This is a genomic window from Bradyrhizobium sp. GW821-FHT13H05 (genome assembly GCF_058804065.1).
In genome coordinates this window covers 55,521-113,191 of sequence record NZ_JBXAPO010000021.1, presented here as the reverse complement: position 1 = coordinate 113,191, position 57,671 = coordinate 55,521, and the positions used below count along the sequence as shown (strand labels likewise).

Below are 57,671 nucleotides of genomic sequence, written 5' to 3'. Positions count from 1 at the left end.
CAGGGAGAAGACGCCATGAGCGACCTGCTCGGCAATCCCCCGCCTGACACCAGCGACAGCCTCGCGGTGCTGGAGAAGAGCCGTTCGACGGCCGAGACGTTCGGCATTCCGCTCGCCGTGCTGCTCGAGATCACCCACCGCTGTCCGCTGCAATGCCCCTATTGCTCCAACCCGGTCGAGCTCGACCGGTCGGCTAAGGAGCTGACCACCGAGGAATGGAAGAAGGTCTTGAGTGAGCTCGCCGAGATCGGCGTGCTCCAGGTGCATTTCTCCGGCGGTGAGCCGACGGCGCGGAAAGACCTCGTCGAGCTGGTCAAGCATGCCAGCGACGTCGGCCTCTATACCAACCTCATCACCTCGGCCGTGCTGCTGACGCGTGAGCGGCTCAGCGAGCTTGCCGATGCCGGGCTCTGCCATGTCCAGATCAGCTTCCAGGGCGTCGAAGAGGGCCTCGCTGACCGCGTCGCCGGCTACAGAGGCGGCCACCGCAAGAAGCTCGAAGTGGCCAAATGGACCCGCGAGCTCGATTTGCCGCTCACCGTGAACGCAGTCATGCACCGGCAGAATCTGCATCAGCTCCCCGACATCATCCAGATGTCGATCGATCTCGACGCCGACCGGCTCGAGGTCGCCAACGTCCAATATTACGGCTGGGCGCTGAAGAACCGCGCCGCCTTGATGCCGACGGTCGCGCAGCTCGATGAGTGCACCCGTCTCGTCGAGGCCGCGCGCGAGCGGCTCAAGGGCCGGCTGTCGATCGACTATGTCGTGCCTGATTATTACGCGCTGCGGCCGAAGAAGTGCATGGGCGGCTGGGGCCGCCAGTTCTTCAACATCTCCCCGGCCGGCAAGGTGCTGCCCTGCCACGCCGCCGAGAGCATCACCGGGCTCGACTTCTTGTCCGTGCGCTCCAACCATTCGATCGCCTGGATCTGGCAGAACTCGGACGCCTTCAACCGCTATCGCGGCACCGGCTGGATGAAGGAGCCGTGCAAGAGCTGCGAATTCCGCGAGATCGATTTCGGCGGCTGCCGCTGCCAGGCCTTTGCACTGACGGGCGATGCCGCCAACACCGACCCCGCCTGCGCGCTGTCGCCGTTGCACGAGACCATTTTCAAGCAGGCCGAGCGCGAGGCCGAGGGCGAGACCAACCGCTTCCTCTACCGCAATTTCGCCGGCGGCACTTTGGAATCCGGGAATGACGCCTGACGCCGACGCGGCCGCATTGACCAAGCGCGCCGATCCCTTTGCGCCGCTGACCTCCGACATGCTCGACGTCGGCGACGGCCACGAGCTCTATGTCGAAAGCGTCGGCCGCGCCGACGGCATCCCTGCGATCTATCTGCATGGCGGGCCCGGCAGCGGCTGCCAGCCCGACCATCGCCGGCTGTTCGATCCCGATCGCTTCTGCGCCGTGCTGTTCGACCAGCGCGGCTGCGGCCGCAGCCGTCCGAAGGGATCGCGCGACAACAACACGACGGCGCACCTCATCGCGGACATGGAAAAAATCCGCGAAAAATTCGGCTTCGACCGCTGGATAGTGGTCGGCGGCTCCTGGGGCGCGACGCTGGCGCTGGCTTATGCAGAGACCCATCCCGAGCGTGTCTCCGGCATCGCATTGCGCGCGACGTTTTTGGGCACGCGGGCCGAAGTCGTGACCGGCTTTTCCTCGCGCCTGTCCCAGTTCTATCCCGCGCTCTACGAGGATTTTCTGAGCGTGCTGCCGCCCGACGAGCGCGCGCATCCAGTGGATGCCTATTGGCGCCGCATCCTCGATGCAGATCCGTCCGTGCACGGCCCCGCCTCGCGCGCCTGGCATGACACCGAGCGTGCCTTGTCCGAGCACAAGGCCGCAAAGACCCGGCTGGACCTGGCTTCACTGAACGTCTGGCGCACGCTGCCCGCAACGCCGTTCATGGAAGCGCATTATTTCATCAATGACAGCTTCATGGGCGAAGATCAGTTGTTGCGGAACGCCGACAAGCTCGCCGGCATTCCCGGCATCATCGTCCAGGGCCGTTACGACCTGTTGTGCCCTCCTGAGATATCCGCGCGGCTTGCGAAAGTTTGGCCGGGTTCCGAGGTCAGGATCGTGGAAGAAGCCGGACATTCGCTCTATGATGCCGGCGTGCGGGACGCGGTCATGAAGTCGATCGCGGATCTCGCGTCGAAGGCCGCGCGTTAAGGCGCAAAAAGGACAACAAGAAAATGCCGCTCGCCGGAAAGGGTATGCTGCTGACGTCGATGAACATCGACGCGGCCGTCGAGCCCGATTTCAACCGCTGGTACGATCGCGAGCATCTGGAAGAGCGCGTCGCGATCGAGGGTTTCCTGGAGGCGCGGCGCTATGTCGCGCATGCCGCCAACCCCAAATATCTCTCGCTGTATTCGACCGCGACGCTCGACGTGCTCGACAGTCCCCCCTACCGGGCGCGGCTCGCCAACCAGACCGAATGGTCGCGGCGGACCATGGCGCATTTCAAGAACATGCTGCGCGTGGTCGCGCGGATCACCATCAGCAAGGGCACCGGTCGCGGCGCCGCGCTCGGCCTCGTGCGACTGCGTCCGACGCCTGATAATGCAAACGCATGGCGTGATGCGCTGCAAGAAAAGCTGGTGCCGGAAATGCGCGAGGGCATCATCTCGATGCATCTGCTCGAGAGCGAGCCGGAATTGTCGGGCGCAACGGCGGATATTCCGGCGGCGCGCAACGAAGGCGCACGCGACTGGTTCGTGCTGATCGACGGCACGCATGTCGGCGCGGTCTCCGCTGTCATTGCCGAGCGCTTCACCGGCCCCGCCGCGTCGCCCTTCCCGCTTCCCGTCTCCGTCGGCACCTACAGCCTGATGTGGGATCTCGCCAAGAGCGACATCGCGCGCGGCTGATGCGTTGCTCTCGTGTCCCGGACGCGCTGCAACGCGCAAGCGTTGCTGCGCTGCGTCCGGGGCACGAGACCTTCGACGTGCGGAGAGCGCCATATTGCACCGCACGCACATCGCGCGCGGCGTTAATGCTGTGCGCGCGCAGCTCCCATGAAAGCGGTCAATCGCGAAAATTTGCCGTTGTACTTCGGAACGGTTCTAATAAGCTAACCCAATGACGTCATTCAGAAACCAGATCGACGCGCGTTAAGCGTCCGACAAGCTCAAAAGAGGCCGCCGGGTCTTTGAGCCTGCGCGGACAGGGTAGGAATGAAACCGACCGATATCGCGGCCCCCGACTACTTTCACAAAGTGGTCGATTGCCAATGGGCCTGTCCTGCGCATACTCCGGTTCCCGAATACATCCGACTGATCGCACAAGGGCGCTACAGCGACGCCTACATGATCAATTGGAAATCCAATGTGTTTCCCGGAATTCTGGGGCGCACTTGCGATCGTCCCTGCGAGCCCGCATGCCGCCGCGGACGCGTCGAGGAAACGCCGGTGGCGATCTGCCGCCTCAAGCGCGTCGCCGCCGACTTCAAGGACGACATCACGCACCGGCTGCCGCGCCCTTCCGCGAAAAACGGCAAGCGCGTCGCGTTCGTCGGCGGCGGTCCGGCGTCGCTGACGGTGGCGCGCGATCTCGCGCCGCTCGGCTATCACTGCACCGTATTCGACGGCGATCCCGAAGCCGGCGGCATGATGCGGACGCAGATCCCGAAATTCCGTCTGCCCAATTCGGTCATCGACGAGGAGACCGGCTACATCCTCAATCTCGGCGTCGACTTCAAGGGCGGTCATCGCATCGACAGCATGAAGGCGCTGCTCGCGGAGAAATATGACGCGATCTTCGTCGGCTCCGGCGCGCCGCGGGGCCGCGAGCTCGACATTCCCGGCCGCAAGGAGGCCGCTGCCAACATCCATATCGGCATCGACTGGCTCTCGTCCGTGTCGTTCGGCCACACCGACAAGATCGGCAAGCGCGTGATCGTGCTCGGCGGCGGCAACACGGCGATGGATTGCTGCCGCACCGCGCGCCGCCTCGGCGGCGAGAAAGTTACCGTGGTCGTCCGCTCCGGCTTCGAGGAGATGAAGGCCTCGCCCTGGGAGAAGGAGGACGCGATCCACGAGGATATTCCGATCCTCAACTACATGGTGCCGGTTGAATTCAAGCATGTTGCCGGCAAGCTCATCGGCGTCACCTTCCAGCATGTCAAAGCCGAATTCGACGCCAAAGGTCGCCGCAACCTGGTTCCTTCGGGCGACCCCGATCAGACCATTCCCTGCGACGACGTGCTGGTCGCGGTCGGCCAGGAGAACGCCTTCCCCTGGATCGAGCAGGATTGCGGCATCGAGTTCGACAAATGGCACATGCCCAAGGTCGACCCAAAAACCTTCGTCTCGACCAATCCAAAGGTGTTCTTCGGCGGCGATGCCGCGTTCGGCCCGAAGAATATCATCTGGGCGGTGGCGCAGGGCCACGACGCCGCGCTGTCGATCCACAAGATGCTGTCGGGCGAAGACATCACCGAACGCCCTCTCCCGGAGGTGCATGTCTCCTCGCAGAAGATGGGCATCCACGAATGGAGCTATGACAACGACATCTCCAACGACAAGCGCTTCAAGGTACCGCATCGCGACAAGGTGATCGCGCTGAAGGATATCCGCACCGAGGTCGAGCTCGGCTACGACGTCAAGCTGGCGCTCGGCGAAGCCCATCGCTGCCTGAACTGCGACGTGCAGACTGTGTTCTCGACCTCGCTCTGCATCGAGTGCGATGCCTGCGTCGACATCTGCCCGATGGATTGCATCACCTTCACCGACAATGGCGAGGAAGCCGATCTGCGCCAGCGCCTGAAGGCGCCGTCGCTGCATCCCGACCAGGACCTCTACGTGTCCAGCGATCTCAAGACCGGGCGCGTGATGGTGAAGGACGAGGATGTCTGCCTGCATTGCGGGCTGTGCGCCGAGCGTTGTCCCACCGGAGCCTGGGACATGCAGAAATATTTGATCGAAATGACTCAAGCGGGTTCGACATGTCCGACAAAAAGCCGATCAGCAGCGTAAACGACTTCGTCGTCCGCTTCGCCAACGTCAACGGCTCGGGCTCGGCCAGCGCCAACGAGATGTTCGCGCGCGCGATCCTGCGCCATGGCGTGCCGGTGAGCCCCCGCAACATCTTCCCCTCCAACATCCAGGGCCTGCCGACCTGGTACGAGGTACGGGTGACGGAAGAGGGCCATCTCGGCGCCCGCGGCGGCGTCGACATGATGGTGGCGATGAACCCGCAGACCTGGGACAAGGACGTCGCCGGCATCGAGCCCGGCGGCTATCTGTTCTACGATTCCACCAAGCCGATGCCATCGACCAAATTCCGCGACGATATCACCGTGATCGGCGTGCCGCTGACCGCGATCACCAACTCGACCTACACCGATCCGCGCCAGCGCCAGCTGTTCAAGAACATCATCTATCTCGGCGCGCTCAGTGCGCTGCTCGACATGGACCCGAAGCTGATCGAGCAGCTGATCGGCGAGCAGTACAAGGGCAAGGAGAAGCTGCTCTCCTCCAACGTCCACGCGCTGCATCTCGGCCGCGACTGGGCCTTGCAGAACTTGAAATGCCCGCTGGGCTTGCGCATCAAGAAGTCCGACAAGGTCGGCGACCGCATCTTCATCGAGGGCAACAGCGCCGCCGCGCTCGGCGCCGTCTATGGCGGCGCCACCGTGTGCGCCTGGTATCCGATCACGCCGTCCTCGTCGGTGGCGGAGGCCTTCACGGCCCACTGCAAGAAGTATCGGCACGAGCCTGAAACGGGCAAGGCGAAATACGCCATCGTGCAGGGCGAGGACGAGCTGGCCTCGATCGGTATCGTCATCGGCGCCTCCTGGAACGGCGCCCGCGCCTTCACCGCGACCTCAGGCCCCGGCATCTCGCTGATGACCGAGTTCATCGGCCTCTCTTATTTCGCCGAGATCCCGGCCGTGATCATGAACATCCAGCGTGCCGGCCCCTCCACGGGCATGCCGACCCGCACCCAGCAATGCGACATCATCGCCTGCGCCTATGCCTCGCATGGCGACACCAAGCATGTGCTGCTGTTCCCGGAAGATCCCGCCGAGGCCTTCGAGTTCGCGGCCGCCGCCTTCGATCTCGCCGAACGGCTCCAGACCACCATCTTCCTGATGCTCGACCTCGACATCGGCATGAACCATCGGCTCTGCCGCCCGCTGAAATGGGACGATGCCCGGCAATACGACCGCGGCAAGATCATGACGGCGGAAATGCTGGAGGAGGGTCGTGACTTCGGCCGTTATCTCGACGTCGACGGCGACGGCATCCCCTACCGCACCTATCCCGGCACGCATCCGACCAAGGGCTCCTATTTCACCCGCGGCACCTCGCGTGATCGCTATGCGCGCTATTCCGAGGAAGGCTCGGTCTATGCCGACAACATGCAGCGCCTGGTGCGCAAGTTCGAGACGGCGCAGGATCTGGTGCCGCGCCCGCTGCAGGCCAATGCAGAACGGCCGACCAAATATGGCGTGATCTATTTCGGCTCGACCTCGCCGGCGATGGACGAGGCGATCGGCCTTCTGGAGGCGCGCGGGCATCAGCTCGATCGCCTGCGCATCCGCGCCTTCCCGTTCCATTCGAGCGTGGCGAGCTTCCTCGCCGAGCACGACTTCGTCTACGTGGTCGAGCAGAACCGCGACAGCCAGCTACGTCAGCTCATCGTCAACGAGAACGGCATCGATCCGGTCCGTCTCGTGCCGATCACGCACTACGACGGCACCCCGATCACCGCCCGCTATATCGCAAAAGCCATTGGCGACCACCAGGATCACCTCAAGGTGACCCCGCTCCGCAAGGCCGTGTCATGACCCGCGCGTTGCTCTCTCCATCGTCATGCCCGGGCTTGACCCGGGCATCCACGCCTTTCTTCCTTGCCGCCAAGACGTGGATGGCCGGGACAAGCCCGGCCATGACGGCCTTGGAATCGCAGGTGCTCGCATGACCTACATTGCAAAACCGAAATTCCATCATCCGGGTCTCAAGAAGAACGACCTCGGCTACACCCATCGCGATTACGAGGGCAAGATCTCGACGCTGTGCGCCGGCTGCGGGCACGATTCGATCACGGCCTCGATCATCGAGGCCTGCTATGAGCTCTCGATCGAGCCGCACCGGGTGGCGAAGATTTCCGGCATCGGCTGCTCGTCCAAGACGCCGGACTATTTCCTCGGAAATTCGCACGGTTTCAACTCCGTGCACGGCCGCATGCCCAGCGTCTTGACCGGCGCCAATCTCGCCAACCGCGACCTGATCTATCTCGGCGTCTCCGGCGACGGAGATTCCGCTTCGATCGGCTTCGGCCAGTTCGCGCATTCGATCCGGCGCGGCGTCAACATGACCTACATCGTCGAGAACAACGGCGTCTACGGCCTGACCAAGGGCCAGTTCTCGGCCACCGCCGACCGCGGCTCGAAGAGCAAGAAGGGCGTCACCAACACCGACAACGCCATCGACCTCGTCGCGATCGCACTCCAGCTCGGCGCCACCTTCGTCGCGCGCTCGTTCTCCGGCGACAAGACCCAGCTGGTGCCGCTGATCGCCGCCGCGATCGGCCACAAGGGTGCGTCCTTCATCGATGTGATCAGCCCCTGCATCGCCTTCAACAACCACGCCGGCTCGACCAAGAGTTTTGACTATGTCCGCGAGCACAATGACGCGGTGAACCGGCTCGACGTGCTGGTCGGCCGCGACCCGATCGCGGTCGACTACGCGCCGGGCACGGTGCAGGTGGTCGAGCAGCATGACGGCAGCAAGATCGCACTGCGCAAGATCGACGCGGACTACGATCCGCATGACCGGCTCGGCGCGCAGACCTTCCTCGCCAAGCACGCTGCCAAGGGCCAGATCGTCACCGGTCTTCTCTACGTCGATCCCGATGCGGACGATTTGCACACGCATCTCAACACGGTCGAGACGCCGCTCAACACGCTGGAAGCGGACGCACTGTGCCCGGGCTCGGCAGCGCTGGACAAGTTCAACGCCAGCCTGCGCTGACGCGTTTCTTACCTCTCCCACCCGGGAGAGGTGGTCCGAGGTCCGGGCCGATGACGGTTCAACTAAAACAGATCGCGTTCTAATGGACGGGTTCGGGCGAGGCTGCGGCGCGGCCCGAATGGGCCAATCGGCCCGCCGACCAGTATTCCTTGCAACTGTGGAACAACTTGTCGCCGTCCATGGTCAGGCCACCCGCATTGACGAGCACGCCGTCGGCGCCGATCGGCTGGTTCAGCAGCGTCAGCACGCGCTTCAGAAAGCCGCCGTCGAACCGCTCGGCGAGCAGAGGATCGAGCTGGAGCACCACGACTTTCTGGCTGCGATAGCGCCAGATCGACATGTCCCGCACCGATCTCCAGGAGATGGTGTCATCGGCGATCCTGGTGTCGCGAATGCCGACACGGGTAATGAAGACGACCGGCTCCCTGGCGGAGATCAATGTCCAGAGCATCTTGCAGGTGGCGAGGCCGAAGAACACCACGCCGAAATAGCAGAGCGCGATCTGGAACGTGGTGATGTCCTTGACGTAGTGCCAATTGAATGCGAGCGCGGCACAGAGCAGCGTCAGCACCAGGCCGGCCGCGAGCAGCGTGAACAGCCGTGGCAGGGAGTAGCCGATCGCAAGGTTGGGCAAGTTGTGACTTTCGGACATTTTGAGCGCCACCAGCCATCTGCAACAACCAGGGGTTTACCAATGCCCCTCCTTCTGAACCATTAAGGCTGGAACCTTGCGCGAGGCTGCCCGCAAGGCACGCCGCCGGGAGCGCTTGAACGCACCGCTCGCCGCCCGCGACTAACCGCCAGTCGGCTCGCCTGCCCGTTTTGGGTGGACGACGGTTCACACGGTGCGGTGCGATCATGAAGCTTGCCCTTGTCCTTCCGCTGGTCCTTGCGACCTTCATCGGCACTGCCCGCGCCGACGAGGCCGACGACATCCGCGAAGCCACCAAGGCCGAGGCCGACACCTTCAACGCGCGCATGTATGCGGGCGCGCCCGGCGACAAGGCCTATGCCTGCTTCGTCCGCCGCTACGATGCGGGCCATCTGGCGCGGCATCCGAAGCAGAAGGTCGCCGCGATGAAGCTGCTGGTCTCCGCGGAGGCCGACAAGGAGGACAAGCAGCTGCACAACTCGTTCCGGCTCGGCTTCAGATATCGCCACCGCTCGGGTGAGTTCGACTCCAGCGGCTCCTGCAACCACGCGGTCTTCACCAAGGACGGCACCGAGATTCGCCTCGGCTGCGGCGTCGACTGCGAAGGCGGCGGCATCGGCGTCGCGCTGGCGAAGGACGACAAGTCCGCCATCGTGCGGCTGGCGCGGGTCAGGGTCTGGCAGAACAACAAGCCGGACGACGAGGCCGAGCAATCGCTGGTCGCAGGCGCCGATGACGGGATCTTTCGGCTCGACCGCGCAGATAACAGCGAGTGCGCCTCGCTGGTAACCGACCGCAAGGAACTCGCCGCGCTCCGCCACAAGTGATATGTCTCCGGCAAAGTCAGGTGAGGGAGATCGCCATGAACCGCCGGAACATCTTGTGGAGCGCCGTCTCGGCTTTGGGCGCGGCGTTTGGCGCCTCCAGCGCGAAGGCAGCGACCGAGGCTCCTGCCTCGAACAAGCTGAAGGTGGTCTACCATCTCAGCGACGCCGAGAAGGTCAATTTCGTGCTCGGCAATATCCAGAACCACATCGACGGCGTCGGTGGCCCCGATCACGTCACGATCGCGCTGGTGATCCACGGCCCCGCGCTGAAGGCATTCCACTGGGCGCAGGCCAACCCCGACATCAGCAAGCGCGTCGGCGATTTCTCCAAGGACGGCGTCGAGCTCGCCGCCTGCGGCAACACCATGAAGGCGCAGAACGTCACGCTGACGGATCTCTTGCCGGGCTTCGTCAGCGCGGAAAAGGGCGGCGTGGTGCGGTTGGCCGAGCTGCAGTCGCAGGGATATCTGTATTTGCGGCCGTAAGGGTTGCGTGAGGCGGCGCTATATCCGCCGTCATTGCGAGGAGCGAAGCGACGAAGCAATCCAGACTGTTTCTGCAGCGGCAGTCTGGATTGCTTCGCTGCGCTCGCAATGACGGAGGAGAGAGCGAGCGCCATATCTCCCATCCCCCTTGACTTAGCCATAACCCCACGGTTATGAATTAATCCATAACTTACTGGTTATGGATTTCCCATGCCCGCCGCCCACGATCTCCTGTTCAAGACGCTCGCCGATCCGACCCGGCGGGCGATCTTCGAGCGTTTGTGCCGGGAGGGCGAGCAGACGGTCGGGGCACTGACGGCGCGGTCGGGCGTTTCCCAGCCGGCGGTCTCGAAACATCTGGGCGCACTGAAGCAGGCGGGCCTCGTGCGCGACCGGCACGAGGGACGCCAGACCCATTACAGCGCGCAGCCTGGTGCGCTCAATCCGCTGATCGACTGGACCAGCCAGATGGCCTCCTTCTGGCAGAACCGGCTCGACGCTCTCGACGATCTCCTGAAGAGGATGGACCAATGACCGAACACGTGACCGAAAAACGTTCAGTGGTCATCGAGCGCGAATTTGCCTTTCCGGCCGAGCGGATCTGGCGCGCGCTGACGCAACCGCATCTGATCGAGGAATGGCTGATGAAGAACGACTTCAAGCCATCAGTCGGTCATCGCTTCAAGCTGCGCGGCGAGTGGGGCGGCGTGCTGGACTGCGAGGTGCTCACCATCGAGCCGCAGAAGACGCTCGCCTACACCTGGAATTTCTCGCATGAGGACGCGGCGTTCGATCTGAAGAGCGTGGTGACCTTCACGCTGACGCCGACGAGCGCGGGCACGCATCTGCGTGTCGAGCAGGCGGGCTTCAGCCCGACGCAGAAGCAGGCTTACGGCGGCGCGCATGCAGGCTGGAAGCAGTTCTTCACCAAGCTGGACGAGGTGCTGGCGCGGGCTGACTAGTCCGGCGCGACCTTCATTCGATCATCTCAAGAGGAGGTTTCATTGACCGGGAATATGTGGGTTCGTCAGATCCATCGCTGGCTGTCGATCGCTTTCACGCTCGCCGTCATCGCCAACATCGTCGCCATGACCATGCAGCTCCAGGCCATCTGGATCGGCTTCCTGGCGCTCGTCCCGTTGATCCCGCTGCTGGCGACAGGGCTCTATTTGTTCGCGCTGCCCTATCTCGGCCGACGCGACGGCGCGCGGCAGGAGGCGTGATCATGAAGAAGGCCGTGACCACGAAAAAGAGCGCGACGAAGACGGATGGCGCTTCACCTTCCAAAATGATCGACGGCAGGATCAAGGAGCTCGGCGACTGGCGCGGCGAGACGCTGGGGCGGATCCGTGCCTTGATCAAGGACGCCGACCCCGACGTCGTCGAAGAGTGGAAATGGCGCGGCGTTCCCGTGTGGGAGCACGACGGCATCATCTGCACCGGCGAGACCTACAAGGCCGTCGTGAAGATGACCTTTGCCAGGGGCGCGGCGCTGGACGATCCCGCCGGCCTGTTCAACGCGAGCCTCGACGGAAATTTGCGGCGCGCGATCGATATTCGCGAAGGCGAAAAGATCAACGAGAAGGCGTTGAAGGCGCTCATTCGCGCGGCGGTGGGGTTGAATGCGTCCAAGAAGAAGAAGCCGGCCAAGAAGCAACCGGCTTAGAGCAACTCAGGTCGATGCAAATTCCTGGCGGCGGCCAGAGCAAGCGCCTCGTCCTTCGAGACGACCGCTTCGCGGTCTCCTCAGGATGAGGCCAAGCCGCATCTCTATCTGTCGAAAGCCGCACACTCCGTCCTCATCCTGAGGGCCCGCCAAAGGCGGGCGTCTCGAAGGATGGGCCGCGGGCGAGTGTTCGCCACGTCGATGCTCCAGGAGCTGAGGGTGGCCTCAGGCCGCTGCCGGGATCGGGCGCGGGCTCACGACATATTCGCGCAAGACCTTGTCGTTGGCGTCGACCTCGATCAGCGAGACGTCGTAGGTCCAGAGATCGGCCAGATGCTGCAGCACGCGCTTGGCGTCGGTTTCGTTGAGCTGCGCGCCCTTGATGACGTGGTGATGCAGGATCAGCCGGCGGTCGCCGGAGAGATCGACGTCGACCACTTCGATATTGGCGTCGATGTAGCCGACATCGTGCTGCCGTGCCAGCTCGCGCCGGACGCGGCGGAAGCCACGCTCGTCGTGGATGGCATCGACCCGGATGCCGGCGCGCTCTTCGGGATCGTCGTGCAGGTGGAACATGCGGAGTTGCCGCATCAATTTGGGACTCAGGAACTGGGCGATGAAGCTCTCGTCGCGGTAATTGGCCCAGACGTCGCGCAATACGCCCATCACGTCGTTCTTGCCGGCGATGTCAGGGAACCATTCGCGGTCCTCGTCCTCCGGCCTGGTGACGATGCGCTCGATGTCCTGCATCATGGCGAAGCCGAGCGCATAGGGGTTGAAGCCGGAGTAGCGCGGATCGTCGAATTCGGGCTGGAACACCACATTGGTGTGCGATTGCAGGAATTCGAGGAAATTGCCGTCGGTGAGCCGACCTTCCTGGTGCAGCTTGGTCATGATGCGGTAGTGGACGTAGGTCGCGGTACCCTCGTTCATCACCTTGGTCTGGCTCTGCGGATAGAAATATTGCGCGATGTGGCGGACGATGCGCAGCAGCTCGCGCTGCCAGGGCGCCAGCCTTGGTGCGCTCTTCTCCAGGAAATAGAGCAGGTTTTCCTGCGGCAGGCCGAGCAGCTTGCGGCGGCGCTCGAGCGAGATCGCGGACCGGGTCTTCGACGCCCCCTTGGGCACGGTGCGCCAGAGATCGTTGAAGACTTCCTCTTCGTGCTGGCGGCGACGGCCGGCACGCTTCTCTTCCTCGCGCAAATCCAGCTTCTTCTTGCCGGGATAGCGGTCGATACCGTGCGACATCAGCGCATGCGCCGCGTCCAGCGTGCGCTCGACCTCGGTGCGGCCGTAGCGCTCCTCGCATTGCATGACGTAGTTCTTGGCGAAGTCGAGATAATCCAGAATGCCGTCCGCGTCGGTCCACTGCCTGAACAGATAATTGTTCTTGAAGAAGTGGTTGTGGCCGAAGGCGGCGTGCGCGATCACCAGCGTCTGCATCGTCGCCGTGTTCTCCTCCATGAGGTAGGAGATGCAGGGCGAGGAGTTGATCACGATCTCATAGGCGAGCCCCATCAGGCCCTTGCGGTAGGACGCCTCATGATACGCGAACTGCTTGCCGAACGACCAGTGCTTGTAGAACAAGGGCATGCCGACCGACGAGTAGGCATCCAGCATCTGTTCGGCCGTGATGACCTCGATCTGGTTCGGATAGACGTCGAGCCCGAGATCCTTGAACGCCACCTCCTCGCAGGCATCGGTGATGCGCTGCAAGGTGTGAAAATCCCAATCCGCGCCTTCGAACAATCTTTCCGTCATGGAGCGGCTTTCTCCTGGGCAGTTTCGCGGCGCTGGAACAGATCGTGGAACACCGGAAAGATCTCGCTGCGTTCACTGACCTTGCGCATCGAGAGCGGTGCGCCGCTGTTGCGCAGGCGCTCATAGAGGGTCCAGAGCGAGCTATCGGAGAGATCGAAGGCGCTGCCTCCGGACTCGCCGACCTCGAGATAGGCAAAGAACTGGCAGACCGGCAGAATCTTGTCGGTCAGCAGCATGCCCGTGAGCTCGCCGTCGGAATAGGAATTGTCGCCGTCGGAGGCCTGGGCTGCGTAGATATTCCAGTCCGACGGGTTGAAGCGTTCGCGCACGATCTCGTGCATCGCCTGGAGCGCGCTGGAGACCAGCGTGCCGCCCGAGGCCGGACCGTAGAAGAAGGTCTGCTCGTCCACCTCCTCGGCGCGGTCGGTGTGCCGGATGAAGACGATCTCGACATGCTTGTAGCGCCGCTTCAGGAACACATAGAGCAGCATGTAGAACCGCTTGGCGAGGTCCTTCATGTGCTCGGACATCGAGCCCGAGACGTCCATCAGGCAGAACATCACGGCCTGCGCCACGGGCTTGGGCACCGTCTCGAAGCGGCGGTAGCGGATGTCGAGCGGGTCGATGAAGGGAATGCGCTTGGTCTTCGCCTTCAGCCTTTCGAGCTCGGCGAGAAGCACAAGACGCTCGTCCTCGTCGGTGCAGGCGGCGATCGCGGCTTCCAGCTCCTCGAGCTCGTCCTTGCTCGGACGCTTGAGCGCGATACGGCGCGCCAGCGCGCGCCGCACGGTCCGGCTCACCGAGATGTTGGCGGGCGAGCCCGACGTGGTGTAGCCGGCGCGCTGGATGCCCTCGCTCTCGGTCTGCGCGACCTTGCGCTTGGCAAGATCGGGCAGCTCGAGGTCGTCGAGGAAGAGATCGACGAACTCGTCACGGCTGAGCACAAAGCGGAAGGCGTCTTCGCCGTCGCCCTCGCCCGGACCGGAATCCTTGGCGCTGCCCTGGCCGGAGCGCTGGAGATAGTCGCCCTCGATGAACTTCTTGTTCCCGGGCAGCACCATGTCGCGCGTTCCGCCTTCACGGCGGAAACGCGGCTCGTGCATGCCGTCGAGCGGTATCGTGACTTCACCACCCTCCAGGACGTCCTTGATGTCGCGTTCCTGCGAGGTCTTCTTGACGGCGCCCTGCACCAGGGATTTGGCCCGACGCAAGAACCGCTGGCGGTTCTCGAGACTCTTGCCGCCTGGATTCAGGCGCCTGTCAATAATGTGAATCGGCACTTTTCCATCCGCCTCAACCGGCCTGCTTCACGCGCATGTACCATTCGACGAGACGGCGAACCTGACGCTCGGTGTAGCCGCGCTCCACCATGCGTGCGACGAACTCGCCGTGCTTTTTCTCCGTCTCGCCATCCTTCTTCGACCCGAAGGAAATGACCGGAAGCAGGTCCTCGACCTGGGAGAATATCCGCTTTTCGATCACGTCGCGAATCTTCTCGTAGGAAATCCAGGTCGGATTCTTGCCGCCGTTCTGGGCCCGCGACCGTAACGAGAATTTGACCACCTCGTTGCGGAAGTCCTTGGGGTTGGCGATGCCCGCCGGCTTCTCGATTTTGGTCAGTTCCTGGTTCAAAAGTTCGCGATCCAGCAGCTGACCGGTGTCGGAGTCCTTGAAGTCCTGATCCTCGATCCAGGCATCGGCGTAGTCGACGTAGCGGTCGAACAGGTTCTGGCCGTAATCCGAGTAGGATTCGAGATAGGCCTTCTGGATCTCGTTGCCGATGAACTCGGCATAGCGCGGCGCAAGGTCCGCCTTGATGAATTCGAGGTAGCGCTTCTCGACTTCCTCAGGCAGCTGCTCGCGCTTGATCGACTGCTCCAGCGCGTACATCAGATGCACGGCGTCGGCGGCGACCTCCTGCGGATCGTGGTTGAAGGTCGCAGCCAGGATCTTGAAGGCGAAGCGGGTGGAGACGCCGTCCATGCCCTCGTCGACGCCGGCGGCATCGCGATATTCCTGGACGCTGCGCGCCTTCGGATCGGATTCCTTCAGGCTCTCGCCGTCGTAAACCCGCATCTTGGCATACGTCGTGGAATTCTCGTGCTTGCGCAGCCGCGACATCACCGAGAACCGCGCCAGCGTCTCCAGCGTCGAGGGCGCGCAGGGTGCGGCCGCGAGCTCGGAGCCCTGGATCAGCTTCTCGTAGATCTTCTGCTCTTCCGTGATCCGCAGGCAATACGGCACCTTGATCACGCAGATGCGGTCGATGAAGGCCTCGTTGTTCTTGTTGGCCTTGAAGCTCGCCCACTCGGCTTCGTTCGAGTGCGCGAGGATCACGCCGGTGAACGGGATCGCGCCGATATTCTCGGTGCCGATATAGTTGCCTTCCTGCGTTGCGGTGAGCAGCGGGTGCAGCATCTTGATCGGCGCCTTGAACATCTCGACGAACTCGAGCACGCCCTGGTTGGCGCGGTTGAGGCCGCCAGAATAGCTGTAGGCGTCGGGATCGTTCTGGGCGTAGGTCTCGAGCTTGCGGATATCGACCTTGCCGACCAGCGAGGAGATGTCCTGGTTGTTCTCGTCACCGGGCTCGGTCTTGGCGATGCCGATCTGGCGCAGCCGCGACGGCTGGATTTTTGCGACACGGAACTGGGAAATGTCGCCGCCGAAAGCTTCCAGCCGCTTGTAGCACCACGGGCTCATCAACCCGGTGAGACGCCGGCGCGGAATGCCGTATTTCTCTTCCAGCATCGGCCCGAGCTGATCGGGATCGAACAGGCTGAGCGGGCTCTCGAACACCGGCGAGAGTTCATCGCCGGCCTTGAGCACGTAGATCGGGTGCACTTCCATCAGCGACTTGAGCCGCTCGGCGAGCGAGGATTTGCCGCCGCCGACCGGGCCGAGCAGATAGAGGATCTGCTTGCGCTCCTCCAAGCCCTGCGCCGCGTGCCGGAAGAAACCGACGATGCGCTCGATGGTTTCTTCCATGCCGTAGAAGCCGGCGAAGGCCGGATAGGTACGGATCGTGCGGTTCAAAAAAATACGGCCAAGGCGTGGGTCCTTGGCCGTGTCAATCGTCTGGGGCTCACCGATCGCTGCTAGCAGTCGTTCGGCCGCGTTGGCGTATTTCATGGGATCGCTTCGACACGATTCCAAATATTCCGCCATCGACATGTCGTGCTGGCTTCTCGCCTCGAACGACCGAGCGAAAGCGTTGAATAGCGAATCGTTGTACATGATCCCTCTCCGCGTGATTTCCGCTACAAGCTGAAACGAAAGCAGTTACTGGACCGTTCCTCAGGCCGTCTCGAATCAGCGTGAGCACATGACGATCATTGGACACCCGAGGGCCGACTCGACGCAACGCACAACGTAGGCAACCGGGTGAGTTACGAACAGGCACCTGCCTGTTATTTATGCGAATCTATGCATATCTTCGCTCATTTCCAGGAAATGTCACTCGCCCGCAACATCCGGGCGTTACCGGGGGTGAGGCCTTCCGGCGCCGCAGCATAAAGAACCGCGAGCGGCGATCTTATGACGCTTGTACGGCGAAGCCTTGAGTACGGTTTTGCATGCCGCGTTCATCTTCCTGCTGCAATGCGGTGCCTGGATTGCTCGCAGCATGACAGTCGCGACAAGCACGCAGCAGTGTATCAAAATCGGTCGCCAACCCTTCCACGCGGATGACAATCCGGTCGTTCGCCATGCCGCGCGACTTGGCTCGGAGCTTGGCTCTGGTCGTACAGAGCTGCCGCAGCAAGGCGGGCGTCGGCGTCAGAATGATCGCCTTGTGCCCACGGCCTTCTTCAGCCGAAATCTCCGAGATCGAGTCCCACAGCAGAAAGTCATTGCCGATACGGAGATCGCGGATGCCGTAGGGGGTGATGATCACCGCCGGCCCCCGTTCGGCGGGAAGCATCCAGATCAGCCGGCTGGTAATCAGGCCGAACACCGCGACGCCGGCATAGCCGAGCGTCGTATCGTAGCTGCCGAGGCCGTCCCACCAGTCGAAGGCAAGGCTTGCGCTGAGCAGCGTCATCGCGAAGCCCGCCGCGACCAGCAGCCGCAGGTGAGTCGCGCAACGGTTGATTTCGAGATCATGGGACGCGTCGACGGACACAGCCGGTGTGACCGGTTGCCGGCTGTCGGCGAGCGTCAGGCCGTCAGGATGTGCGTGCATGCTTTCCCCCAGCATGGCCATTCGCGACCGAGCCACAATGCAGCAGGCGGATCGGAATCCGCTGATACTCGTGCAGCGGCCGGCATACGTTACGCAACGAGACCTCGGCCAACCTTGCGGCCAACGACTTTTTTACGCAACACGGCCACGCCCGCCTGGATCGCTTTGATCGCGACGGAGTTACACTGAGGGTATGACGCCTATACCCTTGATTGGTTCCCTCCCGGGAGCATGTTAGCTAGAGGATAGCGCGTCAGGACCGGCGCGGAAACCCCTCGCCCGCAGGCTTGGAGATAAATAAGTATCATGAATCCCGTCAAAGAACTGGAAAAGCACGGACAAGCCGTCTGGCTGGACTTCCTGGCTCGTGGCTTCATCGCCAAGGGCGATTTGAAGCGGCTGATCGACACCGACGGCGTCAAGGGCGTCACCTCCAACCCCTCGATCTTCGAGAAGGCGATCGGCAGCTCCGACGAATATGACGCCCCGATCGGCAAGGCGCTGAAGCGCGGCGACCGGACCGTCGCCGACCTGTTCGAGGCCGTCGCGGTCGAGGACATCCAGAACGCCGCCGACGTGCTCCGCCCGGTCTATGACCGGCTCAAGGGCGGCGACGGCTATGTCAGCCTGGAAGTCTCGCCTTACCTTGCCATGGACACATCAGGCACGGTCGCCGAGGCGCGCCGGCTCTGGAAGGACGTGGGCCGCAAGAATCTGATGGTGAAGGTGCCGGCGACGCCGGAAGGCCTGCCGGCGATCGAGACGCTGATCGGCGACGGCATCAGCATCAACATCACGCTGCTGTTCTCCAAGGCCGTCTACCTCCAGGTCGCCGAAGCCTATCTTGCGGGACTTGAAAAGTACGTCGCAGGCGGCGGCGATCCCTCGCATGTCGCGAGCGTGGCGAGCTTCTTCGTCAGCCGCATCGACAGCGTGGTCGACAAGCAGCTCGACGAGAAGATCGCGCGGGCCAACGATCCCAGCGAAAAGGAGCGGCTCGCCGCGCTGAAGGGTAAGGTCGCGATCGCCAATGCCAAGGTCGCTTACCAGGATTACAAGCGCCTGTTCTCGGGTCCGCGCTGGGACAAGCTCGCCGCCAAGGGCGCCAAGCCGCAGCGCATGCTGTGGGCCTCAACCGGCACCAAGAACAAGGATTACAGCGACGTCCTCTATGTCGAGGAGCTGATCGGCCCCGACACCATCAACACCGTGCCGCCGGCAACGCTGGATGCATTCCGCGACCACGGCAAGCCGCGTGACAGCCTGGAGGAGAATGTCGAGGACGCCTATCGCGTGCTCGAAGAGCTGGAGCGCTCCGGCGTCTCGCTCGATGCGATCACCGAGGAGCTGGTCAAGGACGGCGTCAAGCAGTTTGCCGACGCCGCTGACAAGCTCTATGGCGCGGTCGCGCACAAGCGCGCGACCGTGCTCGGCCCCGCAATCGACCGCCAGCTTCTCTCGCTCGGCGATGCCCTCGGCAAGGCCGTGGCCAAGAGCACCGAGGAATGGCGCGCGTCCGCCAAGATCCGCAGGCTGTGGCAGCGCGACAAATCGGTCTGGACCGGCACGGACGAGGACAAGTGGCTTGGCTGGCTCGACAGCGCGGCGAAGGCTGACGTCGCCGACTACGAGGACTATGCGAGCCGCGTGAAGGGCCAGAAATTCTCCGACGCCGTCGTGCTCGGCATGGGGGGATCGAGCCTGGGCCCCGAGGTGCTGGCCGAGACGTTTGGGAAGAAGTCCGGCTTCCCGAAACTGCATGTGCTCGACTCCACCGATCCCGCACAGGTGCGGGCGATGGAAGCGAAGATCGACATCGCCAACACCGTGTTCATCGTCTCCAGCAAATCCGGCGGCACCACCGAGCCGAACGCGATGAAGGACTATTTTCATGAGCGCGTCGCCCAAGTCCTCGGCCCCAAGGCCAAGACCGGCTTCCGCTTCATTGCGGTGACCGATCCCGGCTCGTCGCTGGAGAAGGCGGCAAAGAAGCTGAACTACGCCCGCATCTTCCATGGCGAGCCCCCGATCGGCGGACGCTATTCGGTGCTCTCGCCGTTCGGCCTGGTGCCGGCGGCAACCGCGGGCGTCGACGTCAAGACATTCATCAAGCATGCGCTTGCGATGGCCCGCTCCTGCGGACCGGACGTACCGCCGAGTGAGAACCCCGGCGTCCAGCTCGGCCTCGCCATGGGCCTCGCCGCGATCGAGGGCCGCGACAAGGTGACGATCCTGTCGTCGAAGAAGATCGCCGATTTCGGCGCCTGGGCCGAGCAGCTCATCGCGGAATCGACCGGCAAGGAGGGCAAAGGCCTGATCCCGATCGACGGCGAGCCGCTGGGCGAGCCCTCGCTTTACGGCAATGACCGCTTCTTCATCGACATCCGCACCGAAGGCGAGGCGGACGCCGCACACGACTCCAAGCTTGCCGCGATCGAGGCGGCCGGCCATCCCGTGGTGCGCATCGTCATGAAATCGATCGACCACCTCGGACAGGAGTTCTTCCGCTTCGAGATGGCAACGGCGGTGGCAGGCAGCCTCCTCGGCATCAACCCGTTCGACCAGCCGGACGTGGAAGCGGCCAAGATCAAGACCCGCGAGCTCACGGCCTCGTTCGAGAAGACCGGCGCGCTGCCGGCGGAGCAGCCGGTGGTCAGCACGGATGAAGCCGACCTCTACACCGACGAGGCCAATGCCACGGCGCTGCGCGCCGCCGGCGCCAATGGCGATCTCACCTCCTGGCTGAAAGCGCATCTCTCCCGCTCCGGCCATGGCGACTATGTCGCCCTGCTCGGCTACATCGCGCGCGACAAGGCCACGATCGACGCGCTTCAGGCGATGCGGCTCGAAGTGCGCGAGAAGCGGCATGTTGCGACTTGCGCCGAGTTCGGACCGCGCTTCCTGCACTCGACCGGACAGGCCTACAAGGGCGGGCCCGACAGCGGCGTGTTCCTCCAGATCACGGCTGATGATGCCAAGGATCTTCCGGTGCCGGGCCAGAAGGCGAGCTTTGGCGTGATCAAGGCGGCGCAGGCGCGCGGCGACTTCGACGTGCTCACCGAGCGCGGACGTCGCGCGCTTCGGGTGCACCTGAAGGGTCCGCTCAAGAAAGGTCTCGCGGCGCTCAACGCGGCGCTCAACGACGCACTGAATTAAGGGATCATCTCAAATGCAACTCGGCATGATCGGCCTCGGCCGGATGGGCGGCAACATCGTTCGCCGGCTGATGCGCCACGGACATTCGACCGTGGTCTATGACAAGGACGCCAAGGCCGTCGCCGGCCTTGCCGCCGACGGTGCGGTCGGCTCGGCGACGCTCGAAGAGTTCATCGCCAAACTCGAGCGGCCGCGCACGGCCTGGGTGATGCTGCCGGCGGGACGCATCACCGAGCAAACGATCGACACGATCGCGGGCGTGATGCAGGAAGGCGACGTCATCATCGATGGCGGCAATACCTTCTGGCAGGACGACGTCCGCCGCGGCAAGGCGCTGAAGACGCGCGGCATCCATTATGTCGACGTCGGCACGTCAGGCGGCGTCTGGGGTCTCGACCGCGGCTATTGCATGATGATCGGCGGCGAGAAGCCGGTGGTGGACCGGCTCGATCCGATCTTCGCCGCGCTCGCACCCGGTGCCGGCGAGATTCCGCGCACGGAGGGACGCGACGGCCGCGATCCGCGCATCGAGCAAGGCTACATCCATGCCGGCCCGGTGGGCGCCGGCCACTTCGTCAAGATGATCCACAACGGCATCGAATACGGCCTGATGCAGGCCTATGCCGAAGGGTTCGACATCCTCAAGAACGCCAACATCGAGGCGTTGCCGGCCGATCATCGCTACGATTTCGATCTCGCCGACATCGCCGAAGTCTGGCGGCGCGGCTCGGTGATCCCGTCATGGCTGCTCGACCTCACCTCGACCGCGCTCGCCGACAGCCCGGCGCTGGCGGAATATTCCGGCTTCGTCGAGGATTCCGGCGAAGGACGCTGGACTGTGAATGCGGCAATCGACGAGGCCGTGCCGGCCGAGGTTTTGACCGCGGCGCTCTACACACGTTTTCGTTCCCGTCGGGAACACACCTTCGCCGAAAAAATTCTCTCCGCGATGCGCGCGGGTTTCGGCGGCCACAAGGAGCCGAAGCAACCGGACGCTTCGAAGTCTAAATAAGAGCAACAACGCGAAGGCCAATCGTTCGTGACAAAAGACCCGCAAGCCAAGCGCAAGCCGGAAAATTGCGCCTTCGTCATCTTTGGTGTCACCGGTGATCTCACTCACCGCCTGGTGATGCCGTCGCTCTACAATCTCGCCGCCGAGCATCTGTTACCGGAAAAGTTCTGTGTCGTCGGCGTGGCCCGCAAGGGCCAGTCGGACGACGAGCTGCGCGACAGCCTGCTGAAGGGATTGCGCCAGTTCGCGACGCGTCCCGTGGACGACGACATCGCCACGAGACTGCTGCAATGCGTCACCTTCGTCGAGGCCGATCCGAAGGATCCGCCCTCCTTCGACCGCCTGCGCGAGCATCTGGATTCACTGGAATGCGCCCAGGACACCGGCGGCAACCGGCTGTTCTATCTGGCAACCCCGCCCGCCGCGTTCGCGCCGACCGCGCGCGAGCTCGGCCGCACCGGCATGATGAAGGAGAACGGCGCCTGGCGCCGTCTGGTGATCGAAAAGCCGTTCGGCACCGATCTTGTCTCAGCGCGTGCGCTGAACGCCGAACTGCTTGATATCATGGACGAGCACCAGATCTACCGGATCGATCATTATCTCGGCAAGGAAACGGTGCAGAACATCCTGGTGCTGCGCTTTGCCAACGGCATGTTCGAGCCGATCTGGAATCGCAACCACATCGACCACATCCAGATCACCGTGGAAGAAAAACTCGGCGTCGGCCATCGCGGCGGCTTCTACGATGCCACCGGCGCGCTGCGCGACATGGTGCCGAACCATCTGTTCCAGCTGATGTCGCTGGTCGCGATGGAGCCGCCGGCGCGTTTCGATGCGCATTCCGTGCGCTCCGAGAAGGCCGACGTGCTCACCTCGATCCAGCAGCCAAGCCGGGAAGAGGCGCTGAAAAATTCGGTCCGCGCGCAATATCTCGCCGGCCGCATCGGCGACGACGAGATCACGGACTATCGCAAGACCGAGGACGTCAAGCCCGGCAGCAGCACCGAGACCTTTGTCGCACTCAAGCTGATGATCGACAATTGGCGCTGGGCCGGCGTGCCCTTCTACCTGCGCACCGGCAAGGCGCTGGGTCACAAGCGCACCGAGGTCGCGATCAAGTTCAAGCAGGCGCCGCTGTCGATGTTTTCAGGCACGGACATCGACCGCCTGTCGCAGAATTTTCTCACCATCGGCATCGCGCCGACCGAGACCATCGAGCTGCAGTTCAACGCCAAGATTCCGGGACCCAGCATCACCATCGACGGCGTCGAGATGAAATTCCGCTACGGCGACTATTTCCGTGCCGATCCCTCGACCGGCTACGAGACGCTGATCTACGACTGCATGATCGGCGACAACATCCTGTTCCAGCGCGCCGATGGCGTCGAGGCCGGGTGGCAGGCGGTGCAACCGTTCCTGGACGCCTGGAAGAGCGAAGGCACCAACGGCATCGAGACCTATGAAGCCGGCAGCGACGGCCCGGCCTGCGCCGACGAGCTGCTCCGGCGCGACGGGCGAAGCTGGCGGAAGTTTACGTGATGGCGGCGACGGGCCAGCCGAAGCTGATCGTCGAGGCCGACGCCGAGGCCCTCGCCTTGGCAGCGGCCGAGCGGGTGATAGCGCGGATATCAGCCAATTCCGGGCGCATCGCGATCTGCCTCACCGGCGGCTCCAGCCCCAGGAAGCTCTATCAACTGCTGGGAAGCGATGCCTGGCGCGGCAGGATCCCGTGGGAGCGCGTGCACTGGTTCATCGGCGATGAGCGATTTGTCCCTGAGACCGATCCCCTCAACAACATGGCGGTCGCGCGCGCGACGTTTCTCGACCGCAATGCGCCGGTCGGCCATGTCCACCCGATCCCGACCACGGTTGAAAGCCCCGAAGCGGGTGCCGAGGCCTATGCGCGCGAGCTGCAAGCGTTCTACGATTCTGATCAGCTCGACCCGTCACGGCCGCTGTTCGATCTGGTCCTGATGGGCGCGGGTCCGGACGGCCACACCGCCTCGCTGTTTCCCGGCTACCCTGAAATCGAGGAGACCCAGCGCTGGGTCGTGGGTGTGCCCAAGGCCAATGTGGCGCCGTTCGTGCCGCGGGTGTCGCTGACCCTGCCCGCTTTGGGCTCCTGCCGCGAAATGCTGTTCGAGATTGCGGGGCACGACAAGCAGCCGATCTTGACGCGCCTGCTCAATGGCGAGACTCTGCCGGCGTTGCGCGCGCGCTCGAATGGCGAGACCGTCTGGCTGGTCGACCAGGCCGCGCTTCCGGAGGAAATACGTGGGCCGCGTTGAAGCACCTTGTGCGTTGATCGTGATGGGCGTGTCGGGTTCGGGCAAAAGCACGGTTGCGGAGGCGCTGGGCGAGCGGCTCGGCTGGCGCTTCGAAGACGGCGACAGCTTCCATCCCGCCAGCAATGTCGAGAAGATGCGGGCCGGCCATCCCCTCACCGACGAGGACCGCTGGCCCTGGCTCAATGCCATTGCCGACGAGATCGCGCGCGTCTGCGAGAAAGGCCAGCACGTCATCATCGCCTGCTCGGCGCTGAAGCACACCTATCGTGACGTCCTGCTGCGCGGACGCAACGATGTCCGCTTCGTCTTCCTGACGGGCACCAAGGAGCTCATCGCCGAACGGCTCGCGCAGCGCAAGGGCCATTTCATGCCGCCCGGGCTCCTGACCAGCCAGTTCAACACGCTGGAGCCGCCGGAGGCGAACGAGCACGTCATCACCGTCTCGATCGACGAATCCGTCGAGGCGATCGTGGACGGCGTGGTGCGGCAATTGAAACTGAGCGGGGCGAAACGCTAAAGGCCGAGAAACCGGAAGGTCCTGCCATGACGAAAATCTCGCTGGTCGTCTCCGATGTGGACGGCACGCTACTGACCAAGGACAAGACGCTGACGGACCGCGCGAGGGGCGCGGTGCAGCGGTTGCACCAGGCCGGCATCGGCTTCACCATCACCTCCAGCCGCCCCGCCATCGGCATGCGCTTCCTGATCGAGCCGCTGGCGCTGTGGCTGCCGGTCGGCCCGTTCAACGGCTCCTCGATCGTCGATCCCGAGATGAACCCGGTCGAGCAGCACCTGATCCCGGCGAGCGCCGCCGAGCGGTGCTTGCAGATCCTGCGCGAATTCGGCGCCGACATCTGGCTGTTCACCACCGACAAATGGCTGATCGACAATCCCAGCGGCAAATACGTCGCGCACGAAGAGCACACCATCCGCTCCGCCCCGACCATCGTGACGGATTTCTCGCCCTATCTCGCTGGCGCCTGCAAGATCGTCGGCGCCAGCGCCGACGCAGCAGGTCTCGAGCGCTGCGAGAAGGCGATGCAGGAGGCACTCGGCGTTGAGGCGACCGCGGTGCGCTCGCAGACCTATTATCTCGACATCACCCCGCCCGGCTTCGACAAGGGCACCTTCGTACAGGCGATGGCCAGACGCCTCGGCATCTCCACCGACGCCGTCGCCACCATCGGCGACATGCAGAACGACCTTGCGATGTTCCGCGTCAGCGGCACCTCGATCGCCATGGGCAACGCCACCGACAGCGTCAAGGACCAGGCGACGCATGTCACCGCGAGCAACGAGCAGGATGGGTTTGCGGAGGCAATGGAGATGATCTTGAAGCGGAATGGGGTGGGTTAGGGCGACCAACCGCGTGGAGTGATGCAGTCAATCCACGTGGCCGTCAACGATGACGAGGTTCCCAATCGAACTATTGTGCCGAAGCTCAATTATTCTTTGGTACTCGTCAGATCTGTACCAAGCTTCGGCGGCGGCGCGCGATGGAAATTCGATAATCACGAGTCGTGAATGAGGCCACTCACCTTCCAACAGAGTCAGGCCGCCACCTCGCGTGACAAACCGTCCCTCGAACGGCTCCAGCGTAGCAGGCACCTGTTTTCTGTATGCGGCAAATTCGGCCTCATCTTCGACGGTCTCGGCAGCTACGACGAATGCCTTCATCTCCAACTCCGCCTGGACAGAATCCGATATCGCGTTTGGCCCAATGAGCAAGATACATCCTAGCACCGAGGCCGAAAAGTGATGACGCTAGAATCGGCAATCACTTCGACCGCTGCACTGCCGGCTTGTCGCACGCCTGCCTTGCCGCCGACAGATTATGTGCGGTGTTGATCAGTGCGATGTGGGTCAGCGCCTGCGGGAAATTGCCGGTCTGACGGCGCGCGATCGAATCGTACTCCTCGGCCAACAGGCCGACATCGTTCGCAACGCCGACCACGCGGTCGAACAGGGCCTGCGCCTTGTCGAGATTGCCCGACAGCACATAGGCATCGGCCAGCCACAGACTGCACGCCAGAAACGCGCCCTCGATCGGCTGCGTCTCCTCGGAGACCTCGCGCGGATCGTGGCGCAGCACGAAGCTGTCGCGCATCATGTGCTTTTCGACGGCGGCGATGGTGCCGCGGATGCGCGGATCGTCCGCAGGCAGGAAGCCGACGGACGGCAGCAGCAGCACGCTGGCGTCGAGCAATTTTGAGCCGTAGGATTCGACAAAGGCGTTCTCTTCGGCGTCAAATCCCTTGTTGCAGACGTCGCGGTGGATGGCTTCGCGCAGGGCGCGCCAGTGCAAGAGCGGCGCCTTGAAGCCAAACGTCTCGGCGCTCTTGATGCCACGATCGAAGGCGACCCAGGTCATCACCTTCGAGAAAACGTAATGCCTGGGCACTCCGCGACGCTCCCAGATGCCGTGATCGGGCTGGTCCCAGACCTCGGCGAGATGCTGGAGCACCGCGCATTCCAGCGCCCAGGTCGTCTCGTCGTCCAGCTTGAGCCTGGCCATGCGCGACTGGTGGAAGGCGTCGATGAGCTCGCCATAGACGTCGAGCTGGAGCTGCGCATGCGCGGCATTGCCGACACGCACCGGCTGGGCGCCCTCATAGCCGTCGAGCCAGCCCGCCTCCCATTCCAGCAATCGCCGCTGGCCCCAGATGCCGTACATGATCTGCATATTCGCCGGCGAGCCCGCCGCCGCACGCAGCAGCCAATTGTGCCAGGCCAGGGCCTCCTCGGTATAGCCCGAGTTCATCAGCGCCAGCAGCGTGAAGGTGGCATCGCGCAGCCAGCAGAAGCGGTAGTCCCAGTTTCTCGCGCCGCCGAGCTTTTCCGGCAATGAGGTGGTGGGCGCGGCAACGATGCCGCCGGTCGGAGCGAAGGTCAGCGCCTTCAGGGTGATCAGCGAGCGCATGATCAGGTCGCGATATTTGCCGTCATGCGTCGAGCGGCTGCACCAGTCCTGCCAGAATTTTTCGGTGTCCTGGAGCGCGGTCTCCGGATCGATCGGCTCAGGCGGATCGAGATGCGAGGGGCCGTAGGTCAGCACGAACGGCACGGTCTCGCCCGCCCTCACCTCGAAATCGGATACGGTGGTGAGATCCTCGCCGCGGGTCTCGACCGGGGTGCGCAGCACGGTCATGTCCTGCCCTGCGACCGCCAGCAGCGAATGGTCGATCCGCCGCACCCAGGGAATGTCGGCGCCGAAGCGGATGACGAGCTCCATCCGCATCTTCACCGTACCGCTGATGCCTCGCACCAGCCGCACGATGTCGGAGGCCTTGCCGCGCGGCGGCATGAAGTCGATCAGCGCGACGGTGCCGCTCTCGGTTTCGAAGCACGTTTCGAGGATGAGGGTGTCGCCGAGATAGCGGCGCGAGATGGCTGTGATGTCTTCGCCAGGCGCGATCAGCCAGCGGCCGTTCTTGTGGCTGCCGAGGATGGCGGCAAAGCAGGCGTCCGAGTCGAAGGCCGGCCAGCACAGCCAGTCGATCGAGCCGTTGCGCCCGACCAGCGCCGCGGTCTCGCAGTCGCCGATCAGCGCATAGTCTTCGATCTTCTGAGACAATGTTTTGCGAGCCTGAAAATCCCCCGCGGATCAACTCCCGCCGATGAGTGAACGTTCCCGGGTCGCGGCCTTCAAAGCTGCGAGATCGACCTTGGATGCGATCCTGTCGAGCGCGACCGGAAGCCGCTGGCGCCAGTTCGGATGCTCGTCGATCGTGCCGGGAATGTTGGGCTGGTCGAGCACGCCCAGCAGATCCTCCATGGAGACCGCCATCAGCCGCGACGGCGTACGCGACAGGAAATCCAGCACCGAATAGAGATCGTTGGCGATGATGCCGTTCTTCCGCAAAATCTCGTCGAGGGCGCCGAGCGCATTCCAGCGCGCCTGGTCGTCCTCGCCGGGATCGAGCCCGAGCGAGAGCTTCACCTTGAGATCGCTGAAGGTGCGCCAGCCGGCATAGGTGCAGAGGTCGTGCGTGTTCAGCGTCACCAGCGCGTTCGGCCGGTAGAAGTCGATGTTGCGGAAATGGCCGGCATCGTCGCGCTCGAACATCATGACGAGGTAGGACCAGATGCCGAAATCCTGCATGGTCTCGCGAAAACCTTCCGGCACGGTGCCGAGGTCCTCGCCGATCACGATGCATTTGTTCGCCACGCTCTCGCGCGCGATGGCGCCGAGCAGCGCCTCGAACGGCATTTGCACATAGGCGCCGTTGTCAGGCTTGAAGCCGCGCGGCACGAGATAGAGTCGCTTCAGCCCAAGGACGTGATCGATCCTGATAGCACCGGCATGGCGCATCGAGGCCGCCAGCATGTCCGCGAAGGGCACGAAGGACTGCGCTTCGAGGCCGCCGGCATTGAAGCCAGCGAGGCCCCAATCCTGCCCGACGGTGTTGAGCACGTCGGGCGGCGCGCCGACGCCGAGATGGCGGGAGATCGCCGTCTGCTCGTTCCAGGCATCGAAGCCGTTGGACTGCACGCCGACGGCGACGTCGAGGTAGAGCCCGACGCGCATGCCGAGCTGGCCGGCCAGCTCCTTGGCGGCATGCAGCTGGCTATCGGCCGTCCACTGCACGAACTCGACGAACTCGATCTCGCGCTTGTCGGAGCCTTTGCGCAACTCCGCACATATGGCGTCGTCCGGCTGCTGCCATTCCGCCGGCCATTCCCACCACGGCGACACAAAGCGATGACGCAGCACCTCGAAACAGGCAAAGCGGGATAGCAACGGGGCGCGCTCGGCGCGGAAGGCGTCGAACTGGTTGCGGCGGACGCCGCTCGCGCTTTTCACGAAGCTGTCAAAGGCGGCGCGCAAGGCCAGCCATTTCAGCGCCGCCATGTCGGCATAGGGCACCCGATCGCCTTCGCGCAGGCGCGCGGCGGTCGCCGCGGCGTCGGGCACGAGGTCCGCCGAATATTCCGGGATCGCCTCGACGTCGATATAGAGCGGATTGAGAAACAGCCGGCTGTTCGGCGAATAGGGGCTGCAATCGGCCGGGTGGTCGTCGAACAGGACGTGCAGCGGATTGAGCCCGACGCCGTCGGCGCCGAGCTGCTTGGCGAGCCGGACGAGACCGGCGAGGTCCGTGAAATCGCCGATGCCCCAATTGCGGTTCGAACGGATGCTGTAGAGCTGCACGGCGAGCAGCCAGCCGCGGTCGAAATCGCCGCCAAAGGCGCGCTCGGGTGCCACGATCATCGGCACCTCTTCGGTCACGCCCTCGGCATCGGTCAGGGTCAAACGGTGATAACCGAGCGGCAGGTCGGCCGGCCAGGCGATCACGGGCTCGGGCGTCTCGCCTTGCGCAATCAAATTGCCGTTGCCGGTGATTGTCCATTTCAGCGGCGGGGCGCCGATGGCCGCCAGTTCGGTGCGCGCATGCCTCAGGGCACGCACCACGACCGGCCCGCTGACGAAGCGATAGACCCGCTTCTCCGGCAGGGCATCGAGGATGGATTTGAGCGCCTCCGGCGCGGTGACCCGCAGCTTTCCGAGGGCATCCACGAATTCGGACTGAACGCCCTTGATCTGGGCTTGAGCTAAGAGATCCATTCGGCACGCAGCTTGCAGGCCATGATTTGGCCGGGGGTATCGATTTTAGTGAGGTCGCGGAAGACGTTAGTCAGGGTTAACTCGCAGACCGCACCGGCCGTTCCCAGGGGAACTAATGACACACAAGCGGCTTTCTATATAGGTACCAAGCGTAGGTTCCCGACAAGGGAAACGGGCCCTGCACTCTTGTCAATGGCATCACCGTGAACAAGACAATTCAAACTGTCGAGAGTGCCGCAGCCGGCGGTGCTTTCCTCATCGAAGACATCTATCCCTTGATTGACGGCGGCCGCTTCGCCGTGAAGCGGATCGCGGGCGAGCGGGTGGAGGTCTGGGCCGACATCTATCGCGACGGCGACGCCGTGATCAGCGCTGCGCTGATCTGGCGCGGCGAGCAGGACCGGGAATGGCGGAGCGAGCCGATGATCCCTCACGGCAATGACCGCTGGTCAGGTGTGTTCACACCTATTGAGCCCGGCCAATATGTCTACGCGATTGAGGCCTGGACCGACGAGTTCGCCACCTGGTCGCACGCCGTTACGCGAAAACAGCGAACGGGGGCCGATGTCAGCCTCGATGCGGTCGAGGGCGCGGGCCTCCTGACCAAGGCGCATGGCGCGCAGCAGGACGCCGCGGCTGTCATCGTCAGGCAGTGCGAGGACTATCTTCAAACCGGCGACGTGACCCCGCTGCTTTCAACCGAGCTCGGGGAAGCCATGGCCGGGAGCCAGTCGCGGCCCGATCTCACGCGCTCGCCACCCTTCCCGCTGATCATCGACCGCGACAAGGCGCGCTTTGGCGCCTGGTATCAAATGGTGCCGCGCAGCCAGAGCCAGGTCGCCGGCCAGCATGGCACGCTGCGCGACTGCATCGCGCGCGTGCCTGACATCGCGGCGATGGGTTTCGACGTGCTCTATTTCACGCCGATCCACCCGATCGGCCATAACAGCCGCAAGGGCCGCAACAACGCACCGGCGGCGACTGTGGGCGATCCCGGTTCGCCCTATGCGATCGGCGCCGCCGAAGGTGGACACGATGCGCTGCATCCCGATCTCGGCGCCATCGAGGATTTCCGCGCGCTAGTCGCAACCTGCCTGGAATACGGCCTCGAGATCGCGCTCGACTTCGCCGTGCAATGCTCGCCGGACCATCCCTGGCTGACGCAGCATCCGGAATGGTTCAAATGGCGGCCCGACCGTTCGGTGCGGACCGCGGACGGCCCCTATTCGGATATCGTCATCCCCGATTTCGCCTCGGTCGATCGGGCCGGGCTGTGGAACGCGTTCCGCGATGCCATGCTGTTCTGGATCGACCATGGCGTGACCATCTTCGCCATCGACAATCACGACACCGCGCCGCTTGCGTTCTGGGAGTGGCTGATCGGCGACATCCGCCGCCGGCATCCCGAAGTGATCCTGTTCTCCAAGACGTTTGCGCGGCCGAAGTTGATGAACGGCCTGGCAAAACTCGGCTTTGCGCAGTCCTTCAGCTATTTCCCCTGGCGCACCGCGAAGTGGGAGCTGGAGCAATATTTTGGCGAGCTGACGCGCTATCCGGAGCGGGACTTCTATCGGCCAAATCTGTTCGTCAATACGCCCGATCTGCTGCCCTATCATCTCCAGAGCGGCGAGCCCTGGGCATTCAAGTCACGGCTCGCGCTGGCGGCGACGCTGTCCGGCAGCTTCGGCATCTATAGCGGATTCGAATTGCTGGAGCACGACGCCATCCCCGGCCACGAAGAATATCTCGACTCGGAGAAATACCAGATCAAGCAGCGCGACTGGAACAAGCCCGGCAACATCAAGCCTTACATCACTGCGCTCAACCGCATTCGTAACGAGAATGCGGCCCTTCAGCAGACAGCGAATTTGCGCTTCCTCGGCATCGAGGACGGCGAGACGGTCGCCTTCGTGAAAGAGGCGGCCGATCCGGCCAGCACCGTCGTGTCGGTCGTCGCGCTCTCGCGCCATGTGCGCGAATTCTGGTTGCCGCTCGGCGACCTCACCATCGACGCCGGCGGCGAGCGCCGCCACGTCACCGCCCTCGAAAATCTCATCACCGGCGAACAGTCCCGCATCGAATGGGGCGGGATCAAATTGCGTATCGATCCCGACCGCGATCCGGCGCTCTTGTTCCGCTGCCTGGCGTAAGGGGTCACGCCATGAATGTTCTGTCTTCCGTCGACACCAAGAAGGCCGAGGCTGCCGAAGTCGTGGATGAGCTCTGGTACAAGGACGCCATCATCTACCAGCTCCACGTCAAGGCGTTTGCCGACAGCAACAATGACGGCATCGGCGATTTCGCCGGCCTGACCGAGAAGCTGCCCTATCTCCAGGAGCTCGGCGTCACCGCGCTGTGGCTGCTGCCGTTCTACCCCTCACCCGGCCGCGACGACGGCTACGACATCGGCGATTACGGCGCGGTCAATCCCGATTTCGGGACGATGAAGGACTTCAAGCGCTTCATCCAGGAAGCGCAGAAGCGCGGCCTGCGCGTCATCACCGAGCTGGTCGTCAATCACACCTCCGACCAGCATAATTGGTTCAAGCGCGCGCGGCGAAGCCCGGCCGGCTCGAGCGCCCGCGATTGGTATGTCTGGAGCGACACCGACCAGAAATACCAGGGCACACGGATCATCTTCACCGACACCGAGAAGTCGAATTGGACCTGGGATCCCGAGGCCGGCGCCTTCTACTGGCATCGCTTCTTCTCCCATCAGCCGGATCTGAACTTCGACAATCCGCGCGTCGTCAGCGCCATCATCCAGGTGATGAAGCGCTGGCTCGATGCCGGAGTCGACGGCTTCCGGCTGGATGCCATTCCCTATCTCTGCGAACGCGAGGGCACCTCGAACGAGAACCTCCCCGAGACGCACGCCATCATCAAGCGGCTGCGCCAGGAGCTGGACTCCTATGCCAAAGGCAAGCTGCTGCTGGCCGAAGCCAATCAATGGCCGGAGGACGTGCAGGAATATTTCGGCCGCGGCGACGAATGCCACATGGCCTATCACTTCCCGCTGATGCCGCGCATCTACATGGCGATCGCGCAGGAGGATCGTTTCCCGATCACCGACATCCTGCGCCAGACGCCGGATATTCCGGCGAGCTGCCAATGGGCGCTATTCCTGCGCAACCATGACGAGCTGACGCTGGAGATGGTCACCGACGTCGAGCGCGACTATCTCTGGACCACCTACGCCAACGATCCGCGCGCCCGTATCAATGTCGGCATCCGCCGTCGCCTCGCGCCGCTGATGGACAATGACCGGCGCAAGATCGAGCTGATGAACTCGCTGCTGCTGTCGTTCCCCGGGACGCCGATCATCTATTACGGCGACGAGATCGGCATGGGCGACAACATCTATCTCGGCGACCGCAACGGCGTGCGCACGCCGATGCAGTGGAGCCCGGACCGCAATGGCGGCTTCTCCCGCGCCGATCCCGCCCGCCTGTACGCGCCGCCGATCATGGATCCGGTCTACGGCTACGATTCAGTGAACGTCGAGGCGCAGTCGCGCAGCCTGTCGTCGCTGCTCAGCGCCACCAAGCGGCTGATCTCGGTGCGCAAATCGACGCTCGCATTCGGCCGCGGCACCATGACCTTCATCCGCCCGGCCAACCGCTCCGTGCTCGCCTATGTCCGGCAATATCGCGGCGAGGTGATCCTCTGCGTCGCCAATCTGTCGCGCGCTGCACAGGCAACCGAACTCGATTTGTCGCCGTGGAAGGACCGCATCCCGCAGGAGATGCTCGGCCGCAGCCGCTTCCCCGCGATCGGCGAGCTGCCCTACATGATCACGCTCGGGCCCTACGGATTCTACTGGTTCCAGCTGCAGGAGCGCGACAAATCCGAGCCGGTGACGCCGCGCGCGGTGCCGGAATTCGAGACGCTGGTGGTGCCGGTCAATTCGAACTGGGTCTCGCTGGCGCGCGAACGCGGCATGTTCGAGCGCGACGTGCTGCCGGGCTTCCTGTCGCGGACACGCTGGTATCCCGATCACAACCCCAAGCACATCAAGGCAACGCTGACCTCGGCGGTACCTTTCAGCGACATCGGCGACAACAGACCCTGGATCGCGTTCTTCGAAACGGCGCAGGGCGATATGACCACGCGCTACGTGCTGCCGATGCAGATCGAGTGGGTGCGCTTCGACCGCGAGCGCTTCAACCCGAAGGCGCTCGCCGCCGTGCGCCAGGGTGCGCGCGAGGGCACGCTGCTCGACGTCGCGACCGACCAGATCTTCATCGGGCTTTTCCTGCGGGGCCTGTCGCAAAACCTGGTGGTGGATGAGAACAATCTGCGGCTGGAGTTCAAGGCGACCAGCCGGTTCGCCGACTACACCATCAAGGAGCCGGAGCGCATCCGCGCGATCGAGCAGTCCAACAGCACCGCGCTGGTCGACAACCAATATGTCGCAAAGATCTATCGCCAGCTCGAAAGCGGCATCAATCCCGAGATCGAGATCGGATCTTACCTCACCGAGGTCGCTCGCTTTGCCAATACCCCGGCGCTGCTCGGCAGCGTCGAGCTGGTCGAGGGCGACCAGCGCAGCGCGCTCGGCGTGCTCCACGCTTTTGTCGAGAACCAAGGCGATGGCTGGGCAGTCACCACCGGCTATCTCGACCGCTATATCGACGAGCAGCGGTTGGTGTCCGCGGGCGAAGCCCCCCGCGAGACCCAGGAGCAAGCCCCCTATCTGCACTTCATGGCGCAGATCGGCCGGCGGCTCGCCGAGCTGCATGCCGCTCTGGCCGCGGCAAAACCCGGTGATCTCGCCCCGGAGCCGATCGACTCCGCCCACATCAAGCGCTGGGTCTCCGACCTCAAGACACGGGCCGAGCGGGTCTCCGAGCGGCTGGCCGACAGCCGCGATGGCCTGCGGGAGGCGGACCGGCGGCTGATCGACCAGCTCGCAGCAGTGCGCGCGACCCTGCCCGACCAATTGAATGCTCTATTGCCTTCCGGGATCGGCGGGTTGAACATCCGTCATCATGGTGACTTCCGCCTCGGGCAAACTCTGATCGTGAAGGACGACATCTTCATCATCGACTTCGACGGCGACCCGCGCCTGCCGCTGGCCGACAAGCGGCGCAAGCTGCCCGCCGCGCGCGACGTCGCCGGCCTGATCCGCTCGATTGATCTTTCGGTTAACGCCGCGCTTAGCCGGGCGCTCTCGGGCGGGACCGAGGAGCAGGGACGGCTCACGGCCGCACTCGGCGAATGGCGCGAGCGCGCCACCGCGACCTTCTTGTCCGCCTATCGCGACGCCATGACCGACCGCCGGCTATGGCCGGACGATCCGCGCGCCGCGGAAGGCATGTTAAGGTTTTTCCTGCTTGATCAAGCGTTCGACGAAGTAGAGTACGAACTGTCCCACCGGCCTGAGGGGCTCCATGCGCCGCTGACCGGACTGCTTCGCATTCTGTCCAGTGCCGAGAGCGAAGCCCATGCCTAAACTGCCCGCCGAGGCCTACGCGATCATCGAGGGCCGTCACTCCGACCCCTTCCACTATCTCGGGCTGCATCCCGAGGGCGGCAAGAGCGTGGTGCGCGCCTTCCTGCCCGAGGCCTCCAATGTCGAGGCGATCGGCGAACACGGCGAGATCGCCCCGCTCGACCGCATCCACGATTCCGGCCTGTTCGTCGGCGCGTTGCCCAACGGCTCGAAGCACTATCAGCTCCGCGCCAAATTCGGCAACAATGTCGTCGAGTTCGAAGACGCCTACCGCTTTCCGCCGATCCTGACAGATTTCGATCTCTACCTGCTCGGCGAAGGCACCCATCAGCGCCTCTACGACAAGCTCGGCGCGCATCCGATGACGCTCGACGGTGTCGACGGCATCGGCTTCGTGGTGCTGGCGCCGAATGCGCGTCGCGTGTCCGTGGTCGGCGACTTCAACTTCTGGGACGGGCGGCGCCACCCCATGCGGGTACGCGGCGGCGGCTACTGGGAATTGTTCATTCCGCATGCGAAGAACGGCGATCATTACAAGTTCGAGATCATCGGCCCGCATGGCCATCTGCTTCCGCTGAAGTCCGATCCGCTTGCGTTTGCGAGCGAGGTGCGTCCGAAGACGGCCTCTATCGTCTTCGACGAAGCACATCTGCCGCGGCCGCGCCCGGCGCCTGACGGCATCAACGCGCTGTCCGCGCCGATGTCGATCTACGAGGTCCATCTCGGCTCGTGGCGGCGCAAGAACGGCGACGAATGGCTCACCTATCGCGAGCTGGCCGAGCAGCTGCCCGCCTATGCCCGTGACATGGGTTTTACCCATCTCGAATTTCTCCCCGTCAGCGAGCATCCGTTCGACGGCTCCTGGGGTTATCAGCCGACCGGCCTTTATGCGCCGACCAGCCGGTTCGGCACACCGGAGGATTTTGCCGCGCTGGTCGATGCCTGCCACCGCGAAGGCGTCGGCGTGCTGCTCGACTGGGTGCCCGGCCACTTCCCCGACGATCCGCACGGGCTCGGCCAGTTCGACGGCACCGCGGTCTACGAACACGCCAACCCGCTCCAGGGCCGCCACCTCGACTGGGGCACGCTGATCTACAATTACGGCCGCACCGAAGTGACCAACTTTCTGGTGTCGAACGCGCTGTTCTGGCTGGAGCGCTACGCGATCGACGGCCTGCGCGTCGATGCGGTGGCGTCCATGCTCTATCTCGACTACAGCCGCCCGCCCGGCGCCTGGATTCCGAACCAGTATGGCGGCCGCGAGAACATCGAGGCGGTCGCGTTCCTGCGCCGCTTCAACACCGAGCTGTTCGCGCGCTTCCCGCAGGCGACAACAGCGGCGGAAGAATCCACCGCATGGCCGCAGGTCTCGCGCCCGGTCGAATTCGGCGGGCTCGGCTTCGGCTACAAGTGGAACATGGGCTGGATGCACGACACGCTGAACTACATCAGCAAGGATCCCATCCACCGCAAGCATCATCACGGTGAGATCCTGTTCGGCCTGCACTACGCCTTCTCGGAGAATTTCATCCTGCCGCTGTCGCATGACGAGGTCGTGCACGGCAAACGCTCGATCCTCGGCCGGATGCCCGGCGACGAGTGGCAGCGCTTCGCGAATTTGCGCGCCTATTACAGCTTCATGTTCGGTCATCCCGGCAAGAAGCTGCTGTTCATGGGCGCCGAGATCGCGCAAAGCCGCGAATGGAATCATGACCAGTCGCTCGACTGGCACCTGCTCGAATACAAATATCACTCCGGCATCCAGGCGTTGATCCGCGACCTCAACCGGCTCTATCGCGCGGTGCCGGCGCTGCATCAGATGGACTGTGACCCCGCCGGTTTCGAATGGCTTGTCACCGACGATGCCAACCGCAACGTGTTCGCCTGGCTGCGCAAGGGGATCGACGAGCAGGCACGGTGCCTCGTGATCGTCAACTTCTCCCCCAACGTCTACCGCAACTATCGTGTTCGCGTGCCCTTTGCCGGCAAGTGGAAAGAGGTGTTCAATTCGGACTCCGCCCATTACGGCGGCAGCAATGTCGGGAACATCGGCGAGGTTCAGACCATTGACGGCAAGACGCCCGAGCTCCGCCTCACCATTCCGCCGCTCGCCGCGATCTTCCTCGTTCCGGAAAGCTGACATATGCGCCTGACTGCTGGATCGCCCGCACGCCTCGGTGCAAGCTGGGACGGACGCGGCACCAACTTCGCGCTGTTCTCGGCCAACGCGCAGAAGGTCGAACTCTGCCTGTTCGACAGCCAGGGCCGTCGCGAGCTCGAACGCATCGAAATGCCAGAACGTACCGAGGACGTCTGGCACGGCTATCTCAACGACGTCTCGCCCGGCCAGCTCTACGGCTACCGCGTGCATGGCCCCTACGAGCCCGAGCATGGCCACCGCTTCAACGCCAACAAGCTGCTGCTCGATCCCTACGCCAAGCGGCTCTCGGGGCGGCTGGTCTGGAGCGATGCGCATTTTGCCTACCGGACCGGCAGCCCGCGCGAGGATCTGTCGTTCGACCGGCGCGACAACGCGCGCGGCATGCCGAAGGCCGTGGTGGTCGACGAGACCTTCAACTGGGGCCGGCGCGAGATCCGGCCCAACATCGCCTGGGAAGACACGATCATCTACGAGGCGCACGTCAAGGGCCTGACGCAGAAACGCGACGACGTGCCGCCGAATTTGCGCGGCACCTATGGCGGCCTATCCTCGCCGGCGATGATCGAGCATCTGAGGAAGCTCGGCGTCACCACGGTCGAATTGTTGCCGATCCACAGCTTCGTCGACGACCGCGTGCTGGTGGAAAAGAAGCTCGCCAATTACTGGGGCTACAACACGCTGTCGTTCTTCGCGCCGGAGCAGCGCTACGCCCAGGACAACGCACTCGATTCCTTCCGCACCACGGTGGCCCGGCTGCACGATGCCGGCATCGAGGTGATGCTCGACGTCGTCTACAATCACACCGCCGAGGGCAATCATCTCGGCCCGACGCTGTGCTACCGCGGCATCGACAATGCCTCCTATTACTGGCTGAACCGCGAGAACCCGCGCTATTACGACGACTTCACCGGTTGCGGCTCGTCGGTGAACCTCACCCATCCGCGCGTGCTCCAGATGGTGATGGACAGCTTGCGCTACTGGGTCGAGGTCTGCCATGTCGACGGCTTCCGCTTCGATCTCGCGACCACGCTGGCACGCGGAGCCAACGGCTATGATCGCGGCATCTCGTTCCTCACCGCGATCCGGCAGGATCCGGTGCTGGCGACCGTCAAGCTCGTCGCCGAACCCTGGGATCTCGGCCTCGGCGGCTACCAGGTCGGCGCATTTCCTTCGCAATGGTCGGAGTGGAACGACCGCTATCGCAGCGCCATGCGCCGCTACTGGAGCGGCGAAGGCAGCCTGATCGGCGACGTCTCCAGCCGCATGACGGCCTCCTCCGACCTGTTCAACCACGACGGACGGCGGCCGCGCGCGAGCATCAACCACATCACCGTGCATGACGGTTTCACGCTCGCCGATCTCTTTGGCTACAACGAGAAGCACAACGAGGCCAATGGCGAGGACAATCGCGACGGCTCCAACGACAATCACAGCAACAATTGCGGTGTCGAGGGCCCGACCGACGATCCCCAAATCATCAGCCTGCGCCGGCAGCTTCGCAAGAACGTGCTGGCCTGCCTGATGCTGGCGCAAGGCGTTCCCCTGCTTCTCGCCGGCGACGAGGTCGGCAATTCGCAATCCGGCAACAACAATGCCTATTGCCAGGACAACGAAGTCGGCTGGGTCGGCTGGGACAATCTCGGCAAGGACGGCGAGGACATGGTCGATTTCGTCGCCCAGCTCGCCGACATCCGCCGCCGCTTCTCGCAGCTTCGCAGCCACCGCTGGCTCGACGGCCGGCCTGCGGACGGCCTCTCCTATGGCGCGCTGTGGCTGACACCCGCCGGGGACGAGATGACGGAGAGCGACTGGAAATTCCCGGAAGGGCGGTTCCTCTCCTATGTGATGGGTCCGATGGAACCGGGCAGCGCTGCGATCTTTATCGTACTGAACGCCGCCCCCGAAGAGATCGCATTCAAATTGCCCAAGATGACCGAATACAAGAGCTGGCAGCAGATCCTGAACACGACCGAAGCCAAGCTGAACACGATCGATTTCCCGCCCGGAAGCGACAGCAAGGCGCCGCCGCGCTCGGTGCTCGCCTTCGCGGGGGCGCTATGAGGCCGTCCTTCGGGGCGAGGCCGACGAAGGACGGCGTGTCGTTCCGCCTGTGGGCGCCCGGCGCGCGACGGGTCGATCTGCTGCTCGACCGAAGGCACGCCATGCAGCGCCGGCAGGATGGCTGGTATGTGGCCGACATTGCCGGCCTGCCCGTCGGCAGTCCCTACAAGTTCAGGATCGACGACGAGATCGACGTGCCCGATCCGGCCTCCGCCTTCCAGCCCGATGACGTGTTCGGCCCGAGCGAGGTGATCGATCACGACGCCTTCGCCTGGCGCGCGCGCGATTGGCGCGGCCGCCCCTGGGAAGAGACGGTGCTGATCGAGACCCATGTCGGCACCTTCACTGCGGAGGGCACCTACCGCGCCATGATCGACAAGCTCGATCATCTCGCAGCAACCGGGATCACAGCGCTGGAATTGATGCCGCTGGCCGATTTCGCCGGCCGCCGCGGCTGGGGCTATGACGGCGTGCTGTGGTACGCGCCCGACAGTGCCTATGGCCGCCCCGAAGACCTGAAGAGGCTGATCGACGAGGCACATCTGCGCGGGCTGATGGTGTTCCTCGACGTCGTCTACAACCATTTCGGCCCCGAAGGAAATTACCTCGGCCGCTATGCACCGACCTTCTTCACCGACGCCCACACGCCCTGGGGCAGCGCGATCGACTATCGCGTGCCGCAGGTCCGCGCCTTCGCGGTCGAGAACGCGCTGTCCTGGCTCACCGACTACCGCTTCGATGGCCTGAGGCTGGACGCCGCCAATCACATCATGGCACTTCCCGGCGAGCAGTCGATGTTGCACGATCTCAGCGTCGCCACAGGCGAACTCGCCAAGGCCACCGGACGGCACATCCATCTCGTGCTTGAGAATGGCGACAATCGCGCCAGCCTGCTCGATGCCGCGCAGGATCCGCCCAACGGAAGATATCGCGCGCAGTGGAACGACGATTATCACCACGTCTGGCATGTGATGCTGACCGGCGAGCTCGCCGGCTATTACGCCGACTATCAGACCCCGCGCATGGATCTTGCGCGCGCGCTCGCCTCGGGCTTCGTCTACCAGGGCGAGATCTCGGAGTTCTGGGGCAAGAAGCCGCGCGGCGAGACCAGCGGCGAGTTGCCGCCGGCGACCTTCGTCAACTTCCTGCAAAACCACGACCAGATCGGTAACCGTCCGCTCGGCGAGCGGCTCGAAAGCCTGGCATCGCCGCGGCAGATCGAAGCCGCACTCGCGGTGACGCTGCTCGCACCGATGGTGCCGATGCTGTTTCAGGGCGAGGAATGGGGCTCGAAGGTCCCGTTCCCGTTCTTCTGCGATTTCCAGGGTGGGCTGGCCGATGCCGTTCGCAAGGGGCGCAAGCAGGAATATGCCTGGGCCTATGAGAAGTACGGCGACGACGTGCCCGATCCGCTCGATCCCGCAACGCTGCAATCCGCCGTGCTCGACTGGACCGGCCGCACGCCGGAGCAGGATGCCCGGCTTGCCTTGGTGCGTGACCTGCTCGCGCTTCGCCGCAAGGAAATCATGCCACGGCTGAAAGGCGCAAGCTTCGGCGACGCCGAGGCGGCCGACGACGGCCTGCTCCGCGCGCATTGGCGCATGGGCGACGGCGCGACGCTGCGCCTGACCGCCAATCTCTCGGACAAGGACATCGCGTACTCCAACAGCAATGCGGGCACGCCAGTCTGGGGCGACGCGAGCGGCAATAGGCTCCCGCCGTGGTCAGTGATCTGGCATCTCGGAGGTTAGCATGGCTACGGCCATTCCCCTCGCAACCTATCGCCTCCAGCTCACCGCGGATTTCGATTTCGACAAGGCTGCCGCGGTGGTGCCTTACCTGAAGGCGCTGGGGATCACGCATCTCTACACCTCGCCGGTGATGAAGGCCCGCAAAGGCTCGACGCATGGCTACGACACCGTCGATCACGGCCAGCTCAATCCCGAGCTGGGAGGCGAGGCTGGCTTTGCGCGGTTAAGCGAAGCCCTCAAGCAGCACGACCTCGGCCTCATCATCGATTTCGTGCCGAACCATGTCGGTGTGCACTTTTCCGACAATCCATGGTGGCTCGACGTGCTGGAATGGGGCCAGGCTTCGCCGCACGCAATCGCCTTCGATATCGACTGGGATCTGCTGCCCCACCGCGCCCGCGGCGGCGTGCTGCTGCCGATCCTCGGTTCGTCCTATGGCGAAGCGCTCGAGCGCGGCGACATCGAGCTGCGCTACGACGCGAGCGAAGGCAGTTTTTCGGCCTGGTATTTCGAGCACCGCCTGCCGATCGCGCCGGAGCGCTATGGCGAAATGCTGCGGATGATCGTGAAGGAAGCGGATGCCGCCGGGACAGAGGCCGGCAAGCACCTGCTGTCGCTCGCGGCGCGTTACACGGGATTGCGCCGCCCCAACCGCAAGGAAGCACCTGGTTTCAAAGCCGAGCTGAAGGACATCGTGGGCGCCGCCGAAATCATCGCGCACGGCCTCACCGCCTATCGCGCCGCCGGGGATCGCCCGGCGCAGGTTTTGGCGCTGCATCACCTTCTGGAGCGCCAGCACTACAAGCTCGGGCACTGGCGGCTCGCCTCCAGCGACATCAACTATCGCCGCTTCTTCGACGTCAACGGGCTCGCCGGCCTGCGGGTCGAGGACGCGAGCACATTCGCCGCCACGCACCGGCTGGTGAAGCAGCTCGTGGCCGACGGCAGCCTGCACGGCATCCGTCTCGATCACATCGACGGCCTGCGCGATCCCGCGCAATATTGCCAGCGCCTGCGCCGGCTGGTGCGCGATGCGCAAGGCAACACGAAGCCCTTCTACACCGTGATCGAGAAGATCCTCTGCGAGCACGAAAAGTTGCCGCATTTCGCCGGTGTCCAGGGCACCACCGGCTATGAGTGGATGAACGTCATCACGCAAGTGCTGGTCGACGCCAGGGGGCTGGAGGCGCTGGACGAGACCTGGCGCCAGATCAGCAACCGCCCGCCGCGGCTTGCGCCCTACGTCAAGGATGCCAAGCGGCGTGTGCTGGAGACGCTGCTTACCAGTGAATTCACCGTGCTGACGCGCCTGCTCGCGCGCATCGCCAACGGGCACTATTCGACCCGCGACTTCTCGGCCGACAGCCTGCGGCAGGCGCTCGAGCTCTACGTGCTGCATTTCCCGGTCTACCGCACCTATTTGACGCATGGCGGCCCAAACGCACTCGACCGCAAGCTGATCGACGAGACCATCGCGCGCGCCCGCGCGGAATGGTTCGCGGCCGACGAAGGCATTTTCGACTTCCTGCGCGATGCGCTGACGATGGACCTGCTCAAGCCCGGCCGTCCGCCGCACAGCGCCCCGCGCGTGCGCCGCTTTGCGCTGAAGGTGCAGCAATTCACCGGGCCGATGATGGCGAAGTCGCTGGAGGACACCGCGTTCTATCAATTCCACCGGCTGCTCGCGCTGAACGAGGTCGGCGGCGATCCAGCGAGCACCGGCTTCACCATTCCCGCCTTCCACGAGACTATGCGGGCGCGCGCCAAGGAGTGGCCGCTAGGGATGACGGCGACCGCGACCCACGATACCAAGCGCGGCGAGGACGCTCGCGCGCGGATCACCGCGCTCAGCGAGATCCCGGGCGAATGGACCAGCGCGGTCTCGCGCTGGAAAGTGCTGAACGCACCGCACCTCGCGCTCAACGGCAATCTGCGCGCGCCGTCGGCAACGTTCGAATACATGCTCTACCAGACCCTGCTCGGGGCATGGCCGCTTCAGGAAACAGCCGATGCCGGCTTCGTCGAGCGCATCCAGGCCTATGCGCTGAAGGCCGCGCGCGAGGGCAAGGAGGAGACGAGCTGGCTGAACCCGCATGAGGCCTATGAGAACGGCATCAAGAGTTTCATCGACAAGATTCTCGATCCCGCGTTGTCAGGCGAATTTCTGGAGGCGCTGCAGACCCTGGCCCGCCGAGTCGCCCTGCTCGGCGCGCTGAACTCGCTGAGCCAGCTCACGCTCAAGGCCACGCTGCCGGGCGTACCCGACTTCTATCAAGGCACAGAATTCTGGGACCTGTCACTGGTCGATCCCGACAACCGCCGACCCGTCGATTTTGCTGCGCGCCACGCGGCGCTGACGTCATTGGAAGCGCCGGACTGGAGCGGGCTGGTCAAGGCCTGGCCGGACGGCCAGCTCAAGCTCGCCTGGACGCGGCATCTGCTCAAGCTGCGTAACGCGCACGCCGACGTTTTCGCGCAAGGCGACTATCAGCCGCTGGAGGTCCGAGGCGCACACGCCGACCATGTCATCGCCTTTGCCCGCCGCGATGGCCGCACCGCCGCGATCGTGGTCGTCGGACGCCAGTTCGCGTCCTTCACGCAAGCAGGCCGCGAGTGGCCTACGCTGGAAGGTCTTGACGCGACTGTCGATATCACCGGCTATACTGCGCCAGACCTTGCTGGCAACGAGCTTCCGGTTGCACGGGCCTTCCGTGATCTGCCCGCTGCCGTCATCGAGGCCCGCGCGGCAAACGCCATCAGGCCTTCGCAGCAACGCGTAGGCGCCTGAAACCTACTTTCCATCGTCCTTGGTCAACAGCAACTGTCCGCGCTTGCGGATGGTCGCCTGCGCCATCTCGGCAAAGCGCTGCAGCAGCCAGGGCAGCACCACCTGCACCTTGACGTGGTCGTCGGCGACGTCGACCTGGCCGGTCGCGATCTGGCCCATGGCGCGGATGCGGAAGTTCATGGTGTCGCCGCTCCAGCGCTCTTCCTCGACCTGCATCACGGGAATGCTCGCTGCAGCGCGGCCGAGCCCGGTCTTGAGCCGGCGCACCGCCTCTTCGCGGCCGAGACGATGCGGAATGGAGACGACAAGCGGTGCTGACATGATCCCTGCCCGTGCTGATTGATTCTCACATAGTCATGCCGGCCGCAGCGGCAAAGGTTCCATGCAAGTTGGTTGTGCAACCAGTGTTTCACCGTCGGAACTTTAAAACCTGCGGCAAGTTGCCCTCGCACCACGGGACAGGTGCAAACGACCCTTTCCACAAAGGGCTGGAGGAGACTGGCATGTCTATCGGTACGATCATTCTGATCATTTTGGTCATCGCGCTGCTCGGCGGCTTCAGCGGCATCGGCGGCGGCCCGTTCTACGGCACCGGCTATTACGGCGGCGGCGGCCTCGGGCTCGTCATCGTCATCCTGCTGATCTTGCTGCTGCTGGGACGGATCTAGCGGCAGCTTCGTAGGGTGGGTTAGCGAAACGTAACTCACCACTGTTTGTCTCCGCAGAAGCGAAAGAGGTGGGTTACGCCTTCGGCTAACCCACCTTACTTTCTTTTCGCCGCCAACTTCTTGATCGCCGCCTTGATCGACGTGGCAGCATCGTCATAGCCGCTCCACGCCTTCCATCGCGCCAGCAGGCCTGGTACGGTTCTCACCGTAAATTTCTTCGGATCGAGATCGCCCTTCACCTGCGCCCAGGTGACCGGCATCGACACGGTCGCGCCGTCGCGCGCGCGCGGCGACAAGGGCGCGACCGCTGTCGCCAGGCGATCGTTGCGCAGATAGTCCAAGAAGATCTTTCCGTTGCGCAGCTTCTTGGACATGTTGAGCAGATAGCGATCTGGATCGTCGTCCGCCATCCACTGGCAGACACCTTGCGCGAACGCCTTGGCCTCTTTCCAGCCCACCTTGTCGCGCGCGCCGTGGAGCAGCGGCACCACCACGTGCAGGCCCTTGCCGCCGGTGGTCTTGCAAAAACTTTCCATCCCGACGTCGATCAGGCGCTGCCGCATCTCCTTTGCCGCTTCCACGACATCAGCGAAATCGACGTCCGGCGCAGGATCGAGATCGAACACCAGCCGGCCCGGCGTATCGTAAGCGTCAGGCGCGCAATTCCAGGGATGCAGCTCGACGCCGCCGATCTGCGCGACAGCGGCAAGCCCTTCGACGCGATCGATCTGAAGATACGGCTTGCGATCACCCGAGACCTTGGCGAGTTCGAGCAGGTTCGAGGTACCCTGCATGGCGTGACGCTGGAAGAACTTTTCGCCGCCGATCCCGTCGGGGGCGCGCAGGATCGAGCATGGGCGGCCCTTGATATGCGCGATCATCCACGAGCCGACCGCCTCGAAATAGCGGGCGAGATCGAGCTTTGTGACGCCCTCGCCGTCACCGCCATCCGGCCACAGCTCCTTGTCCGGCTTCGAGATCGCTACGCCCATCACCTCGGCGGTGCCGGCGTCTTTCTTCCTTCCGGGCTTCACTGGAAGGCGCTTTCTGGCGGAAGGCTTGGCAAGCTCAGTATCGGCAGGCGCTTCTGCCTCGACCTCCTCGGCCGGCTTGTCTAGCCGCAGGCCCTTGAAGGCGGCCTGGCGGATATTGCCGTCGGCAGTGAAGCCGGCGAATTCGATCTCGGCGACCAGCTCCGGCTTCAGCCAATGCACGTCGCGCGTCTTCTTTGGCGCGTTCCTGCCGCCGAAGGGGGATTCGCTCGACGCCGCCTCCTTCAGGAACGGCATGATGCGCTTGACCTTGTCGGCGCCAAAACCGGTGCCGACGATGCCGACATAGGCGAGATGATCGCCGCGATAGACGCCAGCCATCAGCGAGCGGAATTTTCCCGCATTCGTCTTCCAGCCGCCGATCACGACCTCATGGCCGGCGCGGCACTTTGCCTTGGTCCAGCTCTCGGCGCGGCCGGAACGATACGGCGCATCCAGCTTCTTGGACACGATGCCTTCGAGCTCGAGCTTGCAGGCCGATTGCAGTACGGCATCGCCGCCGCTCTCGAAATGCTCGACATAGCGGATCTGGCTCACCTTCTTGCGCGCCTCCAGCAGCTCTTTGAGCCGCGCCTTGCGCTCGCCGAGCGGCAGGCGGCGATAATCGAGGCCTTCGACAAACAGCAGGTCGAAGGCAAAGAAGATCAGCTCCTCGGTCTTGCCCTCCGACAGCGCGGCCTGGAGCGAGGAGAAATTCGGCGCCCCATTGTGGTCGAGCGCGACGATCTCGCCATCGATCATGATATCAGGCAGCGAATTGGCCTCCTTCGCGATCACTGCGAACTTTTCGGTCCAGTCGAGGCCTTTCCGCGTCTTCAGCGTCGCCTTGCCGCCCTCGACCCGAAGCTGCACGCGATAGCCGTCGAACTTGATCTCGTGGCACCAGCCATCTCCCGACGGCGGGCGCTCGACCACCGTGCAGAGCTGCGGCGCGACGAAGTCCGGCATCTCCACGACCTCCTTGGCGGTACTCGCCGTCGTCGTGTTTTTCCTCGAGGTCTTGTTCTTCGAGGTCTTGTTCTTCGAGATATTGCCGCTCTTCAGTATCGCGCGGGGCGCGGACTTGACGGTGCGTCCTTTGGGCTCCTCAGCGCGATTGGACTGCCAGACCGCATCGGCCTTGGTCCTGGCGCCCTTCGCCAGCATGAACGGTTTTGGCGCGCGCCCCCTGCCATCGGCGATCTGCGCCATAGCGCGACCAGAGGCCACCGACTTGTCCTCGCTGAGGATGTCCTCACCTTCGCTGGCATATTCGTCGCGATGCTTGATCAGCAGCCAGTTGGTGCGCTTGCCGCCGGTGCGATCGTTGCGCATGCGCACCAGCACCCAACTTCCATGCAGCTTCTCGCCATGCAGCGTGAACTTCAGATCGCCTTTCTTGAAGCCGGCTTCCGGATCATCCGATTCCCACGTGCCGCGGTCCCACAGCATGACCGTGCCGCCGCCATATTGCCCTTCCGGAATGGTGCCTTCGAAATCGCCATAGTCGAGCGGATGGTCCTCGACTTCGACGGCCAGCCGCTTGTCGTGCGGATCGAGCGATGGGCCCTTCGTCACCGCCCAGGACTTGAAGACGCCGTCGAACTCAAGCCGGAAATCGTAGTGCAGCCGGGTGGCGTCATGCTTCTGGATCACGAAGCGCCGCTGCGCCGATGGCGCCACCGCCGTCTTGCCCGACGGCTCCGGCGTCTTCTCGAAATCACGCTTCTGTCGATAGGTGGAGAGTTTTCGCAGCACGAGCGGTCCCGCATCCTCTAATCGCGTCAAAGCCTATCACGGCCGAAGTCCAGGCCGGAACCAAAACCCCGGAGCCCGGTTGGAGTTCCTGAAACGCCTTGAAATCACTGGAGAATGCAATGGCTCCGCGCGCCTATTGGAAGGGAACGTTGAAGCTGTCGTTGGTGAGCTGCCCGGTCGTGCTCTATCCCGCGACCACAGCGGCCGAGAAGACGCGGTTTCACATGATCAACCGCGAGACCGGCAACCGGCTGAAGCAGCAGATGGTCGATTCCGAGACCGGCGATGTCGTCGAGAGCGAGGACAAGGGCCGCGGCTACGAGCTGCGCAAGGGTAAATATGTCGAGATCGAGCCGGAGGAGCTCGATGCGGTCCAGATCGAGAGCAACCACACCATCGACATCGAGAGTTTTGTGCCGAGTGACGAGATCGACCAGCGCTACCTCAACCACCCCTATTACATCGCGCCCGACGGCAAGGCCGCGGTCGACGCATTTGCAGTGATCCGCGACGCCATGAAGGACCAGGAGCGTGTCGCGCTCGCAAAAATCGTGCTCACCAACCGCGAGCATATCATGGCCATCAAGCCGCTCGGCAAGGGCCTGCTCGGCACCACGCTGCGCTACCCCTACGAGCTGCGCGACGAGGACGAGTTCTTCGACGATATCAAGAGCCCGAAGATCACCAAGGACATGGTCGAGCTCGCCGGCCACATCCTGCACACCAAGGCCGCGCATTTCGACCCGTCGAAATTTAAGGACGACTACGAGACCGCGCTGAAGGCGCTGGTGAAGCGCAAGGCGAGCGGCAAGACAATCGAGCTGCCGGAGCCGGAGGAGCGGCCGAGCAACGTGGTCAGCCTGATGGACGCGTTGAAGCAGAGCCTGAAGGGGCGCGGCGGGAAGAAGACAGCCGCGAAGCCGCATGCGCGGCGTGCGACGGGGCGACAGCCATCGGCAAAGAAGACGCACCGGTCGACGGCGCGGCAGAGGAAGGCGGGCTGACTTGCTCCGTCATTGCGAGCGCAGCGAAGCGATCCAGACTGCGGCCGCGGAAAGATTCTGGATTGCTTCGCTGCGCTCGCAATGACGATGTGGATACATCTCCACGCCGCAATTTCTGTCGTCATGCCCGGGCTTGTCCCGGGCATCCACGTTCTTCGTGCCGCGCGTCAAGGCGTGGATGGCCGGGTCAAGCCCGGCCATGACGGGTCGTTTGACCTCGACAGCTAATCCCCCGATTTCAGCCGATACCCGATCCCCGTCTCCGTCAACACATATTGCGGCCGTTCCGGATCGGCTTCGATCTTCTGGCGGAGCTGGCGGACATAGACGCGGAGATATTGCGCGTCGGTCAGCTCGTCCCAGAGCTCCTTGAGCAGGAAGCGGTGGGTGAGCACCTTGCCGGCGTGCTGCACCAGCACGCGCAGGAGATCATATTCCTTGGGCGACAGCTTTACGTCGCGATCGCCGACCTTGACGATACGGCGGACGAGATCGACCGAGAGATCGCCGGTGCGGAACACCGGGCGCTCGCCCTGCACCTGGAGCTGATGCCGCAGCGCGGCGCGCAGCCGCGCCAGCAGCTCGTCCATGCCGAACGGCTTGGTCAGGTAGTCGTCAGCGCCGAGATCGAGCGCCTGCACCTTGCCGGCCTCGTCGCCGCGGCTCGACAGCACCACGATCGGCACCGCCTCGTTGCGAGCCCGGATGGTCCGCAGCAGCTCATGGCCCTGGATGTCGGGGAGGCCGAGATCGAGGATGATCAGCGCGGGCTCCTCGCTGAGCTTCTCCAGTGCCATTTTGCCGTTCGACGCTTCCAGGATCTCATACCCCTGCGTCGTGAGCCCCATCCGCAGCAATTTACGTATCGGCGGCTCATCGTCGATGACCAGAACCTTGATCGGGGCAGCACTCATGCGGCGGTATCCAATGCTTTGGTCTGTGCGGGCACAGGCAGACGGATGGTGAGGACCGCGCCGCTCCGGTCGCTGCGGTTGGCGGCCGCGATCGTCCCCCGCATCGCCTCGACGAAGCCGCGTGAAATGGCGAGCCCGAGCCCGGTGCCGGGACGGACGTGATCGCCCTTCTGCGCACGGTAGAACTTGTCGAATACGCTCTCGAGCTCATTGGGCGGAATACCGGCACCTTCGTCGGCGACCTCCAGCACCACCTGATCGCGCTCGCGCCGGCTCTTGATCGAGATCGTGGTGTCGGGCGGCGAATATTTCGCGGCATTGTCCAGCAGATTGAACAGAACCTGCTCGAACAGCACGGCATCGAGCTGGAGCATCGGCAGATCGGCTGCCAGCACCAGCTCGACCTTGTGGGCGGTCAGGATCTTGCTCGCGCGCCGCAGCGCGCTGCCGACGATCTCGCTGAGATCGTGCAACGCCGTATTGGGCACGATGGCGCCGGACTCGAGCTTGGTCATGTCGAGCAGATTGGCGATGAAGCGGTTGAGCCGTTCGGATTCGTCGATCACGGTGGCGAGCAGGTCGCGCTTCTCGGTGTCGGACAGCGCGTTGGCAAGATCGCGCATGGTCGAGGCCGCACCGAGAACAGAGGCGAGCGGCGTCTTGAGGTCATGCGAGATCGAGGTCAGCAACGCCGAACGCAATCGATCGGATTCGACCGTGCGCTTGACGCGGTCCATGTCCTCCACCAGCAACACGCGCTCGATCGCGAGCGCGCCCTGATCAACCAGGGCGTCGAGCAGCCGGCGCTGGTCCGGTGTCAGCAGCGGACCGGTGCGATCATTGTCGATGCCGATGACGCCGATCGGGCCGCGCCCGGTGCGCATCGGCAGGAACAGCCGCTTCGCGCCCGGCAGCGTGTCCGAGCCGCGGCCGGCGGAGCGGTCATTGCTCCAGGCCCAGTTGGCGGCGGCGAGGTCGGCCTGATCGAGCTGGTCCTCCGGCGGATAGCCGGATTTCACCGTCAAGAGGCCCTCTTCCGGCAGCAACAGCACGACGCGGACTTTCAGCATCAGCGCAATCTGATACGCGGTCGCCCACAGCACGTCGTCGAGCGTTGCCGTGCCCGCGAGCTTGCGGCTGAAGGCATAGAGCTGTTCGGTGGTCCTGATCCTGCCGATCGCGCTGTCGGCCTGCGTGCGCACGCGCGCCGCGACGTTCGAGACAATCATCGCCACCACCATGAACAGCACGAAGGCGGCGACATTGGTCGGATCGGTGATCGTGAAGGTGTAGATCGGCGGCAGGAAGAAGAAATTGTAGGACAGTGAGGCCGCGACGGTCGCGAGCAGCGACGGCCACAAGCCATAACGGACCGCGACGGCCACCACCGCGGTCAGAAGCACGAGGTCCACGTTCTCGATGCCGAATCTCGGCTGAATCAGCTCGGCCGCACCGAGGCCGACCAGAACGATGCCGAGCGCTTTCACGTAGGGCAGCGGATTGAACGGCTCCGGGCGCGCAGCGGTCTGCATCGACGTCTTCGGCGCGGGCTCGTCGGGCAACTCGTCGCCGGGAATGACGTGAACGCTGATATTGCCGGCGCGACGCACCAGATCATGCACGACGGAGCCGCGCGTCATCTCGAACCAGCGCGACCGGGTCGACTTGCCGATCACGATCTGGGTGACGTTGTTGCCTTGCGCGAAATTGATGACGTCGTCGGCGATGCGGCGGCCGACGGCGGGAATGGTCAGGGCCTCGCCGCCCAGCGATTCCGCAAGCCGCATCGTATCGGCCAGCCGGTCGCGCTCCTCATCGGACAATTGCAGGGACCGGCGGGTCTCGATCGAGACCGCGGTGAACGGCGCGTGCAGCCGGTCGGCCAGCCGCTTGGTGTAGCGCACGAGGCCGGCCGCGCGCGGATCCTCGCTGACACAGACCAGGATGCGTTCGCCCGCGGCCCAGGGACCGGCGATCGCGTTCGCCTGCATGTGGGTGAGAAGCTGCTCGTCGACGCGTTCGGCGGTGCGGCGCAGCGCCAGCTCGCGCAGCGCAGTCAGATTGCCGGGCGAGAAATAATGCTCCAGCGCCCGCTCGGCCTGCCTCGGAACGTAGACCTTGCCCTCCTTCAGCCGCTGGATCAAATCGTCGGGCGTGAGGTCGATCAGCTCGATCGCATCCGCACGGTCGAACACCGAATCCGGCACCGTCTCGCGCACCCGGACATGGGTGATCTGGGCGACGACGTCGTTCAGGCTCTCGATGTGCTGGATGTTGACGGCGGTGTAGACGTCGATGCCGTGGGACAGCAGTTCCTCGACGTCGAGATAGCGCTTGGGATGGCGGCTGCCGGCTGCGTTGGTGTGCGCGAGTTCGTCGACCAGTGCAATTTTCGGGCGGCGTGCGATCACGGCGTCGAGGTCCATCTCCTCAACCGTCTGGCCGCGATAATCGAGCTTCTTGCGCGGGACCACTTCCAGCCCCCGCACCAGCGCCTCGGTCTCGGCGCGGCCATGAGTCTCGACGAAGCCGACCACGACGTCGATGCCGGCCTTGCGCTTGGCATGAGCGCTTTGCAGCATCTCGTAGGTCTTGCCGACGCCGGGGGCGGCGCCGACAAAGATCTTCAGCTTGCCGCTGACGCTGTCCTCCCTGCGCGCGGCCTCCAGCAGCGCCTCGGGGGACGGACGTTGTTCGGGATCGCGGCGCTCTCGGACCATCAGGTCAATATAATCATCCTGTTGCCGCGAGCCTAGACCGCTACTTCGCCGACGCGCGGTCGAGCGCGAGATTCAGCGCCAATACGTTAACCCGAGGTTCGCCGATCAGGCCGAGCAGACGGCCCTGGACATTGGAGGCCACAAGCTGCTTCACCGCGTCCTCCGGCATATTCCGGGCCTTGGCAACGCGCGGTATCTGGAATTGCGCGGCTTCCGGGGAGATGTCGGGGTCGAGGCCGCTGGCCGAGGTGGTGACCAGGTCGACCGGCACCGCCGCGTTCGGATTCTCCGCCTTCAGCTTGTCCACATCCTCCTTCAGCCGGTCGGCCAGCGCCTTGCTGGTCGGGCCGAGGTTGGAGCCGCCCGAGTTGGCAGCGTTATAGGGCGCCGAAACCGTCTTGGTCGAATCATTCGGGTCGGGCGCGAGCGTCGCCGAGAGGCGGCCGTGGAAGTACTTGTCGTCCTTGAACTCCTGCCCAATCAGGGCGGAGCCGACCACCTTGCCGTCCCGCTCGATCAGGCTGCCCTGGGCCTTTGCGGGGAAGATCGCCCCGGCGATCCCGGTCATCGCGAGCGGATAGGCCAGTCCCGTGATGGCGGTGAGCACCAGCAAGAGGACGATGGCGGGGCGGATTTCTTTGAGCATGTGTTTCTCCTATTTCTTCGTCATTGCGAGCGAAGCGAAGCAATCCAGAGTTTCTCCGCGGGGGCAGTCTGGATTGCTTCGTCGCTTCGCTCCTCGCAATGACTGCGGTTATGCGAGATGCAAGGCAACGACGACGAGGTCGATCGCCTTGATGCCGATGAAGGGAATGACGATGCCGCCAAGCCCGTAGATCAAGAGGTTACGCCGCAGCAGCGCGCCCGCACCGACGGCGCGGTAGGCCACGCCCTTCAGCGCCAACGGGATCAACCCGATGATGATCAACGCATTGAAGATGATCGCCGACAGGATGGCGCTTTGCGGGCTCGACAGGTTCATGACGTTGAGCACGTTGAGCTGGGGGTAGAACGCCAGGAACATTGCCGGGATGATCGCAAAGTATTTTGCGACGTCATTGGCGATCGAGAAGGTCGTCAGCGCACCGCGCGTCATCAGCAGCTGCTTGCCGATCTCGACCACTTCGATCAGCTTGGTCGGGTTGGAGTCGAGGTCGACCATGTTGCCGGCCTCGCGGGCAGCCTGGGTGCCGGTGTTCATGGCGACGCCGACGTCGGCCTGCGCGAGCGCCGGCGCGTCGTTGGTGCCGTCGCCGCACATCGCCACCAGCTTGCCCTTGGCCTGCTCGTCGCGGATCAGCTTGAGCTTGTCCTCGGGGGTTGCCTGCGCCAGGAAGTCGTCGACACCGGCTTCCGCCGCGATCGCCGCCGCGGTCATCGGATTGTCGCCGGTGATCATGATGGTGCGGATACCCATGCGGCGCAGCTCGGCGAAGCGCTCACGGATGCCGCCCTTGACGATGTCCTTGAGCTGGATGACGCCGAGCAGTTTTCCATCTTTGGCGACCGCAAGCGGCGTGCCGCCGGCCTTGGAGATCTCGTCGGCGATGGTCTGCACCTCCCGGCCGATATCCGAGAGCACCGCAGGCTGAATCGCGCGAGCCGTGTTGCCCGAGGCTACCGCCAGCGGCGCGCCGCCGCCGACATAGTTCAGCATGGCATCGACCGCGCCCTTGCGGACCGACGAGCCGCCGGCATCGACGCCGCTCATGCGGGTCTGCGCCGTGAACGGAATGAAGGTGGCGCCAAGCTCGGCCATGTCGCGGCCGCGGATGCCATATTTCTCCTTTGCCAGCACGACAATGGAGCGGCCTTCCGGGGTCTCGTCGGCGAGCGAGGCGAGCTGGGCTGCGTCCGCCAGCTCCTGCTCGGTGACGCCGCGAACCGGGCGGAACGACGTCGCCTGGCGGTTGCCGAGCGTGATCGTTCCGGTCTTGTCGAGCAGCAGCGTGTCGACGTCGCCGGCCGCCTCCACCGCGCGGCCGGACATCGCCAGCACGTTGAAGCGCACCAGGCGGTCCATGCCGGCGATGCCGATCGCCGAGAGCAGCGCACCGATGGTGGTCGGGATCAGCGTCACGAACAGCGCGACCAGCACGATCACCGAGATCGAGCCGCCGGCATAGGCCGCATAACTCGGAATGGTGACGGTAGCGAACACGAAGATGATGGTGAGGCCGGCGAGCAGGATGTTGAGCGCGATCTCGTTCGGCGTCTTCTGCCGCTCGGCGCCTTCGACCAGCTTGATCATGCGATCGATGAAGGTCGAGCCTTGCGCTGCGGTGATGCGGACGCGGATCCAGTCGGACAGCACCTGCGTGCCGCCTGTTACTGCCGAGCGGTCGCCGCCGGACTCACGAATCACGGGCGCGGATTCGCCGGTGATGGCGGCCTCGTTGACGGAGGCCACGCCCTCGATCACCTCGCCGTCGGAGGGAATGGTGTCTCCGGCTTCGACCAGCACGATGTCGCCGACCTTGAGGCTTGTGCCCGGCACCAGCTTGAACGCCTGACTGGCGCCGCTCAGGAGCTTGGCCTGGCTCTCGGTGCGGGTCTTGCGCAGCGATTCGGCCTGCGCCTTGCCGCGGCCTTCAGCCACCGCCTCAGCGAAATTGGCGAACAGCACCGTGAACCAGAGCCAGAGGATGATCTGGAAGGTGAAGCCGAGATTCGCGCCGCCCGTGACGAGATCGCGCAGGAAGATCACGGTGGTGAGCGCGGCCACGATCTCGACCACGAACATCACGGGGTTCTTCACCATCAGCCGCGGATCGAGCTTGGCGAAGGATGCCCGGATCGCCGGCAGCACGATCTTGGGATCGAGCATCGCCGACATCGGAGCACGTTTTTGCAGTTTCATCGTATCCATGGAGGTCACTCCAACCAATCAGAAGTCTGTCAGAACACTTGGCCGTCAGAACACCTGGCGGTCAGAACACTTGGCGGTCAGAACACTTGGCGGTCAGAACACTTGGCTGGCGTTCATCGCAAGATGCTCGACGATCGGGCCGAGCGCGAGCGCGGGGAAGAAGGTCAGGCCGCCGATAATCAGGATCACGCCGACGACGAGGCCGACGAACAGCCCGCCCGTGGTCGGGAATGTGCCCGCCGACGGGGGAATGGACTTCTTGGCGGCGAGCGAGCCCGCGATTGCCATCGCAGGAACGATCATGAAGAAGCGGCCGACGAACATCGCGCTGGCAAGCGTGAGGTTGTAGAAGAAGGTATTTCCGGTCAGGCCCGCGAAGGCGGAGCCGTTGTTGCCGGTTGCCGAGGTGAAGGCGTAGAGCACCTCGGTGAAGCCGTGAGGCCCGGCATTCGCCATCGAGGCGACCGCCGCCGGATAGACCACGCCGACCGCGGTCCAGCCGAGATACATCAGCGGCAGCACCAGGATCGCGAGCATCGCCATCTTGACTTCACGCGCCTCGATCTTCTTGCCGACATATTCCGGCGTGCGGCCGACCATCAGGCCCGCCACGAAAATCGCGAGCACGACGAACAGCAGCATGCCGTAAAGGCCGGCACCGACGCCGCCGATGATGATCTCGCCCAGCTGCATGTTGATCAGCGGGATCATGCCGCCGAGCGCAGTAAAGCTGTCATGCATGGCGTTGACCGCGCCGCAGGACGCCGCCGTCGTGATCACGGCGAACAGCGAGGACGCGACGATGCCGAAGCGGACCTCCTTGCCCTCCATGTTGCCGCCGGTCAGACCGAGCGCCTGAAGCGTCGAGGTGCCGTTGGCTTCGGCCCAGTAGGTGATGGCGACGCCGGCGACAAACAGCACGCCCATCACGGCCAGGATCGCCCAGCCCTGGCGCTGGTTGCCGACCATGCGACCGAACACGTTGGTCAGAGCGGCGCCCAGCGTGAAGATCGACAGCATCTGGATGAAGTTCGACAATGCGGTCGGGTTCTCGAAAGGGTGCGCGGCGTTGGCATTGAAGAAGCCGCCGCCATTGGTGCCGAGCATCTTGATCGCGACCTGCGAGGCGACCGGGCCGACCGCAATGGTCTGCTTGGCGCCCTCGAGCGTGGTGGCCTCGACATAGTCACCGAGTGTCTGCGGCATGCCCTGCGAGACCAGGAACAGCGTATAGACCACGCAGATAGGCAGCAGCACATAGAGCGTGCAGCGGGTGACGTCGACCCAGAAATTGCCGACGGTGCGCGCTGAGGCACGCGAGAAGCCGCGGATCAGGGCCACCGCGAGCGCGATGCCGGTGGCCGCCGACAGGAAGTTCTGGTGCGTCAGGCCCAGCATCTGCACGAGGTACGAAATCGTGCTCTCGCCACCGTAGTTCTGCCAGTTGGTATTGGTGATGAAGGAGATCGCGGTGTTGAAGGAGAGGTCCTCCGCAACCGCACCCTGCCCGGCGGGATTGAAGGGCAGCACAGCCTGGAGCCGCATCACGCCGTAGATGATGAGGAAGCCGCCGACATGGAACAGCAGCATGGAGACCGTGTAGGTTAGCCAGTGCTGCTCGCGTTTCTCGTCGACGCCGGAGAACCAGTAGATCCCGGCCTCGATCGGACGCAGCACCGGCGACAGGAATGTCCGCTCGCCGTTGAAGACGCGCGTCATGTACCAGCCGAGCGGCTTCGCCAGCGCGACGATGATAACGCAGAATAGAATGATCTGGAGCCAACCGATCATAGTCATGGCATTAACCCTTCAGACTTTGTGTCCCGCGCAGGAGCGGCAGGAGGAGTGCGAGCAGGCCTGCGACGAGCGCGGCGTCAGCCAGCAGCAATTCGACAAGCAGCAGCACGGGTCAGAACCGCTCGGGCCGCAGCAGCGCGTAGGTGAGATAGATCAGCAGGCCGAACGAGACCGCACTGGCGAGCGCATAATCGAAGATCATGGTCCGCTCCCTCACAGCCGTTCGCAGGCGTAGGTGTAGCCGATCGCAAGGCCGAAGAAGACGAGGCCCAGCGCCAGCATCAGAATGTCCATCATGGGGATACTCCTCGTTGCGTCTTTATGTCCGGCGCAACCGTTTCTCAGACGTCCGGCGGGCGGGCCGATGTGAGGAAAAGCAACGCTTTTCCACGGCGCCAACCGGGACTTTTGACCGTGCTGAAGTGCCACCACGAGCATAGGTTTTCGAGATGAGGGCTATGGCGAAGTTATAGGAATCTCATAAAGGCCGGGGCTTGCGCGGTCAGACGACGCTCGCGAGGCGCCCCTACTGTCGTCCCGGCCTTGACCGGGACGACGGGCGGAGAATGGCGCATCACCTGCCTCCTTCCCCGTCCATTTATGGAATCCTTATATTTCCCACCCCTTCCCCATCTCGTTTTCAAATGCCCTTCCCGCCATCCTGGAGAGGCCGGCCGACTGACCGACACCACTTCCAGGAGGCCTGACATGACCACCGCCGCTCTCCGACACGACGACCCGCCGTCACTTGGCAATCGCTTGCGCAATGCGCATGGGATGACGCGATCGTTGATCCTCGAGATCATCGACAAGGCCTGCCGGCGCTTCCCGTCACTCGGCCAGAGCGAGCGCACGGCACGTGTCATGCGCCTGATCGATGCCGAGGCCTGGACCGATGCGGCGCTGGCATTGATGGAGCTTGAGCTGCCGATGTGGCAGGTCCGCCGTATCGCCTATGACGAGGGCGAATGGCACTGCGCGCTTTCGCGCGAACGCGAATTGCCGGATTGGCTCGACACCGCGATTGAAGGATGCCATGGCGACCTTGCGATCGCCCTGCTGTCGGCTTTCGTCGAGGTCCAGGCCCTCGCTGCGGAAGCGTC

General features: G+C 64.0%; 46 protein-coding genes (2 of these 46 cut by a window edge). 28 read left to right on the top strand and 18 right to left on the bottom strand.

Features of this window, described 5'->3' with window-relative positions; all coding sequences use genetic code 11:
* The 7 genes from pqqD to AC1RR3_RS36410 form a co-directional block, all read left to right on the top strand.
* On the top strand, nucleotides 1–19 hold the 3' portion of the coding sequence (gene pqqD, locus AC1RR3_RS36440; RefSeq protein WP_492829788.1) for a pyrroloquinoline quinone biosynthesis peptide chaperone PqqD. Its footprint begins 293 nt before the window's first position; only the last 19 of its 312 coding nucleotides appear in the window; its start codon lies beyond the left edge, outside the window; the stop codon is at nucleotides 17–19.
* Complete coding sequence (gene pqqE / locus AC1RR3_RS36435) at nucleotides 16–1,209, top strand: pyrroloquinoline quinone biosynthesis protein PqqE (RefSeq protein ID WP_492829786.1); 1,194 nt, start codon at nucleotides 16–18, stop codon at nucleotides 1,207–1,209. Before pqqD ends, pqqE begins: the two co-directional genes overlap by 4 nt.
* Nucleotides 1,199–2,185: a prolyl aminopeptidase gene (gene pip / locus AC1RR3_RS36430; RefSeq protein ID WP_492829784.1), complete on the top strand. Its 987-nt coding sequence runs from the start codon at nucleotides 1,199–1,201 to the stop codon at nucleotides 2,183–2,185. The genes pqqE and pip overlap by 11 nt, the downstream gene beginning before the upstream one ends.
* Nucleotides 2,186–2,208: 23 nt before the next feature.
* On the top strand, nucleotides 2,209–2,886 hold the full coding sequence (locus AC1RR3_RS36425) for a hypothetical protein (protein WP_492829782.1): 678 nt from the start codon (nucleotides 2,209–2,211) through the stop codon (nucleotides 2,884–2,886).
* Between the two features lie 306 nt (nucleotides 2,887–3,192).
* A complete protein-coding gene (locus tag AC1RR3_RS36420) occupies nucleotides 3,193–4,992 on the top strand; it encodes an FAD-dependent oxidoreductase (protein ID WP_492829779.1) in 1,800 nt (599 codons plus the stop codon).
* Nucleotides 4,962–6,809, top strand: coding sequence for a 2-oxoacid:acceptor oxidoreductase subunit alpha (locus tag AC1RR3_RS36415; RefSeq protein ID WP_492829778.1), 1,848 nt, complete (start codon nucleotides 4,962–4,964; stop codon nucleotides 6,807–6,809). Before AC1RR3_RS36420 ends, AC1RR3_RS36415 begins: the two co-directional genes overlap by 31 nt.
* A gap of 130 nt (nucleotides 6,810–6,939) precedes the next feature.
* Nucleotides 6,940–7,995 carry a 2-oxoacid:ferredoxin oxidoreductase subunit beta gene (locus AC1RR3_RS36410; RefSeq protein WP_492829776.1) on the top strand — a complete coding sequence of 352 codons (1,056 nt, stop codon included), beginning with the start codon at nucleotides 6,940–6,942 and terminating at the stop codon, nucleotides 7,993–7,995.
* A gap of 79 nt (nucleotides 7,996–8,074) precedes the next feature.
* On the opposite strand, the gene AC1RR3_RS36405 is transcribed toward AC1RR3_RS36410, so the two are convergent.
* Nucleotides 8,075–8,647 carry an STM3941 family protein gene (locus AC1RR3_RS36405; RefSeq protein WP_492829774.1) on the bottom strand — a complete coding sequence of 191 codons (573 nt, stop codon included), beginning with the start codon at nucleotides 8,645–8,647 and terminating at the stop codon, nucleotides 8,075–8,077.
* A gap of 206 nt (nucleotides 8,648–8,853) precedes the next feature.
* On the opposite strand from AC1RR3_RS36405, the gene AC1RR3_RS36400 reads away from it, so the two are divergent.
* The 6 genes from AC1RR3_RS36400 to AC1RR3_RS36375 all read left to right on the top strand — a co-directional run bounded on the left by AC1RR3_RS36400 (nucleotide 8,854) and on the right by AC1RR3_RS36375 (nucleotide 11,625).
* Nucleotides 8,854–9,474: a hypothetical protein gene (locus AC1RR3_RS36400; protein ID WP_492829773.1), complete on the top strand. Its 621-nt coding sequence runs from the start codon at nucleotides 8,854–8,856 to the stop codon at nucleotides 9,472–9,474.
* Nucleotides 9,475–9,509: 35 nt separating this feature from the next.
* Nucleotides 9,510–9,959 (top strand): DsrE family protein, encoded by a 450-nt coding sequence (locus AC1RR3_RS36395; RefSeq protein ID WP_492829771.1) that lies wholly within the window; start codon nucleotides 9,510–9,512, stop codon nucleotides 9,957–9,959.
* 210 nt (nucleotides 9,960–10,169) lie between these two features.
* Nucleotides 10,170–10,493: an ArsR/SmtB family transcription factor gene (locus AC1RR3_RS36390; protein WP_492829770.1), complete on the top strand. Its 324-nt coding sequence runs from the start codon at nucleotides 10,170–10,172 to the stop codon at nucleotides 10,491–10,493.
* Nucleotides 10,490–10,921, top strand: a complete 432-nt coding sequence (locus tag AC1RR3_RS36385) for an SRPBCC family protein (protein ID WP_492829768.1) — start codon at nucleotides 10,490–10,492, stop codon at nucleotides 10,919–10,921. The genes AC1RR3_RS36390 and AC1RR3_RS36385 overlap by 4 nt, the downstream gene beginning before the upstream one ends.
* A 42-nt stretch (nucleotides 10,922–10,963) precedes the next feature.
* On the top strand, nucleotides 10,964–11,182 hold the full coding sequence (locus tag AC1RR3_RS36380; RefSeq protein WP_492829766.1) for a hypothetical protein: 219 nt from the start codon (nucleotides 10,964–10,966) through the stop codon (nucleotides 11,180–11,182).
* Nucleotides 11,183–11,184: 2 nt separating this feature from the next.
* Nucleotides 11,185–11,625, top strand: coding sequence for a DUF1801 domain-containing protein (locus AC1RR3_RS36375; RefSeq protein WP_492829764.1), 441 nt, complete (start codon nucleotides 11,185–11,187; stop codon nucleotides 11,623–11,625).
* 225 nt (nucleotides 11,626–11,850) lie between these two features.
* Here the strand turns inward: AC1RR3_RS36375 and AC1RR3_RS36370 are convergent, their stop codons facing one another.
* The 4 genes from AC1RR3_RS36370 to AC1RR3_RS36355 all read right to left on the bottom strand — a co-directional run bounded on the left by AC1RR3_RS36370 (nucleotide 11,851) and on the right by AC1RR3_RS36355 (nucleotide 17,590).
* Complete coding sequence (locus AC1RR3_RS36370) at nucleotides 11,851–13,386, bottom strand: SpoVR family protein (RefSeq protein WP_492829762.1); 1,536 nt, start codon at nucleotides 13,384–13,386, stop codon at nucleotides 11,851–11,853.
* On the bottom strand, nucleotides 13,383–14,660 hold the full coding sequence (locus AC1RR3_RS36365; RefSeq protein ID WP_492829820.1) for a YeaH/YhbH family protein: 1,278 nt from the start codon (nucleotides 14,658–14,660) through the stop codon (nucleotides 13,383–13,385). Before AC1RR3_RS36365 ends, AC1RR3_RS36370 begins: the two co-directional genes overlap by 4 nt.
* 19 nt (nucleotides 14,661–14,679) lie before the next feature.
* A complete protein-coding gene (locus AC1RR3_RS36360) occupies nucleotides 14,680–16,623 on the bottom strand; it encodes a PrkA family serine protein kinase (protein ID WP_492829760.1) in 1,944 nt (647 codons plus the stop codon).
* 298 nt (nucleotides 16,624–16,921) lie between these two features.
* On the bottom strand, nucleotides 16,922–17,590 hold the full coding sequence (locus AC1RR3_RS36355) for an STM3941 family protein (RefSeq protein WP_492829758.1): 669 nt from the start codon (nucleotides 17,588–17,590) through the stop codon (nucleotides 16,922–16,924).
* A gap of 285 nt (nucleotides 17,591–17,875) precedes the next feature.
* Here AC1RR3_RS36355 and AC1RR3_RS36350 point away from each other — a divergent pair, with 285 nt between their 5' ends.
* The 6 genes from AC1RR3_RS36350 to AC1RR3_RS36325 are packed head-to-tail and all read left to right on the top strand — an operon-like array spanning nucleotide 17,876 to nucleotide 25,381.
* Entirely contained in the window at nucleotides 17,876–20,725 is a 2,850-nt protein-coding gene (locus AC1RR3_RS36350; protein ID WP_492829756.1) for a bifunctional transaldolase/phosoglucose isomerase, read from the top strand.
* Nucleotides 20,726–20,738: 13 nt separating this feature from the next.
* Nucleotides 20,739–21,737: a phosphogluconate dehydrogenase (NAD(+)-dependent, decarboxylating) gene (gnd, locus tag AC1RR3_RS36345; protein WP_492829754.1), complete on the top strand. Its 999-nt coding sequence runs from the start codon at nucleotides 20,739–20,741 to the stop codon at nucleotides 21,735–21,737.
* A 27-nt stretch (nucleotides 21,738–21,764) separates the two neighbouring features.
* Nucleotides 21,765–23,276: a glucose-6-phosphate dehydrogenase gene (gene zwf, locus AC1RR3_RS36340; protein WP_492829752.1), complete on the top strand. Its 1,512-nt coding sequence runs from the start codon at nucleotides 21,765–21,767 to the stop codon at nucleotides 23,274–23,276.
* Nucleotides 23,276–24,025: a 6-phosphogluconolactonase gene (gene pgl, locus AC1RR3_RS36335; RefSeq protein ID WP_492829818.1), complete on the top strand. Its 750-nt coding sequence runs from the start codon at nucleotides 23,276–23,278 to the stop codon at nucleotides 24,023–24,025. The genes zwf and pgl overlap by 1 nt, the downstream gene beginning before the upstream one ends.
* Nucleotides 24,012–24,542 carry a gluconokinase gene (locus tag AC1RR3_RS36330; protein WP_492829750.1) on the top strand — a complete coding sequence of 177 codons (531 nt, stop codon included), beginning with the start codon at nucleotides 24,012–24,014 and terminating at the stop codon, nucleotides 24,540–24,542. Before pgl ends, AC1RR3_RS36330 begins: the two co-directional genes overlap by 14 nt.
* Nucleotides 24,543–24,568: 26 nt before the next feature.
* Complete coding sequence (locus AC1RR3_RS36325; protein ID WP_492829748.1) at nucleotides 24,569–25,381, top strand: HAD family hydrolase; 813 nt, start codon at nucleotides 24,569–24,571, stop codon at nucleotides 25,379–25,381.
* Between the two features lie 27 nt (nucleotides 25,382–25,408).
* Here AC1RR3_RS36325 and AC1RR3_RS36320 read toward each other — a convergent pair whose 3' ends face one another.
* The 3 genes from AC1RR3_RS36320 to malQ all read right to left on the bottom strand — a co-directional run bounded on the left by AC1RR3_RS36320 (nucleotide 25,409) and on the right by malQ (nucleotide 29,591).
* Entirely contained in the window at nucleotides 25,409–25,702 is a 294-nt protein-coding gene (locus AC1RR3_RS36320) for a DUF1330 domain-containing protein (protein WP_492829746.1), read from the bottom strand.
* Between the two features lie 100 nt (nucleotides 25,703–25,802).
* Nucleotides 25,803–27,599 carry a glycoside hydrolase family 15 protein gene (locus AC1RR3_RS36315; RefSeq protein ID WP_492829744.1) on the bottom strand — a complete coding sequence of 599 codons (1,797 nt, stop codon included), beginning with the start codon at nucleotides 27,597–27,599 and terminating at the stop codon, nucleotides 25,803–25,805.
* Between the two features lie 30 nt (nucleotides 27,600–27,629).
* Complete coding sequence (malQ, locus tag AC1RR3_RS36310) at nucleotides 27,630–29,591, bottom strand: 4-alpha-glucanotransferase (RefSeq protein WP_492829742.1); 1,962 nt, start codon at nucleotides 29,589–29,591, stop codon at nucleotides 27,630–27,632.
* A gap of 203 nt (nucleotides 29,592–29,794) precedes the next feature.
* Here malQ and AC1RR3_RS36305 point away from each other — a divergent pair, with 203 nt between their 5' ends.
* From AC1RR3_RS36305 to treY, 6 genes are read left to right on the top strand one after another with little or no spacing between them, the layout of a single operon-like run.
* Nucleotides 29,795–31,741: a maltotransferase domain-containing protein gene (locus tag AC1RR3_RS36305; protein ID WP_492829740.1), complete on the top strand. Its 1,947-nt coding sequence runs from the start codon at nucleotides 29,795–29,797 to the stop codon at nucleotides 31,739–31,741.
* 11 nt (nucleotides 31,742–31,752) lie between these two features.
* Nucleotides 31,753–35,046, top strand: a complete 3,294-nt coding sequence (gene treS, locus AC1RR3_RS36300) for a maltose alpha-D-glucosyltransferase (RefSeq protein WP_492829738.1) — start codon at nucleotides 31,753–31,755, stop codon at nucleotides 35,044–35,046.
* Entirely contained in the window at nucleotides 35,039–37,186 is a 2,148-nt protein-coding gene (glgB, locus tag AC1RR3_RS36295; protein WP_492829736.1) for a 1,4-alpha-glucan branching protein GlgB, read from the top strand. Before treS ends, glgB begins: the two co-directional genes overlap by 8 nt.
* A gap of 3 nt (nucleotides 37,187–37,189) precedes the next feature.
* Nucleotides 37,190–39,268, top strand: coding sequence for a glycogen debranching protein GlgX (glgX, locus tag AC1RR3_RS36290; RefSeq protein ID WP_492829734.1), 2,079 nt, complete (start codon nucleotides 37,190–37,192; stop codon nucleotides 39,266–39,268).
* Complete coding sequence (gene treZ, locus AC1RR3_RS36285; protein WP_492829732.1) at nucleotides 39,265–41,019, top strand: malto-oligosyltrehalose trehalohydrolase; 1,755 nt, start codon at nucleotides 39,265–39,267, stop codon at nucleotides 41,017–41,019. Before glgX ends, treZ begins: the two co-directional genes overlap by 4 nt.
* A gap of 1 nt (nucleotide 41,020) precedes the next feature.
* A complete protein-coding gene (gene treY / locus AC1RR3_RS36280; RefSeq protein WP_492829730.1) occupies nucleotides 41,021–43,807 on the top strand; it encodes a malto-oligosyltrehalose synthase in 2,787 nt (928 codons plus the stop codon).
* Between the two features lie 3 nt (nucleotides 43,808–43,810).
* Here treY and AC1RR3_RS36275 read toward each other — a convergent pair whose 3' ends face one another.
* Nucleotides 43,811–44,128, bottom strand: coding sequence for a polyhydroxyalkanoic acid system family protein (locus AC1RR3_RS36275; protein WP_492829728.1), 318 nt, complete (start codon nucleotides 44,126–44,128; stop codon nucleotides 43,811–43,813).
* A 182-nt stretch (nucleotides 44,129–44,310) separates the two neighbouring features.
* On the opposite strand from AC1RR3_RS36275, the gene AC1RR3_RS36270 reads away from it, so the two are divergent.
* Entirely contained in the window at nucleotides 44,311–44,475 is a 165-nt protein-coding gene (locus AC1RR3_RS36270; protein ID WP_007595743.1) for a DUF3309 family protein, read from the top strand.
* A gap of 95 nt (nucleotides 44,476–44,570) precedes the next feature.
* Here AC1RR3_RS36270 and ligD read toward each other — a convergent pair whose 3' ends face one another.
* Entirely contained in the window at nucleotides 44,571–47,264 is a 2,694-nt protein-coding gene (ligD, locus tag AC1RR3_RS36265; RefSeq protein ID WP_492829723.1) for a DNA ligase D, read from the bottom strand.
* Between the two features lie 119 nt (nucleotides 47,265–47,383).
* Between ligD and ku the strand changes: the two genes are divergently transcribed.
* A complete protein-coding gene (ku, locus tag AC1RR3_RS36260) occupies nucleotides 47,384–48,268 on the top strand; it encodes a non-homologous end joining protein Ku (RefSeq protein WP_492829721.1) in 885 nt (294 codons plus the stop codon).
* Between the two features lie 9 nt (nucleotides 48,269–48,277).
* Here the strand turns inward: ku and AC1RR3_RS36255 are convergent, their stop codons facing one another.
* The 8 genes from AC1RR3_RS36255 to AC1RR3_RS36220 all read right to left on the bottom strand — a co-directional run bounded on the left by AC1RR3_RS36255 (nucleotide 48,278) and on the right by AC1RR3_RS36220 (nucleotide 57,006).
* A complete protein-coding gene (locus AC1RR3_RS36255) occupies nucleotides 48,278–48,469 on the bottom strand; it encodes a hypothetical protein (protein WP_492829719.1) in 192 nt (63 codons plus the stop codon).
* A gap of 23 nt (nucleotides 48,470–48,492) precedes the next feature.
* Entirely contained in the window at nucleotides 48,493–49,182 is a 690-nt protein-coding gene (locus AC1RR3_RS36250) for a response regulator (protein ID WP_492829717.1), read from the bottom strand.
* Nucleotides 49,179–51,902 (bottom strand): DUF4118 domain-containing protein, encoded by a 2,724-nt coding sequence (locus AC1RR3_RS36245; RefSeq protein WP_492829715.1) that lies wholly within the window; start codon nucleotides 51,900–51,902, stop codon nucleotides 49,179–49,181. Before AC1RR3_RS36245 ends, AC1RR3_RS36250 begins: the two co-directional genes overlap by 4 nt.
* 40 nt (nucleotides 51,903–51,942) lie before the next feature.
* Nucleotides 51,943–52,548, bottom strand: a complete 606-nt coding sequence (locus tag AC1RR3_RS36240; protein ID WP_492829713.1) for a K(+)-transporting ATPase subunit C — start codon at nucleotides 52,546–52,548, stop codon at nucleotides 51,943–51,945.
* A 108-nt stretch (nucleotides 52,549–52,656) separates the two neighbouring features.
* Nucleotides 52,657–54,771: a potassium-transporting ATPase subunit KdpB gene (gene kdpB / locus AC1RR3_RS36235; protein ID WP_492829711.1), complete on the bottom strand. Its 2,115-nt coding sequence runs from the start codon at nucleotides 54,769–54,771 to the stop codon at nucleotides 52,657–52,659.
* Nucleotides 54,772–54,864: 93 nt separating this feature from the next.
* On the bottom strand, nucleotides 54,865–56,568 hold the full coding sequence (gene kdpA, locus AC1RR3_RS36230) for a potassium-transporting ATPase subunit KdpA (protein ID WP_492829709.1): 1,704 nt from the start codon (nucleotides 56,566–56,568) through the stop codon (nucleotides 54,865–54,867).
* 112 nt (nucleotides 56,569–56,680) lie between these two features.
* On the bottom strand, nucleotides 56,681–56,770 hold the full coding sequence (locus AC1RR3_RS36225; protein ID WP_326903947.1) for a K(+)-transporting ATPase subunit F: 90 nt from the start codon (nucleotides 56,768–56,770) through the stop codon (nucleotides 56,681–56,683).
* Between the two features lie 11 nt (nucleotides 56,771–56,781).
* Nucleotides 56,782–57,006 (bottom strand): hypothetical protein, encoded by a 225-nt coding sequence (locus tag AC1RR3_RS36220; RefSeq protein WP_492829707.1) that lies wholly within the window; start codon nucleotides 57,004–57,006, stop codon nucleotides 56,782–56,784.
* A gap of 270 nt (nucleotides 57,007–57,276) precedes the next feature.
* Between AC1RR3_RS36220 and AC1RR3_RS36215 the strand changes: the two genes are divergently transcribed.
* On the top strand, nucleotides 57,277–57,671 hold the 5' portion of the coding sequence (locus AC1RR3_RS36215) for a hypothetical protein (RefSeq protein ID WP_492829705.1). The gene runs 76 nt beyond the window's last position; the window shows 395 of its 471 coding nt (coding positions 1–395); its start codon is at nucleotides 57,277–57,279; the stop codon falls past the right edge of the window.

What these genes read in the sequence shown, in the direction of transcription:
- pqqE (WP_492829786.1), top strand. Translation starts at nt 16, where the DNA reads ATGAGCGACCTGCTCGGCAATCCCCCGCCTGACACCAGCGACAGCCTC.
- pip (WP_492829784.1), top strand. Translation starts at nt 1,199, where the DNA reads ATGACGCCTGACGCCGACGCGGCCGCATTGACCAAGCGCGCCGATCCC.
- AC1RR3_RS36425 (WP_492829782.1), top strand. Translation starts at nt 2,209, where the DNA reads ATGCCGCTCGCCGGAAAGGGTATGCTGCTGACGTCGATGAACATCGAC.
- AC1RR3_RS36420 (WP_492829779.1), top strand. Translation starts at nt 3,193, where the DNA reads ATGAAACCGACCGATATCGCGGCCCCCGACTACTTTCACAAAGTGGTC.
- AC1RR3_RS36415 (WP_492829778.1), top strand. Translation starts at nt 4,962, where the DNA reads ATGTCCGACAAAAAGCCGATCAGCAGCGTAAACGACTTCGTCGTCCGC.
- AC1RR3_RS36410 (WP_492829776.1), top strand. Translation starts at nt 6,940, where the DNA reads ATGACCTACATTGCAAAACCGAAATTCCATCATCCGGGTCTCAAGAAG.
- AC1RR3_RS36405 (WP_492829774.1), bottom strand. Translation starts at nt 8,647, where the DNA reads ATGTCCGAAAGTCACAACTTGCCCAACCTTGCGATCGGCTACTCCCTG.
- AC1RR3_RS36400 (WP_492829773.1), top strand. Translation starts at nt 8,854, where the DNA reads ATGAAGCTTGCCCTTGTCCTTCCGCTGGTCCTTGCGACCTTCATCGGC.
- AC1RR3_RS36395 (WP_492829771.1), top strand. Translation starts at nt 9,510, where the DNA reads ATGAACCGCCGGAACATCTTGTGGAGCGCCGTCTCGGCTTTGGGCGCG.
- AC1RR3_RS36390 (WP_492829770.1), top strand. Translation starts at nt 10,170, where the DNA reads ATGCCCGCCGCCCACGATCTCCTGTTCAAGACGCTCGCCGATCCGACC.
- AC1RR3_RS36385 (WP_492829768.1), top strand. Translation starts at nt 10,490, where the DNA reads ATGACCGAACACGTGACCGAAAAACGTTCAGTGGTCATCGAGCGCGAA.
- AC1RR3_RS36375 (WP_492829764.1), top strand. Translation starts at nt 11,185, where the DNA reads ATGAAGAAGGCCGTGACCACGAAAAAGAGCGCGACGAAGACGGATGGC.
- AC1RR3_RS36370 (WP_492829762.1), bottom strand. Translation starts at nt 13,386, where the DNA reads ATGACGGAAAGATTGTTCGAAGGCGCGGATTGGGATTTTCACACCTTG.
- AC1RR3_RS36360 (WP_492829760.1), bottom strand. Translation starts at nt 16,623, where the DNA reads ATGTACAACGATTCGCTATTCAACGCTTTCGCTCGGTCGTTCGAGGCG.
- AC1RR3_RS36355 (WP_492829758.1), bottom strand. Translation starts at nt 17,590, where the DNA reads ATGGCCATGCTGGGGGAAAGCATGCACGCACATCCTGACGGCCTGACG.
- AC1RR3_RS36350 (WP_492829756.1), top strand. Translation starts at nt 17,876, where the DNA reads ATGAATCCCGTCAAAGAACTGGAAAAGCACGGACAAGCCGTCTGGCTG.
- gnd (WP_492829754.1), top strand. Translation starts at nt 20,739, where the DNA reads ATGCAACTCGGCATGATCGGCCTCGGCCGGATGGGCGGCAACATCGTT.
- pgl (WP_492829818.1), top strand. Translation starts at nt 23,276, where the DNA reads ATGGCGGCGACGGGCCAGCCGAAGCTGATCGTCGAGGCCGACGCCGAG.
- AC1RR3_RS36325 (WP_492829748.1), top strand. Translation starts at nt 24,569, where the DNA reads ATGACGAAAATCTCGCTGGTCGTCTCCGATGTGGACGGCACGCTACTG.
- AC1RR3_RS36320 (WP_492829746.1), bottom strand. Translation starts at nt 25,702, where the DNA reads ATGAAGGCATTCGTCGTAGCTGCCGAGACCGTCGAAGATGAGGCCGAA.
- malQ (WP_492829742.1), bottom strand. Translation starts at nt 29,591, where the DNA reads ATGGATCTCTTAGCTCAAGCCCAGATCAAGGGCGTTCAGTCCGAATTC.
- treS (WP_492829738.1), top strand. Translation starts at nt 31,753, where the DNA reads ATGAATGTTCTGTCTTCCGTCGACACCAAGAAGGCCGAGGCTGCCGAA.
- glgB (WP_492829736.1), top strand. Translation starts at nt 35,039, where the DNA reads ATGCCTAAACTGCCCGCCGAGGCCTACGCGATCATCGAGGGCCGTCAC.
- glgX (WP_492829734.1), top strand. Translation starts at nt 37,190, where the DNA reads ATGCGCCTGACTGCTGGATCGCCCGCACGCCTCGGTGCAAGCTGGGAC.
- treZ (WP_492829732.1), top strand. Translation starts at nt 39,265, where the DNA reads ATGAGGCCGTCCTTCGGGGCGAGGCCGACGAAGGACGGCGTGTCGTTC.
- treY (WP_492829730.1), top strand. Translation starts at nt 41,021, where the DNA reads ATGGCTACGGCCATTCCCCTCGCAACCTATCGCCTCCAGCTCACCGCG.
- AC1RR3_RS36275 (WP_492829728.1), bottom strand. Translation starts at nt 44,128, where the DNA reads ATGTCAGCACCGCTTGTCGTCTCCATTCCGCATCGTCTCGGCCGCGAA.
- AC1RR3_RS36270 (WP_007595743.1), top strand. Translation starts at nt 44,311, where the DNA reads ATGTCTATCGGTACGATCATTCTGATCATTTTGGTCATCGCGCTGCTC.
- ku (WP_492829721.1), top strand. Translation starts at nt 47,384, where the DNA reads ATGGCTCCGCGCGCCTATTGGAAGGGAACGTTGAAGCTGTCGTTGGTG.
- AC1RR3_RS36255 (WP_492829719.1), bottom strand. Translation starts at nt 48,469, where the DNA reads ATGGCCGGGCTTGACCCGGCCATCCACGCCTTGACGCGCGGCACGAAG.
- AC1RR3_RS36250 (WP_492829717.1), bottom strand. Translation starts at nt 49,182, where the DNA reads ATGAGTGCTGCCCCGATCAAGGTTCTGGTCATCGACGATGAGCCGCCG.
- AC1RR3_RS36245 (WP_492829715.1), bottom strand. Translation starts at nt 51,902, where the DNA reads ATGGTCCGAGAGCGCCGCGATCCCGAACAACGTCCGTCCCCCGAGGCG.
- AC1RR3_RS36240 (WP_492829713.1), bottom strand. Translation starts at nt 52,548, where the DNA reads ATGCTCAAAGAAATCCGCCCCGCCATCGTCCTCTTGCTGGTGCTCACC.
- kdpB (WP_492829711.1), bottom strand. Translation starts at nt 54,771, where the DNA reads ATGGATACGATGAAACTGCAAAAACGTGCTCCGATGTCGGCGATGCTC.
- kdpA (WP_492829709.1), bottom strand. Translation starts at nt 56,568, where the DNA reads ATGACTATGATCGGTTGGCTCCAGATCATTCTATTCTGCGTTATCATC.
- AC1RR3_RS36225 (WP_326903947.1), bottom strand. Translation starts at nt 56,770, where the DNA reads ATGATCTTCGATTATGCGCTCGCCAGTGCGGTCTCGTTCGGCCTGCTG.
- AC1RR3_RS36220 (WP_492829707.1), bottom strand. Translation starts at nt 57,006, where the DNA reads ATGCTCGTGGTGGCACTTCAGCACGGTCAAAAGTCCCGGTTGGCGCCG.